At 65.2% G+C, this 55,899-nt stretch carries 53 protein-coding genes and 1 pseudogene; 21 read left to right on the forward strand and 33 right to left on the reverse strand.

What is annotated here, in order from left to right; genetic code table 11:
- Positions 1-26 precede the first annotated feature (26 nt).
- The 6 genes from ACE10X_RS41800 to ACE10X_RS41825 form a co-directional block, all read right to left on the reverse strand.
- Positions 27-1,226 carry an ABC transporter substrate-binding protein gene (locus ACE10X_RS41800; RefSeq protein ID WP_375763819.1) on the reverse strand — a complete coding sequence of 400 codons (1,200 nt, stop codon included), beginning with the start codon at positions 1,224-1,226 and terminating at the stop codon, positions 27-29.
- A 79-nt stretch (positions 1,227-1,305) separates the two neighbouring features.
- Positions 1,306-3,144: a long-chain fatty acid--CoA ligase gene (locus ACE10X_RS41805; RefSeq protein WP_304557339.1), complete on the reverse strand. Its 1,839-nt coding sequence runs from the start codon at positions 3,142-3,144 to the stop codon at positions 1,306-1,308.
- A 141-nt stretch (positions 3,145-3,285) separates the two neighbouring features.
- Entirely contained in the window at positions 3,286-4,065 is a 780-nt protein-coding gene (locus ACE10X_RS41810) for an ABC transporter ATP-binding protein (protein ID WP_038384801.1), read from the reverse strand.
- A gap of 10 nt (positions 4,066-4,075) precedes the next feature.
- Positions 4,076-4,834 (reverse strand): ABC transporter ATP-binding protein, encoded by a 759-nt coding sequence (locus tag ACE10X_RS41815; RefSeq protein WP_038384800.1) that lies wholly within the window; start codon positions 4,832-4,834, stop codon positions 4,076-4,078.
- Positions 4,831-5,982, reverse strand: coding sequence for a branched-chain amino acid ABC transporter permease (locus tag ACE10X_RS41820; RefSeq protein ID WP_038384799.1), 1,152 nt, complete (start codon positions 5,980-5,982; stop codon positions 4,831-4,833). Before ACE10X_RS41820 ends, ACE10X_RS41815 begins: the two co-directional genes overlap by 4 nt.
- Positions 5,983-5,992: 10 nt before the next feature.
- Positions 5,993-6,868, reverse strand: coding sequence for a branched-chain amino acid ABC transporter permease (locus ACE10X_RS41825; RefSeq protein ID WP_018269126.1), 876 nt, complete (start codon positions 6,866-6,868; stop codon positions 5,993-5,995).
- A 295-nt stretch (positions 6,869-7,163) separates the two neighbouring features.
- Between ACE10X_RS41825 and ACE10X_RS41830 the strand changes: the two genes are divergently transcribed.
- Both ACE10X_RS41830 and ACE10X_RS41835 read left to right on the forward strand, forming a co-directional pair.
- Positions 7,164-7,916 carry an ABC transporter ATP-binding protein gene (locus ACE10X_RS41830; protein ID WP_038384798.1) on the forward strand — a complete coding sequence of 251 codons (753 nt, stop codon included), beginning with the start codon at positions 7,164-7,166 and terminating at the stop codon, positions 7,914-7,916.
- The gene (locus ACE10X_RS41835) at positions 7,913-9,430 is read left to right on the forward strand and encodes a hypothetical protein (RefSeq protein WP_038384797.1); all 1,518 of its coding nucleotides are present in this window, start codon (positions 7,913-7,915) and stop codon (positions 9,428-9,430) included. Before ACE10X_RS41830 ends, ACE10X_RS41835 begins: the two co-directional genes overlap by 4 nt.
- On the opposite strand, the gene ACE10X_RS41840 is transcribed toward ACE10X_RS41835, so the two are convergent.
- On the reverse strand, positions 9,414-10,364 hold the full coding sequence (locus ACE10X_RS41840) for an alpha/beta fold hydrolase (protein WP_051002991.1): 951 nt from the start codon (positions 10,362-10,364) through the stop codon (positions 9,414-9,416). The genes ACE10X_RS41835 and ACE10X_RS41840 overlap by 17 nt on opposite strands.
- 174 nt (positions 10,365-10,538) lie before the next feature.
- Between ACE10X_RS41840 and ACE10X_RS41845 the strand changes: the two genes are divergently transcribed.
- Complete coding sequence (locus tag ACE10X_RS41845; RefSeq protein WP_375763820.1) at positions 10,539-11,354, forward strand: MBL fold metallo-hydrolase; 816 nt, start codon at positions 10,539-10,541, stop codon at positions 11,352-11,354.
- Between the two features lie 12 nt (positions 11,355-11,366).
- Here ACE10X_RS41845 and ACE10X_RS41850 read toward each other — a convergent pair whose 3' ends face one another.
- Positions 11,367-11,990, reverse strand: coding sequence for an ABATE domain-containing protein (locus ACE10X_RS41850; RefSeq protein ID WP_038384795.1), 624 nt, complete (start codon positions 11,988-11,990; stop codon positions 11,367-11,369).
- Between the two features lie 91 nt (positions 11,991-12,081).
- On the opposite strand from ACE10X_RS41850, the gene ACE10X_RS41855 reads away from it, so the two are divergent.
- The 3 genes from ACE10X_RS41855 (at position 12,082) to ACE10X_RS41865 (ending at position 15,159) form a co-directional block, all read left to right on the forward strand.
- The gene (locus ACE10X_RS41855; protein ID WP_038384794.1) at positions 12,082-13,020 is read left to right on the forward strand and encodes an EamA family transporter; all 939 of its coding nucleotides are present in this window, start codon (positions 12,082-12,084) and stop codon (positions 13,018-13,020) included.
- A 145-nt stretch (positions 13,021-13,165) separates the two neighbouring features.
- Positions 13,166-14,215 carry an amidohydrolase gene (locus tag ACE10X_RS41860; RefSeq protein ID WP_038384793.1) on the forward strand — a complete coding sequence of 350 codons (1,050 nt, stop codon included), beginning with the start codon at positions 13,166-13,168 and terminating at the stop codon, positions 14,213-14,215.
- 11 nt (positions 14,216-14,226) lie between these two features.
- Entirely contained in the window at positions 14,227-15,159 is a 933-nt protein-coding gene (locus ACE10X_RS41865; protein ID WP_051002990.1) for a GNAT family N-acetyltransferase, read from the forward strand.
- Between the two features lie 157 nt (positions 15,160-15,316).
- Here ACE10X_RS41865 and ACE10X_RS41870 read toward each other — a convergent pair whose 3' ends face one another.
- The 3 genes from ACE10X_RS41870 to ACE10X_RS41880 form a co-directional block, all read right to left on the reverse strand.
- Entirely contained in the window at positions 15,317-16,573 is a 1,257-nt protein-coding gene (locus ACE10X_RS41870; protein WP_038384792.1) for an aminopeptidase, read from the reverse strand.
- A gap of 114 nt (positions 16,574-16,687) precedes the next feature.
- Positions 16,688-18,049 (reverse strand): adenylosuccinate lyase family protein, encoded by a 1,362-nt coding sequence (locus ACE10X_RS41875; RefSeq protein ID WP_038384791.1) that lies wholly within the window; start codon positions 18,047-18,049, stop codon positions 16,688-16,690.
- A 60-nt stretch (positions 18,050-18,109) separates the two neighbouring features.
- A complete protein-coding gene (locus ACE10X_RS41880) occupies positions 18,110-18,499 on the reverse strand; it encodes a carboxymuconolactone decarboxylase family protein (protein ID WP_051002989.1) in 390 nt (129 codons plus the stop codon).
- A 137-nt stretch (positions 18,500-18,636) separates the two neighbouring features.
- Between ACE10X_RS41880 and ACE10X_RS41885 the strand changes: the two genes are divergently transcribed.
- From ACE10X_RS41885 to ACE10X_RS41900, 4 genes are read left to right on the forward strand one after another with little or no spacing between them, the layout of a single operon-like run.
- Complete coding sequence (locus tag ACE10X_RS41885) at positions 18,637-19,596, forward strand: tripartite tricarboxylate transporter substrate binding protein (protein WP_038384790.1); 960 nt, start codon at positions 18,637-18,639, stop codon at positions 19,594-19,596.
- Between the two features lie 19 nt (positions 19,597-19,615).
- Complete coding sequence (locus ACE10X_RS41890) at positions 19,616-20,497, forward strand: NAD(P)-dependent oxidoreductase (RefSeq protein ID WP_038384789.1); 882 nt, start codon at positions 19,616-19,618, stop codon at positions 20,495-20,497.
- Positions 20,494-21,474, forward strand: a complete 981-nt coding sequence (locus tag ACE10X_RS41895) for a Gfo/Idh/MocA family protein (protein WP_038384788.1) — start codon at positions 20,494-20,496, stop codon at positions 21,472-21,474. Before ACE10X_RS41890 ends, ACE10X_RS41895 begins: the two co-directional genes overlap by 4 nt.
- A gap of 6 nt (positions 21,475-21,480) precedes the next feature.
- Positions 21,481-22,236: a GntR family transcriptional regulator gene (locus ACE10X_RS41900; protein ID WP_018269133.1), complete on the forward strand. Its 756-nt coding sequence runs from the start codon at positions 21,481-21,483 to the stop codon at positions 22,234-22,236.
- Here ACE10X_RS41900 and ACE10X_RS41905 read toward each other — a convergent pair.
- Positions 22,233-22,361, reverse strand: a complete 129-nt coding sequence (locus tag ACE10X_RS41905; RefSeq protein ID WP_016847287.1) for a hypothetical protein — start codon at positions 22,359-22,361, stop codon at positions 22,233-22,235. The two genes, ACE10X_RS41900 and ACE10X_RS41905, sit on opposite strands and share 4 nt — an antisense overlap.
- A gap of 385 nt (positions 22,362-22,746) precedes the next feature.
- Between ACE10X_RS41905 and ACE10X_RS41910 the strand changes: the two genes are divergently transcribed.
- On the forward strand, positions 22,747-22,923 hold the full coding sequence (locus ACE10X_RS41910; RefSeq protein ID WP_162832420.1) for a hypothetical protein: 177 nt from the start codon (positions 22,747-22,749) through the stop codon (positions 22,921-22,923).
- Positions 22,924-23,205: 282 nt separating this feature from the next.
- Here ACE10X_RS41910 and ACE10X_RS41915 read toward each other — a convergent pair whose 3' ends face one another.
- The 7 genes from ACE10X_RS41915 to ACE10X_RS41945 form a co-directional block, all read right to left on the reverse strand.
- Positions 23,206-24,762 (reverse strand): serine hydrolase, encoded by a 1,557-nt coding sequence (locus tag ACE10X_RS41915; RefSeq protein ID WP_038384787.1) that lies wholly within the window; start codon positions 24,760-24,762, stop codon positions 23,206-23,208.
- Positions 24,763-24,867: 105 nt separating this feature from the next.
- The gene (locus ACE10X_RS41920) at positions 24,868-25,785 is read right to left on the reverse strand and encodes a DMT family transporter (protein ID WP_038384786.1); all 918 of its coding nucleotides are present in this window, start codon (positions 25,783-25,785) and stop codon (positions 24,868-24,870) included.
- A 197-nt stretch (positions 25,786-25,982) separates the two neighbouring features.
- Entirely contained in the window at positions 25,983-26,249 is a 267-nt protein-coding gene (locus tag ACE10X_RS41925; protein WP_157787975.1) for a hypothetical protein, read from the reverse strand.
- A gap of 492 nt (positions 26,250-26,741) precedes the next feature.
- Positions 26,742-27,512: an SDR family NAD(P)-dependent oxidoreductase gene (locus tag ACE10X_RS41930; RefSeq protein WP_375763821.1), complete on the reverse strand. Its 771-nt coding sequence runs from the start codon at positions 27,510-27,512 to the stop codon at positions 26,742-26,744.
- Positions 27,513-27,655: 143 nt separating this feature from the next.
- On the reverse strand, positions 27,656-29,320 hold the full coding sequence (locus tag ACE10X_RS41935) for a thiamine pyrophosphate-binding protein (protein ID WP_080583357.1): 1,665 nt from the start codon (positions 29,318-29,320) through the stop codon (positions 27,656-27,658).
- 212 nt (positions 29,321-29,532) lie between these two features.
- The gene (locus ACE10X_RS41940) at positions 29,533-30,336 is read right to left on the reverse strand and encodes a dienelactone hydrolase family protein (protein ID WP_244435799.1); all 804 of its coding nucleotides are present in this window, start codon (positions 30,334-30,336) and stop codon (positions 29,533-29,535) included.
- 190 nt (positions 30,337-30,526) lie between these two features.
- Positions 30,527-31,552, reverse strand: coding sequence for a L,D-transpeptidase family protein (locus tag ACE10X_RS41945; RefSeq protein ID WP_038384816.1), 1,026 nt, complete (start codon positions 31,550-31,552; stop codon positions 30,527-30,529).
- A 187-nt stretch (positions 31,553-31,739) separates the two neighbouring features.
- On the opposite strand from ACE10X_RS41945, the gene ACE10X_RS41950 reads away from it, so the two are divergent.
- From ACE10X_RS41950 to ACE10X_RS41960, 3 genes are all read left to right on the forward strand, one after another.
- Positions 31,740-32,714, forward strand: coding sequence for a lytic transglycosylase domain-containing protein (locus tag ACE10X_RS41950; RefSeq protein ID WP_375763822.1), 975 nt, complete (start codon positions 31,740-31,742; stop codon positions 32,712-32,714).
- A gap of 135 nt (positions 32,715-32,849) precedes the next feature.
- Positions 32,850-33,476, forward strand: coding sequence for a Crp/Fnr family transcriptional regulator (locus ACE10X_RS41955; RefSeq protein ID WP_028341787.1), 627 nt, complete (start codon positions 32,850-32,852; stop codon positions 33,474-33,476).
- Positions 33,477-33,836: 360 nt separating this feature from the next.
- A complete protein-coding gene (locus ACE10X_RS41960) occupies positions 33,837-34,109 on the forward strand; it encodes a hypothetical protein (RefSeq protein WP_038384778.1) in 273 nt (90 codons plus the stop codon).
- Positions 34,110-34,119: 10 nt separating this feature from the next.
- On the opposite strand, the gene ACE10X_RS41965 is transcribed toward ACE10X_RS41960, so the two are convergent.
- The 11 genes from ACE10X_RS41965 to ACE10X_RS42015 all read right to left on the reverse strand — a co-directional run bounded on the left by ACE10X_RS41965 (position 34,120) and on the right by ACE10X_RS42015 (position 44,025).
- Positions 34,120-35,154, reverse strand: coding sequence for an ATP-grasp domain-containing protein (locus tag ACE10X_RS41965; protein ID WP_028341789.1), 1,035 nt, complete (start codon positions 35,152-35,154; stop codon positions 34,120-34,122).
- Complete coding sequence (locus ACE10X_RS41970) at positions 35,151-36,179, reverse strand: putative zinc-binding metallopeptidase (RefSeq protein WP_018269137.1); 1,029 nt, start codon at positions 36,177-36,179, stop codon at positions 35,151-35,153. Before ACE10X_RS41970 ends, ACE10X_RS41965 begins: the two co-directional genes overlap by 4 nt.
- 194 nt (positions 36,180-36,373) lie before the next feature.
- A complete protein-coding gene (locus tag ACE10X_RS41975; RefSeq protein WP_038384777.1) occupies positions 36,374-36,751 on the reverse strand; it encodes a hypothetical protein in 378 nt (125 codons plus the stop codon).
- 196 nt (positions 36,752-36,947) lie between these two features.
- Complete coding sequence (locus ACE10X_RS41980) at positions 36,948-38,246, reverse strand: RNA polymerase sigma factor (protein ID WP_375763823.1); 1,299 nt, start codon at positions 38,244-38,246, stop codon at positions 36,948-36,950.
- 16 nt (positions 38,247-38,262) lie between these two features.
- Positions 38,263-38,616 carry a YciI family protein gene (locus tag ACE10X_RS41985; RefSeq protein WP_375763824.1) on the reverse strand — a complete coding sequence of 118 codons (354 nt, stop codon included), beginning with the start codon at positions 38,614-38,616 and terminating at the stop codon, positions 38,263-38,265.
- 10 nt (positions 38,617-38,626) lie between these two features.
- Positions 38,627-38,998 (reverse strand): YciI family protein, encoded by a 372-nt coding sequence (locus tag ACE10X_RS41990; RefSeq protein WP_038384775.1) that lies wholly within the window; start codon positions 38,996-38,998, stop codon positions 38,627-38,629.
- 385 nt (positions 38,999-39,383) lie between these two features.
- Positions 39,384-40,079, reverse strand: coding sequence for an AprI/Inh family metalloprotease inhibitor (locus ACE10X_RS41995; RefSeq protein ID WP_038384774.1), 696 nt, complete (start codon positions 40,077-40,079; stop codon positions 39,384-39,386).
- A complete protein-coding gene (locus tag ACE10X_RS42000; protein ID WP_038384773.1) occupies positions 40,079-41,062 on the reverse strand; it encodes a 2-hydroxyacid dehydrogenase in 984 nt (327 codons plus the stop codon). Before ACE10X_RS42000 ends, ACE10X_RS41995 begins: the two co-directional genes overlap by 1 nt.
- Positions 41,062-41,850, reverse strand: a complete 789-nt coding sequence (locus ACE10X_RS42005; RefSeq protein WP_051002986.1) for an ABC transporter permease — start codon at positions 41,848-41,850, stop codon at positions 41,062-41,064. Before ACE10X_RS42005 ends, ACE10X_RS42000 begins: the two co-directional genes overlap by 1 nt.
- Entirely contained in the window at positions 41,847-42,653 is an 807-nt protein-coding gene (locus ACE10X_RS42010) for an ABC transporter ATP-binding protein (RefSeq protein WP_038384772.1), read from the reverse strand. Before ACE10X_RS42010 ends, ACE10X_RS42005 begins: the two co-directional genes overlap by 4 nt.
- Positions 42,654-42,981: 328 nt before the next feature.
- On the reverse strand, positions 42,982-44,025 hold the full coding sequence (locus ACE10X_RS42015; protein WP_038384771.1) for an ABC transporter substrate-binding protein: 1,044 nt from the start codon (positions 44,023-44,025) through the stop codon (positions 42,982-42,984).
- Between the two features lie 144 nt (positions 44,026-44,169).
- Here ACE10X_RS42015 and ACE10X_RS42020 point away from each other — a divergent pair, with 144 nt between their 5' ends.
- Positions 44,170-44,976, forward strand: coding sequence for a creatininase family protein (locus ACE10X_RS42020; RefSeq protein WP_038384770.1), 807 nt, complete (start codon positions 44,170-44,172; stop codon positions 44,974-44,976).
- Between the two features lie 200 nt (positions 44,977-45,176).
- On the forward strand, positions 45,177-45,443 hold the full coding sequence (locus ACE10X_RS42025) for a hypothetical protein (RefSeq protein WP_038384780.1): 267 nt from the start codon (positions 45,177-45,179) through the stop codon (positions 45,441-45,443).
- Positions 45,444-45,559: 116 nt separating this feature from the next.
- On the opposite strand, the gene ACE10X_RS42030 is transcribed toward ACE10X_RS42025, so the two are convergent.
- A complete protein-coding gene (locus ACE10X_RS42030; RefSeq protein ID WP_016840607.1) occupies positions 45,560-45,829 on the reverse strand; it encodes a metal-sensing transcriptional repressor in 270 nt (89 codons plus the stop codon).
- A 337-nt stretch (positions 45,830-46,166) separates the two neighbouring features.
- Here ACE10X_RS42030 and ACE10X_RS42035 point away from each other — a divergent pair, with 337 nt between their 5' ends.
- From ACE10X_RS42035 to ACE10X_RS42055, 5 genes and pseudogenes are all read left to right on the forward strand, one after another.
- Positions 46,167-46,472, forward strand: coding sequence for a hypothetical protein (locus tag ACE10X_RS42035; RefSeq protein WP_038384769.1), 306 nt, complete (start codon positions 46,167-46,169; stop codon positions 46,470-46,472).
- A gap of 176 nt (positions 46,473-46,648) precedes the next feature.
- On the forward strand, positions 46,649-48,292 hold the full coding sequence (locus ACE10X_RS42040) for an NRAMP family divalent metal transporter (protein ID WP_304557342.1): 1,644 nt from the start codon (positions 46,649-46,651) through the stop codon (positions 48,290-48,292).
- A gap of 35 nt (positions 48,293-48,327) precedes the next feature.
- Positions 48,328-48,525 carry a hypothetical protein gene (locus ACE10X_RS42045; protein ID WP_375763825.1) on the forward strand — a complete coding sequence of 66 codons (198 nt, stop codon included), beginning with the start codon at positions 48,328-48,330 and terminating at the stop codon, positions 48,523-48,525.
- Positions 48,526-48,835: 310 nt separating this feature from the next.
- Complete coding sequence (locus ACE10X_RS42050; protein WP_038384767.1) at positions 48,836-50,824, forward strand: carbohydrate porin; 1,989 nt, start codon at positions 48,836-48,838, stop codon at positions 50,822-50,824.
- 295 nt (positions 50,825-51,119) lie between these two features.
- Positions 51,120-52,591: pseudogene (locus ACE10X_RS42055) on the forward strand (FAD-dependent monooxygenase).
- Positions 52,592-52,694: 103 nt separating this feature from the next.
- Here ACE10X_RS42055 and ACE10X_RS42060 read toward each other — a convergent pair.
- Complete coding sequence (locus tag ACE10X_RS42060; RefSeq protein ID WP_038384762.1) at positions 52,695-54,320, reverse strand: FMN-binding glutamate synthase family protein; 1,626 nt, start codon at positions 54,318-54,320, stop codon at positions 52,695-52,697.
- Positions 54,321-54,899: 579 nt separating this feature from the next.
- On the reverse strand, positions 54,900-55,769 hold the full coding sequence (locus tag ACE10X_RS42065) for a patatin-like phospholipase family protein (protein ID WP_080583354.1): 870 nt from the start codon (positions 55,767-55,769) through the stop codon (positions 54,900-54,902).
- Between the last annotated feature and the right edge of the window lie 130 nt (positions 55,770-55,899).

Raw genomic sequence — 55,899 nt, forward strand, 5'->3', positions numbered from 1 at the left:
GTCTCGAGGAAGGTCCCGCACCCCCCTCAGAACATCAGATTGTCCTTCACCAGCACCCAGCGGCCGCCCTTGACCTGCTGCACCTGGGTGATGGTGTTGGCGAGATGATCCGTCTTGGAGAACTTGGTCGGCGGCGAGCTGAAGATGTCGAGGAATTTGTCGCCTGATTCCAGCGAGTCCAGCATCTTCTGGCCGGTGAAATCCTTACCCGCCTTCTGGGCGTAGAAGGCGAAGGTCATCACCGCGTTGTAGCCGATGATCGCCTGGGTATTGGCGTCGGTGTTGAACATCTTTTTGTAGTTCACCAGCCAGTCCTTCACCTTGCCCTTGGCCGTGTCCTCGTAGGGGATTTCGAAGCCCGACGCCGCATAGAGCCCTTCGACGGCTTCCTTGCCGAGCGCCGGCACTTCGAGCACGTTGGTCGGGGTGGCGCCGAGGAAGGTCACGTCCCAGCCGAGCTTCTTCGCTTCGTTCATCGCGCCGATGGTCTCGCGGATCACGGTGCCGAGCACGACGAGGTCGCAGCCGTCGGCCTTCATCTTGGCGACCTGCGCCGAGAAGTCGGAGGCGCCGCGCTTGTAGCTCGTGACCGAGGCCGGCTGCACCTTCATCGCGCCGAGCTGCTGGGTGAAGCCGTCGAGCACGTTTTTGCCGTACTCGTCATCCTGATGCATGATGCAGGGCTTCTTGAAGTTCTTCCACTCCATCATGTATTTGAGCGCGGCGCGCGTGCTCTCGACATAGGGCAGGAGGTTGTTGAACTTCAACCGCTCCTGCGGCTTGGCGGGATCGAACTTGAAGGTGAATTCGGCGGCCGTGAGCGGGAACAGCTGCAACACGCCGGCATCGAACAGGACGTCCTGCGCGGCGAGCACGGTCGGCGAGCCCATCGGCCCGATCATCGCGAACACCTTGTCGCGCTCGACCATCTTCTGCGAGGCCAGCACCGCCTTCTTCGGATCGTAGCCGTTATCCTCCAGGATCATCTTGATCTTGCGGCCGTTGATGCCGCCGCCGGCGTTGATCTCCTCGACCGCCATCTTCATGCCGTTGGACACCGGAACGCCCCAGACCTTGATCGGGCCGGACAAGTCCTGGTGCGTTCCGATCACGATCTCGGTCGGCGAGATGCCTTCATTGGTAACCTTGGTCTGGGCTGCGGCCGGCAGACAGGTCAGCGCCAGCGCGCTCACCGCAAGGCCCAGCGCCTTCAGCGATTTCGACATTGCAGTCTCCTCCTTGCATGGCCCATGTTGAGCGAAGGGTCGGGCCGGCTCGCTCCCTCGCCAATTTCCTTCTCTTCGGCTATGCCACCGCCCGCTCGCCGTACATGGCGTCGATCTCGGCGGCGTAGCGCTTGTTCACGAAGCTGCGCTTCAGCTTCATGGTCGGCGTCAGCTCCTCGTCCTCGGGCGTGAGCTGGCGCTCGATCAGATAGAATTTCTTGACGGTCTCTACGCGCGCGAACTTCACGTTAACCGCCTCGACCTCGCGCTGGATCAGATCCTGGATTTCGCGGGCGCGGCACAGGCTCGCGTAATTGGTGAAGGGGATGTCGTGATCCTGGGCGTATTTCTCGACATTCTCCTGGTCGATCATGATCAGGCAGGTGAGATACGGCCGCTTGTCGCCGATCACGACCGCGTCCGAGACGTAAGGCGAGAATTTGAGCTGGTTCTCGATCTCGGACGGCGTGATGTTCTTGCCGCCGGAGGTGATGATGATGTCCTTCATCCGGTCGGTAATCTTGACATAGCCTTCATTGTCGATCGTGCCGACGTCGCCGGTGTGCAGCCAGCCTTTGGCGTCTATCGTCTCGGCGGTCCTCTCCGGCTGGTTGAGATAGCCCATGAACAGGAAGTCGCCCTTGATCAGGATCTCGCCCTTCGGGCAGATCATCACCTCGCCCCAGGGCGCGGCCTTGCCGACCGAGCCGAGCTTGATGCGGTCCGCCGGCATCATGGTCGCGACGCCGCAATTCTCGGTCTGGCCGTAGACCTCGCGCATGTCGATGCCGAGCGCGAGATACCAGCGGATCAGATCCGGCGAGATCGGTGCGGCGCCGGTCAATGCGATCCGGCAGCGGTCGAGCCCGAGCATGCGGCGGATGTTGCGGAACACCAGCCAATAGGCCGCGCGGTTGGCGAGCCGCAGCGACAAGGGGGGCGTCTTGCCCTGCAGCCGGCACTCGGTCATCCGGTTGCCGATCGCGAGCGCACGGGCGTACATCCAGTTCTGGAACGGGGTCGCATCCTTCAGCGCGATGGTGATGCCGGAATAGAACTTCTCCCAGATTCGGGGCACCGCGAGGAACGCGGTCGGCTGCACCTCGCGCAGATTATCCGGCACCGTCTCCGGGCTCTCGGCGAAGTTCATCACCGACCCCAGCGCGAGCGAGATGTAATAGCCGCCGACCCGCTCGGCGACATGGCAGAGCGGCAGGAACACCAGCCGCTCCTCGCTGTCGGTCGAGGGGTAGAGATCGTTGGCGTGGCGCATCTGGTGCGTCACGCTGCGGTTGGAGTGCATCGCGCCCTTCGGCGGGCCCGTGGTGCCGGACGTGTAGACCAGGATCGCGAGATCGGAGGCGGTGCGGCTGCCGGTCATCTCGTCCCACAAGGCATCGTTGCCCTGCGCATGGTTGCGGCCGAGCGCGGTGAATTCGGCAAGCGACAGCACCATCGGATCGGAGAAGCCGGAGAGGCCCTCCATGTCGAACACGACGATCTTCTCCAGCGTCGGGCAGCGCGAGCGGCAGGTCAGCACCTTGTCGAGTTGCTCCTCGTCCTCGACGAAGATCACCCGCGTGTGGGAATCATTGATGAGGTATTCGACCTGCGCCGCCGAATCGGTCGGATAGATGCCGGACGAGACGCCGCCGGCGCACAGGATGCCCATGTCGGCATAGACCCATTCCGGCACCGCGTTGGCGATGATCGAGCCAACGTCGCCGGGGCGGAAGCCGGTCGCATGCAGGCCGAAAGCGATGTCCTTGGAAATCTGCAGCCATTCGCGCCAGCTGGTCGGTTGCCAGATGCCGAACTTTTTCTCGCGGATCGCGGGCCTGTCGCCACGCGTCTGAACCGCGAGCAGAAAGCTCCTCGCGATCGTGTCGGCAACCGTCAGCACCGCTGGTCCTGCCATGCGCGCTCCCTCCTCTGCCGCCCGTCTCACCCGCCGGCCCCTTGGTGCCGGTCTTGTTGGCGAAACTGGCCTGAAATCTAGCTCCAACTCTGTTGCAGTGCCAAACCTTCCTCGGCGCCAATTTTCAGCGCCAAGTCCTGCTCAACGCCACGTCTTCTTCTTTTTCCAGCGCCGCTCGCCCCGCGCGCCGGCTTCCTTGGCGCCGAGATAGAACTCCTGGATATCGGGTGAATTCATCAGCCGCTCGCAGGTATCGTTCATGACGACGCGGCCGATCTCCAGCACATAGCCGTAATGCGCCGTCTCCAGCGCGATCTTGGCATTCTGCTCGACCAGCAGGATCGACATACCCTGCTCCTCATTGACGCGGCGGATGATGGTGAAGATCTCCTTCACCAGGATCGGCGACAGCCCGAGCGACGGCTCATCGAGCAGCAGCAACGTCGGCCGGTTCATCAGCGCCCGCCCGATCGCCAGCATCTGCTGCTCGCCGCCCGAAAGCTGCCCGGCTGGCTGGCCGAGCCGCTCCCTCAGCCGTGGAAAATAGCTGTAGACGCGCTCGAGGTCCTGCGCCACACCGTCGCGGTCCTTGCGCAGATAGGCGCCCATCATCAGGTTTTCGCGTACCGACAGGAACGGAAACACCTCGCGCCCCTCCGGCACGTGGCTCAGGCCGAGCCGCACGATCCGGTCGGCCTCCATGCGCTGGATCGGCTTGCCGAGGAATTCGATCGAGCCCTTCTGTGGGTCGAGGATGCCGGAGATCGTCTTCAGGACCGTGGTCTTGCCGGCGCCGTTGGCGCCGAGCAGCGTCACGATCCGGCCGCGCGGCACCTCGAGGCTGATGCCGCGGATCGCCATGATCGGCCCGTAATAGCTTTCGATGTTGGAGAGTTTCAGGATGATGTCCGCTGTGCTCATGGCATCATCCTCATGCGCCGAGATACGCTGCGACGACGTCGGGATGGTGCTGCACCTCGGACGGCGAGCCCATCGCCAGCACGCGGCCGTAGTTCAGCGCGATGACGCGGTCGGAGACGCGGTTGACCAGCGTCATGTCGTGCTCGACCATCAGCACCGTGATGCCGAGCTCGCTCTTCATGTCGCGGATCCAGAACGACATGTCGTCGGTCTCCTCGACATTGAGGCCGGAGGACGGCTCGTCGAGCAGGATCAGCTTTGGCTCCGAGCACAGCGCACGCGCCAGCTCGATCACCTTGCGCACGCCGTAAGGCAGTCCCGAGATCAGCTTGTCGCGGTAGGGCTCGAGATCGAGGAACTCGATCACCTGCTCGACACGGCGGCGATGCGCCTTCTCACCGGCGCGGACGCTCGGCAGGAACAACAGCTCCTGCCAGAGCCGGGTGCTGGAATGGCGATGGCGGCCGACCAGGAGATTGCTCAGCACGGTCGCGTTCTCGAACAGCTCGATGTTCTGGAAGGTGCGGGCGATGCCGAGTTTCGCGATGTCGTAGGCCGGCTCCTGGGTAATGTCCTGATCCTCGAAGAAGATCCTGCCGGAGGTCGGCGGATAGATCCGCGAGATCAGATTGAAGATCGAGCTCTTGCCGGCGCCATTGGGCCCGATGATCGAGAGGATCTCACCCTTCTCGACCGCGAAGCTGACGGCATCGACCGCCTTGAGGCCCCCGAAATGCAGCGACAGGTTCTCGGCGCGGAAATAGCTCATCTGTTCCGCTCCGATTTCACGTAGATCTTCTGCCGCTTGAAGGTCGCGCGCTTGTAGAGCGGGAACAGCTGGAAGAAGAGCTTGATCTTGAGCCAGCGGCCGTAGAGTCCGAGCGGCTCAAACAGCACGAACAGCACGATGATGATGCCGTAGATCGCGCCCTTCAGTCCGTTGGCGGAGGCGAAGGCTGCGACCGCGTCCTGGATGTGGCCCGCGCGCGCGGTGCCGGCGCCGAGGGTCGCAGCAATGCCGCCGATCACGCCGGGCATATCGTCCTTCAGATAGGTCAGGAACGGATCGATCATGACCAGGAAGATCGCGCCCAGCACCGCGCCGTGCAGGCTGAACGTGCCGCCGATCAGGATCACGATGATGAACTCGATCGAGAGCTGCAGCGTGAACATCTCGGGCGAGATGAAGGACAGCTTGTGCGCGAACAGCACGCCGGCAAAGCCGGTGATCGCCGCCGAGATCGCGAACGACTTCACCTTGTAGAGCGCGACATTGATGCCCATGCTGCGCGCCGCGGTCTCGCTGTCGCGGATCGCGACGAAGGCGCGCCCGGTCGGCGAGCGCAGCAGATTGAGCGTGCCGACGATGGTCAGCACCAGCACCGCAAGGCAGAGATAATAGAAGGTCGGGCCGTCGCGCGACACCGTGGTGCCGAGCAGCTGCATGGTCTTGACCCGCATGCCCTCATTGCCGTTGGTGACGCTTTCCCAGCGCGCCAGGATCTCCTCGACGATGAACGCAAAGGAGATGGTCGCGATCACCAGATAGATGCCCTGCAGCCGCAGCGCCGGAAATCCGACCAGCGCGCCGACCACGCCGGTCAACAGCCCCGCGGCGAGGAAGTAGAGCGGGAACGGCACGTTGAACTGCTGCAGATAGGCCGCAGTGTAGGCGCCGATCGCCAGAAACGCGGCATGGCCGAGCGAGGCCTGTCCGGTGAAGCCGGTCAGGATCAAGAGCCCGACGCCGACGGTCGCGTAGATGCAGACGAAGACCAGTTGGCTCATCAGATAGCTCGAGAGCACGTAGGGCGCGATCAGCAGCACCGCCAGCAACAGGCCGTAGGAATAGATGTAGCCCGAATGCGGGAACAGCTTGATGTCGTCTTCGTAATCGGTCTTGAAGAGAAACCGCATGTGTCGCTCCTCAGACCTTCTTGCGGACATGAAGGCCGAACAGGCCCTCGGGCTTGAGCAGCAGCACCGCGAGCAGCACGATGTAGGGCGCGACGTCCTTCCATCCCTGCGGCAAATAGAAGCCGGCCATGCTCTCGATCACGCCGATCAGGACACCGCCGACCACGGCGCCCGGGATCGAGCCGAAGCCGCCGAGCACCGCGGCCGGAAACGCCTTCAACCCCAGCACCAGGCCGACATTGGAATGAATGAAGGTGATCGGCGCCAGCAGCACGCCGGCGCAGGTCGCGACCGCGGCCGAGATCGCCCAGACGATCGAGACCACCCGCTTGACCGGAATGCCCATGTAATAGGCAGCCAGCATGTTCTCCGAACTGGCGCGCATCGCGGTGCCGAGCGTGGTGCGGTTGAAGAACAGATAGAGCAGCGCACACAGGATGATGGTCGCCGCGATCACCGACAGCTTGTCGTAGGCGAGCACCAGGCTGCCGATCCGCAGGACGCCCTGGCTGAACGGCGTCTCGATCTTGAAGTCGTCGGTGCCCCAGATCATGCCGGAGATCGAGCGCAGGAAATAGCCGAGCCCGATCGTCGCCATGATGATGGAGAACTGTGGATAGCCGAGGATCGGCCGCACCACGAGCCGCTCGGCCAGCATGCCGAACAGCGCCATGCAGATCACCGCGCCGGCGAACCCGACCCAGTAATTCAGCCCGAGCATGCCGATGAAGGTGAAGGCGAAAAAGCCGCCCAGCATCATCAAATCGCCTTGCGCGAAATTGACGACCTCGGTTGCCTTGTAGACCAGCACGAAGCCGAGCGCGATCAGGCCGTAAACGCAGCCGAGCGCGATGCCGCTGACGAGCTGCTGAACGAAGTCCAGCATCGTTCCCTCCCCGATGCCCGGCGATTCTTATCCGATCGCTCGTTGCATCCCGCCTTCACGCCCTTGTGTCTGGAGCGCTGAAAGCCGCCTATGTCCGCCGCGATTGAGCCAAAAGGCCCGATCCCTGTCAACAAACCGCTGTTGTCGCTGTATCATCACATTTGCGGAGATTTGCCGCAGCACGGACTAATACGGGTATCACCTTTGATTTGCCCCATGCGATTCACTGCACCGAAACGGTTTTTGTCCAAGCTTTGCGCAACCGACGAGCGAACTTCCGGATCGCCACCACGCCATGACACCTGAACTGTCCGCACTCGCCGTGCGAGGGTTAACCAAGCGCTTTGACCGCCCGGCGGTCGACGCGCTCGATCTCACGATCCGTGTCGGCGAATTCTATGCGCTGCTCGGGCCGAACGGCGCCGGCAAGACCACGACGCTGCGCATGGTGGCGGGGCTATTGCGGCCCGATGCCGGCTCGGTGTCGATCCTCGGCATCGACGCGCTCGCCGATCCGGTCGCCGCCAAGCAGATCATGGCCTGGGTGTCCGACGAGCCGATGATCTACGACAAGCTGACGCCGCTGGAATATCTCGAATTCGTCGCCGGCCTGTGGGGCATCGATCCGCGCACGTCGGAGAGTTCGGCGCGCGATCTCCTGATGTCGCTCGGGCTCGAGCCGCATCTCAACGAGCGCTGCGAAGGCTTCTCCAAGGGCATGCGCCAAAAGGTGGCGCTCGCCGGCGCGCTGGTGCACGATCCCCGCCTGATCATTCTCGACGAGCCGCTGACCGGCCTCGACGCGCTGTCGGCGCGTCACGTCAAGGGGCTGCTGCAGGAGCGCGTCCGCGCCGGCTGCACCGTGATCATGACGACCCACATTCTCGAAGTCGCCGAGCGGATGGCCGACCGGATCGGCGTGATCGCGGCCGGCAGGCTGATTGCCGAGGGCACGCTGGCCGAGCTGCGCGAGCAGAACGGCCGCAACGACACCACCCTCGAGGATATGTTCATCGCGCTGGTCGATACCGAAGCGGCGGCGGCGTGAGCTCGGTCGCCCACCTCACCTGGTTCGCGCGCCACGAATTCCGCCTGGCGTGGCGCGAATGGCTGGCCATGATGACCGGCGGCCGGCGCCGGCGCAATCGCGCCGTGATCGGCCTCTTGATCTTCGCGGCGATCCTGCATCTGCCGGCTTATGCCGTGGTCAGCCGCTATGCCGACCTGCGGTTTCCGCTCGACCCGTCGTCGCTGATCGTGCTGACCGCGACGATCTTCCTGGCCTGGGCGCTGATGCTCTCGCAGGCGATCGAGTCGGTGACGCGCGTGTTCTACGCCCGCGCCGATCTCGATTTGATCATGTCGTCGCCGGCAAAACTCACCAACATCTTCTCGATCCGGATCGCCGCGATCGCGCTGACGGTGAGCAGCATGGCGCTCTTGCTGTCGACGCCGTTCATCGACGTGCTGGTCTATCTCGGCGGCCCGCGCTGGCTCGCCGGCTTCGGCGTCGTCCTTGCGATCGGGCTGTCGGCGGCCGCCACCGCGATCGCCGTCACCGCGTTCCTGTTCCGACTGATCGGGCCGAGCCGGACGCGGCTGGTGGCGCAGGTCGTCTCCGCCGTGATCGGTGCGGGCTTCGTCATCGCGCTGCAGGTCGTGGCCGTGCTGTCCTACGGCACGCTGTCGCGCTTTGCCTTTCTGACCTCGGAAACCGCGGCGCGAATTGCCCCCGCCCCCGACAGCCTGCTGTGGTGGCCGGCACGGGCATCGCTCGGCGACCTCGAAATCATGATGCTGCTGCTCGCCGCAGCGCTGGTGATGCTTGGCGGCGTGATGGCGATATTCGCACACCGGTTCGCGGATACGGTCGCCAGCGTCGCCGCCAACCCGGCTGCGGTGACGCGGGGGCGCGTGCGCGCGTTCCGGGCGGGCTCGCGGCAGCAGGCGCTGCGGCGCAAGGAATTCTTGCTGCTGCGCCGCGATCCCTGGCTGCTGTCGCAGAGCCTGATGCAGATGCTCTATCTGCTGCCGCCGGCGCTGATGCTGTGGCGCAGCTTCTCCGGTACGTCGACCGCGATCGTGCTGATTACGCCCGTCATCGTGATGGCCGCAGGCCAGCTCGCCGGCGGGCTCGCATGGCTGACCATCTCCGGCGAGGACGCGCCCGATCTGGTGGCGACCGCGCCGCTGCCGCCGTCACGCGTGACCCGCGCCAAGGTCGAGGTGGTCCTGTTCGCAATCGCCGTGGTCTTCGCCCCGCTGGTGGCCGCGCTGGCGTTTGCCTCGCCAGGGCAGGCCGCGGTCACGGCGATCGCGATCATCATCGCGACCGCATCCGCCGCCGCTGTCCAGCTCTGGTTCCGCGCGCAGGCCAAGCGCAGCCAATTCCGCCGGCGTCAGACCTCCTCCCGCATCGCCACTTTCGCGGAAGCCTTCTCCTCGATCGGCTGGGCCGCAACCGCGGCGCTGGCCCTGACAATCCCGACGGCCGCGCTGGTCAGCGGCATTCTGACGCTGCTGACGCTTGCCATCGCCTGGAAGATCAGCCCGCGGCGCTAGCCTTCATCACCTCCAGCACTGCGGCGGCAAACGCCTCCGACGCTTCCTGCGGCAGATTGTGGCCGGCATGCGGAATCAGGCGATGGGCCAGGCGGCCAGTGTACTTTGCCGCGGTGCGACTGCCGTCGGTCGCGAACGTCACGCCGTCGTCGGCGCCGTCGAGCGAGATGGCGGGGACCCTGATGACAGGCAATGTGTCGAGCCGCCGCTGCAAATCCGCATATTGCGGATCCCCATCGACAACGCCGTAGCGGTGCCGATAACTGTGGATCACGACGTCGACATAATCAGGATTGTCGAACGCGACCGCAGTCCGCTCGAAGCAGGCGTCGTCGAACGCCCAGCTCGGCGACCATTGCGACCACAGGATTTTGGCGATGCCGCGCCGGTTGGCGGCGAGCCCCGCCCGCCCCCGCTCGAGCTGGAAGTAGTACTGATACCACAGCGCCACCTCGCGATCCGGCGGCGCCGGCACCATTGCACGTGCGATGTCCTGGATCATGTAGCCGTTGGTGCAGACGAGTCCGATGCATCTTTCCGGCCACAGCGCCGCACCGATCGATGCGGCGCGGCCGCCCCAGTCATAGCCGGCGAACACCGCGCGCTCGATGCCGAGCGCGTCCATCAGCGCCATCATGTCGGCGCCGACCGCCGCCTGCTCGCCCGAGCGTGGCGTTGACTTGTCGCGGAAGGCCGTCGGTCCGTAGCCGCGCAGATAGGGCACGATGACCCGACAGCCTTGCGCCGCCAGCAGGGGCGCGACGTCCACGTAGGAGTGGATGTCGTAGGGGAAGCCATGCATCAGCATCACGGCCGGCCCATCGGATGGGCCCGCTTCGTAATAGGCGATGTTGAGCACACCGGCGTCGACCCGGCGCAATGGTTCGAGCCGCCTGGTCGAAGGCGCGCGCGGCGCGGAGGCAGTGTCAGTCACGCATAGCTCCCTGATCCTGGTTGTTTGCGCGGCATTCTAGCGCGTCTCGACGCAACAATCCGTCGGATCGCGTTGCAGTCGGCGCCATGGAGCGATGCGCCGGCCTCATCATGACGGCGCGCCAATTGCGCGATAATCTCACCTTGGCGGATGCCGCCGCAGACGGAACAGGTCATGCTGAGATTGCTCGCCGCGCTCGTCTTGCTGGGAACGTTCACCAGCCACGCCTTCGCGCAGGATACCCAGCGCAGCGAATGCCTGGCGATGGCCAATGCGCCGCCGCGCGCCGTCCCGGTGAACTACCGGCGCGTCGCAGCCAAAGCCGACGAAGTCGCGATCACCTATGCCGGCCATTCGACCTACTATATCGACACGCCCGGCGGCATCCGGATCGCGACCGACTATAACGGCGTCTATCGGACCGGGCGGCTGCCCGACGTCGCGACCATGAACCGGGCTCACGCGACCCATTACACGCTGTTTCCCGATCCCAAGATTCCCCACGTGCTGCATGGCTGGGGAGAGAACGGCCAGGCCGCCCATTACGCTGAGCGCATCGGCGACGTCTATATCCGCAATGTCACCACCGACATCCGCCGCTACTGGGGCGAAGACTCCGGCGGCGAGATGATCAAGGACGGCAATTCGATCTTCATCTTCGAGGTCGCGGGCCTCTGCATCGGCCATCTCGGTCACCTCCACGTCAAGCTCGACGACAGCCATTTCGCCGCGATCGGCCGGCTCGACATCGTGATGGTGCCGATCGACGGTACCTATACGATGTCGCTCGACGGCATTTCCGAAATCACCAGGCGATTGCGCGCCGCCGTCGTGCTGCCGATGCACCGCTTCGCCACCCCGCTCGACGAGTTCATGCGCCTGATCGGCCAGCAGTTCGAGATCGATCGCCGCGGCGGAGAGCGGACCCTGCGGATTTCGCGCGACACCCTGCCGGCGACGCCGACGGTGATCATCCTCGACGGGGTGTGAGGCTCAACGTCATCAATCTTCCGCCGCTTGGCCGCGCTGGTAATGCCGGCGCGATTTGGCGAGATTGCCGCAATCGCCCATCGAGCACCACCGCCGGTTCTGGGCGCGACTCTCGTCGACGAACAACCAGCCGCAGCCCCGCTCGTCCTGGCACTGCTTCACCCGCTCAGCACGGGGGCCGGTCAGAAGGCTCACCGCCGACCACGCGATCGGCTTCAACAGCGCGTCGGGCGTGACCTTCCCGGCGGTCGGCAGCCACCGCAGGGTGTCGCCGACGGTTCCGAGCGCAACACCACCCGATCCAGTTCCGAGAGATCGGTTGAGATCGGCCACCGCCGTCGGATCGGCCCGGCCACCCCCGATGCGGGCAATAAATAACTGGTAGAGCGCCTCGCGCAGGCCATGCGCGGCATTCAGAAAGGTATCTGCCTCACGCGGTGAGGATTTCCATCGCGCCCTGAGCTGCGCGGCGATCCGGCGGTCCGCCAGTTCGGCATCGACCAGCCATTTCAGGATGGAATCCGAGGTCGCGATCCGGTCCTCAACCAGGTCGCGGAGACGCCATGCGACGGTATTGACGAACTTGATGCTGAGCTCTTCCCGGGACGACGCCTCAGGCGAGGGAACGCGCGACATGATCCAGCAACTCCTCTGGAACGCATAACCCCTTAATAGGTTGGATTTGATAACCCATTAAGGGGTTAGAATCTAGCTTCGGGAGCCTCGCATGTCCAAGCGCCTTTTGATTGTCGGCGCGTTTGCCGCCATCTATCTGCTTTGGGGTTCCACCTACTTCGCGATCGCGCTCGGCTTGAAGTCGATCCCGCCGTTCCTGCTGATGGGCCTTCGCTCGCTCGGCGGCGGCCTGATCCTGATCGCGCTGAACGTGGCGGACGTCACGCGCGTTTCGCGGTGGAACTGGCTGACCGCCGCGCTCTGCGGCGTGCTGTTCTTCGTCGGCTGCCATGGTGTTCTCGCTTATGCCCAGCAATCGGTTCCGTCCGGCATCGCCGCGATCATGCTGGCCACGATTCCGTTCTGGGTGTTGCTCATCGATTTCCTGTATCCGCAAACCCGGCGTCCCGCGACAATGACGCTGGCCGCATTGCTGCCCGGCCTTGCTGGTGTTGCAATCGTGGCCTGGCAATCGGCCGGACAAGGCCATTTCAGCATCCTTCCGATTCTGCTGCTGCTCGCTGCGGCGTTCTCCTGGGCGGTGGGCACGGTGCTGTCGCGTCGGACATCGGATCATGGCTCGCCAACATTGTCGTCAGGCATGCAGCTGTCGATCGGCGGCGCGGTCCTGTTTGCGATCAGTCTTGCGTCCGGTGAACTGGAAGGCTTCTCGCCGCGCGACGTTTCGGCGCCCTCGCTCGCAGCGGTGATCTATCTCGCCATCGCCGGCAGCGTCATTGGCTTCACGGCATTTCGCTGGCTGCTCGACAATGTGTCGACGTTCATGGTCTCGACCTACATCTTCGTCAACCCGATCATCGCCGTGCTGCTCGGCACGCTGTTTCTGGGCGAGCCGTTTTCCGTCACGATGTTGTTTGGAGCGCTTCTCGTCATCGCCTCGGTCATCATCACCTGGCGCGCCGAGCAGGCATCGCCGGCGAGGCAAGCTCAGTCGATGACATGGTCGCGACCGGCAATGCGGTCGGGTTGACCGGCGCGCGCAGACATACGCGTGCTTCCTCAGGCAGAGGTCAGGCAGAGGCCCGGGTTTGACGCGCTCCGCCGCGGCTCGTTATCCTCCCCAAAGCCGACATCGTATCGGCGGCCGACAAGAGCAAGAACAGGGAGCATCATCCATGGCCAGCACTCTGCCCACCTCCGCCAGCGGGCTCTATGCCAACCCGCGCGAAGACTGGCTCGCCCAATACACTGAAGAGATCATCGATCCGGCCCGGCCGATCGTCGATCCGCATCACCATCTCTGGGATCGCGGCGGGCTTCGCTATCTGATCGAGGAGATGCGCGACGACATCGCGTCCGGCCACAACATCGTGGCCACCGTCTATGTCGATTGCCGGTCGATGTACCGCGCCGACGGCCCGGAGGCGTTCCGTCCGGTTGGCGAGGTCGAGTTTGCCAACGGCGTCGCGGCGATGGCGGCGAGCGGCGGCTACGGCAAGGCGGCGATCTGCGCCGGCATCGTCAGCCACGTTAACCTTCTGACCGGCGATCAGGCCAAGGCGGTGCTGGAGGCGCAGATTGCCGCCGGCAACGGCCGGTTCCGCGGCATCCGCCACTCCTCGGCCTGGGACGAGGACCCCACCGTCGCGCACATGTACGCGAACCGGCCGAAGGGCATTCTGTTGGACCCCACCTTTCGTAGGGGGTTCGCCTGCCTGGCGCCGCTCGGCCTCAGCTTCGATGCCTGGTTGTTCCACCCGCAGATCGGCGAACTGACCGACCTCGCCCGCGCCTTTCCCGATACCAGGATCGTGCTCGACCATTGCGGCGGCCCGGTCGGCACCGGCCGCTTCGCCGGCAAGCGCGCGGAGACCTTTCCGATCTGGAAGGCGTCGATCCAGGAGATCGCCCAATGCCCGAACGTCGTGGTCAAGCTCGGCGGGCTGGCGATGTGCCTGCTCGGCTACGACTTCCACCTCCGCCCCATGCCGCCCTCGTCGGAGGAACTCGCCGCCGCCTGGCGGCCTTATGTCGAGACCTGCATCGAGGCGTTCGGTCCGGACCGTTGCATGTTCGAGAGCAACTTCCCACCTGATAAGGGGCAATGCAGCTACCAGGTCATCTTCAACACCTTTAAACGGCTTGCATCACAATATAGCGAAGCCGAAAAGACGGCGTTGTTCTTGAAGACGGCAAAGGATGTCTATCGGCTCGATATCGGGTAAGCTTCCGACTCATGGATGACGGCATCACCATCCGGCCGCTTCGAGAGGCTGATGCGGAAGCGGTGGTCGAACTTTACGCAAAGGCAGCCGCGGTGGAACCGCGGCTAGGCCCTGTCACGCTGCCGCAATGGGACCAGTTCCTGAAGCTGCCGCAGAACCGCGGCGGGCGCGACTTTCGCGTTGCCGAGCGCAATGGCGTGCTCTGCGGCCTCGCCGAGTCGTCGTTGCGCGACCAGGGCGCGCATCATTCCCGGTTCCTCAAGATCGTCGTGGCGCCCGAGATGCGCCGCCGCCGGATTGGCCTCGCGCTGTTCGACGAGGTGCTTGCGATCGACGCCGACGCCGATCTCACCGTGCAGACGCTGGTGAGCAGCGACTGGCCGGCCGGAATGGCCTTCGTGGCTGCCTTCGGCTTTGTTCATGTCGAGTCCGAGATCGGGATGAAGTGTGTCGAGCCGTTGCAGCCGGCGCGCACGCTCGCGGCCGCGCGCGCCACCGTCGAGCAGGTCAGCGACGTCACCGCCTGCGCGAGCGAGGTCGCGCGCATCCACAATGCCGCCTACGCCTCGGACGCCGCCTTCCGCCTGTATTCGCCGGAGGAGATGGCGCAGGTTTTGACCGAGAGCGAAGTCTGGATCGCGTCGGAAGATGGACAAATGTCGGGCTTCTGCCTGACCGAGCCGGAGCGGAACTCGATGTGGATCGAGTCGGTCGCCGTCGACCCGGTGCGGCAGGGGCGCGGACTCGGCCAGCTATTGGTGTATCGCGTGCTGGCTGCACACGACGTCTCGACCGAACACCCCTGTTGGCTCAACGTCTCGAGCCGCAACGCTCCCGCGCTGAAGATCTATCGCCGGCTCGGATTCAAGCCGCAGCACGAGACCTGCCGCTTCAGCGCCCCGCGCGGCGGACTGATCGCCGCGCGGGAGCGGCGGTTTCAGTAGGCTACCCTGGATACAAATCTTTCCCCGTCACCCTGCGAGCCTCGAAGGGCGAACGGCCGAAGTCTCCCCGCGCACGCGATATCCGGGCCGTCCATCCTTCGAGGCGCGCAAGGGCGCGCACCTCAGGATGACGGGATTAGGCAGGGTGGGCCGCGCCTTACGCCCACTCGCCTTTCCGAAACACCGGCACGCTGCGGCCGTCGGCGTGGATGCCGTCGATGTCGGTGTGGGCGGAGCCGATCATCCAGTCGATATGGATCAGGCTCTTGTTGCCGCCCTGGTCGGCGATCTGCTGCGGCGTCAGCTTGTCGCCACCAACGAAGCATTTCGAGTAGCACTGGCCGAGCGCGATGTGCGAGGCGGCGTTCTCGTCGAACAGCGTGTTGAAGAACAGCAGCCCACTCTTCGAAATCGGCGAGGAATGCGGCACCAGCGCAACCTCGCCGAGGCGACGCGCGCCCTCGTCGGTGTCGAGCACCTTCTTCAGCACTTCCTCGCCGCGCGAGGCCTTGGCCTCGACGATGCGGCCTTCCTCGAACTTGACCGAGATATTGTCGATCAGCGTCCCCTGATAGGACAGCGGCTTGGAGCTGACGACGTGGCCGCTGACGCGGCGGCAGTGCGGCGTGGTGAAGACTTCCTCGGTCGGGATGTTGGCATTGCAGACGATGCCGTTCTTGGCGGTCGACGCACCGCCCTCCCATTCATGACCGTCGGCGAGGCCAATCGTGAGGTCCATGCCGGGTCCGGAATATTTCAGCGCGTGGAAACGCTGGCCGTTCAGCCATTCGGTGCGCTCACGGAGCTTCGCATTGTGCTGTGCCCAGGCGGCGACGGCGCCATCCTGATCGACCCGGGAGGCGGAGAAGATCGCATCCGCAAGCCTGGCCACCGCGACGTCCTCGGCATCGTCGGGGAACACCTGCTTGGCCCAGGACGTGCTCGGATAGGCGATGATGTTCCAGTTGGTGTCGAAATTGACGATCTTCTCCAGTGCAGGCTGGTAGGCGATCGAATTGGCCTTGCTGGCGCGCGCCACCTTGGCCGGGTCTTCGCCCGACAACAGCATCGGATTGTCGCCGACGATCGCAAGCCGCGCGGTGTTGGCGCCGAACGCCCTCGCCATGCCCTCATAGAGCCAGCTTGCGGCACGATCGAAACTCGCATCATTGCCGTAACGGTAGCGCGCCAGCGTGAGCTCTTCGTCCGAGAAGAACGGGGTCACGAGACCAGCACCGGCCTTGTAAGCATGCTCCACCACCCGCCGTACCAGCGGCATCGCCGCGGCAGGCGCCGTCAGCAAGAGATCCTGCCCCGGCTGCAGCTGCAGGCCGACCTTGATCGCGACTTCGGCGAGCCGATCGAGTTTCACGGGATCGATCGAGGCGGAAAGGTTGCGTTGATGTGCGGTCATGAAGCGCCGTGTCGTTTGAGGAACTCTCGGGATTCGTAGTCCAATTCGATCCGCATCCGCAAGGTTCCTGCCCGCCGCGCTCGATCACGCGACGGCGAGCAATTGCCTCGAATTTTACCGCTTCACCGAGGCCAGCACCCGGTCGACCATCTCGGGCGCGAGGCCGAGATAGTTTTTCGGCGCGGTGAGGCGGTCGATCGTCGCCCGATCGATCCGGCTGGCGACGCGATCATCCGCGGCCAGCGCCTCGGCCAGCGTCAGGCCCTTGTCGTTGGCGACGCGGCAGGCGTCATAGACCACGTCATGCGCCTCCTGTCGGCCGATCGCGGGCGCAAGGCCCATCATCACGGCTTCGGCGACGATCAGCCCGCGGCTGATGTCGAGATTGTCGGCCATCCGCTGCTCGTCGACGATCAGGCCGCCAAGCGCGAACCTCGCCTGGTGCAGCGCGCCCGCGGTCAGCACGAAGCTTTCCGGGATCGCCATCCATTCGGCGTGCCATGGGCCGGTGGCGCGCTCGAAATCCTGCACCATCGCGTCCAGCATCAGGCCGGCATGCTGGCGCACCGCCTTGGCGGCGGCGAGCATCAGTTCCGACGAGATCGGGTTGCGCTTCTGCGGCATGGTCGAGGACGCGCCGCGCCCCTTCACGAACGGCTCGTAGACCTCGGCGAACTCGGTCGACGCCATGATCATGATGTCGAGCGCGATCTTGCCGAGCGTTCCCGTGACCAGCGCGAGGAAATTCACCGCTTCCGCCAGACCGTCGCGGGCAACATGCCAGGTGGAGACGGGCACGCCGAGGCCGAGCTCTTCGCACAGCGCCTGCTGGACCTCGAAACCCTTGTCGCCCAACGAGGCCAGCGTGCCGGCGGCGCCGGCGAACTGGCCGACCAGCACGCGCGGCTTCAGCTCCACGAGCCGCGCGGCATGGCGATCGAAGGCGGCGAGCCAGATCGCGGTCTTGTAGCCGAAGGTCACCGGCAGCGCCTGCTGCAGATGGGTGCGGCCGGCCATCGGCGTATCGCGGTATTTCTTCGAGAGAGCGGCCAGGATGCCGCGCAGCGCGGCGATGTCGTCCTCGATGATCTTCAGGCCATCGCGCAGCTGCAGCACCACGGTGGTGTCCATGATGTCCTGCGTGGTCGCGCCCCAATGGACATAGCGGCCGGCCTCGCCGCATTGCTTCGCCATCTGATGCACCAGGGGCAGGATCGGGTAGCCGACCACATCGGTCTCCTGCCGCAGCAGATCGAAATCGAGCGCGGCAACATCGGTCCGTTTTGCGATCTCCTCGGCCGCTTCCGCAGGAATCACGCCGCAGCGCGCTTCGGCCTTCGCCAGCGCGACCTCGACCTCGGCGTAGCGCTCGATCAGCCGCAGGTCGGAAAACACCTCGCGCATCTCGCGCGTGCCGAAGGCATCGCGAAACAATACGGAATCGAGCACGGTGGTCGAGGTCGGGAAGGCGGACATGGGCAGATCCTGTTGCCGGTCGCGGTCGGCAACGTCCCTATCACGGCGCAGGCCGGTGCCCTACCCCTCAGGCGGCACCTCGCCGAACACCTCGGCTGCGATCTTGCTGGTCTCGATCGCGGCCGGAATGCCGCAATACATCGCGACCAGCAGCAGCACGTCCTGCACCTGCGCGGCGGTGCACCCATTGGCCAGCGCGCCCTTGGCATGGACGCGGAACTCGGCCGGCTTGCTGCTCGCCGCGGTGATGCCGAGCATCACGAGGCTGCGGATCTGGTCGGACAACCCGCTGCGCTCCCAGACGTCGCCATAGACATAGGCATTGATGATGTCTTGCAGCGGCGTGCCGAAATCGCCGGCAGCGGCCATCCGCTTGGCGACGTCGACCTCGCCGAACATCTTCTGGCGCCGGCGCAGTCCGCGTGCATGGAGATCGCTGATGTCCACCATCGTCGTCGGGCTCCCCTGAATGGACTATTTATACGGATAAATATGACGCACCTCAACATTCCGTCAGGCAGGACGCTTGCCTTTCTGATGTATTTGTCCGTATAAATTTGCAAAAGCAGACACGGGAGGGGACCGGGATGAAGTTACGGCTGGGACTGCTCGTCGTCCTGCTTGCGACGCTTCCGGTCCTGCCGGCTTTCGCCGCCGACAATTTTCCGCAACGGCCGCTCAAGATCATCGTGCCCTTCCCGGCCGGCGCCGGTCCCGACAATGTCGCGCGGCTGGTCGGCCAGCATCTGCAGGACGCGTTCGGCCAGACCGTGCTGATCGAGAACCGCGCCGGCGCGCTCGGCAGCATCGGCGCCCAGGAAGTCGCCCGCAGCGCGCCCGACGGCTACACGCTGTTGATGGGCACCAACACCACCCATGCCAGCAACGTCGCGACGCTGAAGAGCCTGCCCTACGACCCGGTGAAGGACTTTGCACCGGTGATCCGCACCACCACGACGGCGATGGTGCTGCTGGTCAATCCGAAGCTCGCGGCCAGGGACCTGCCGCAGTTCCTCAGCTACGCCAAGGCCAATCCCAATTTGACCGCGGGCTACGGCTCCGGCGCCTCGCAGATCTCGATCGCCCAGTTGCAATCGCGCGGCGGCCTGTCGCTGATCGCGGCGTCCTATCGCGGCGTGCCGCAGGCAATGACCGACGTGATGGCGGGGATGATCGATCTCACCTTCGGCGACTTCTCGGTCGCGATCCCGCAGATGCAGGGCGGCACCTTGCGCGGCATCGCCGTGACGTCGGCGACCCGCAACGAGCTGACGCCCGGCCTGCCCGCGCTCGCCGAAGCGATGCCAGGCTTCGAGGCCACGATCTGGTACGGCCTGTTCGCGCCCGCCGGCACGCCGGAACCGGTGGTCAGCAAGCTCTACGCCGAGTGTGCGAAATACCTCGCGATGCCGGAGACGAGGAAGAAGCTCGCCGATGTCGGCGTGATGGTGGCGCCGCTGGCGCCGGCTGAGTTCGGCGCCTTCGTCAGAAGCGAGGTCGTGCGCTGGTCGGCGGAGGTCAAGGCGGCCGGCATCCAGCCGCAATAGAGCGAGGCGGCGTCGCATCATGGCTCGCGAGACACCTGTTGGCATGATTGGCCTGGGGCTGATGGGATCGGCGCTCTCCGCGCGGCTGATCGACGCCGGCATCGGGGTGATCGGCTTCGACATCGACGCCGCGAAAACGGATGGCCTTAGAGCCAGCGGCGCCGAGCTCGCGGCGTTCGCCGCCGACGTCGCTGCGCGCTGCCGGACCATCGTCATCGCGGTGTATGACGCGGCCCAGGTCAGGACGTTGCTGCCGGACCTTGCCAACGCGACGACGCCGCCGCGCATCATCTGCACCACCACCTGCGCGCCGGGCGAGATCGTGGCAATCGCCGAATTCGCCTCCCGCTCGCGCCTCGCCTTCATCGAAGCACCGATCTCGGGGACCAGCGCCGAGGTGCGTGCGGGCACGGCCACCGCACTGGTCGCTGGCGATGCCGACGTCATCGACGCCGCCGCGTCGACGCTCGATATTCTCTGCCCGCAGCGGATCAATGTCGGCGCGATCGGCAATGCCAGCCGCACCAAGCTCGCCATCAACCTGATCCTGCAGAACAACCGCGCCGCGCTGGCCGAGGGCATCGCCTTTGCCGAAAGCCTCGGCCTCGAGGGCGCGGGGTTCCTTGCGACCGCGCGGCAATCGGCGGCATATTCTGCCGTGATGGACAGCAAGGGGCCGAAGATGCTGGCGCGGGATTTCTCGCCGCAATCGCACATCGCGCAGACCTTGAAGGATGCCGAGCTGATCCTGCAGGAGGCCTGCCGGCACGGCCTGCCCTTTCCGCTGACCTCGGTGCAGGCCGAACTGCTGCGCGCGGCGATCGCGCTTCAAGGGCCGGACAACGACAGCGCCGCGGTCATCGAGGCGATCCGGGCCGGCCACGGTGAGGAACAGTCATGATCAACTGCGCGATCGCGGGCCTCGGTCGATGGGGCCGCGCACTGGTCGGGGCCGCGCGCAACGAGCCGCGGCTCAGGATCGTCCGCGCGCTGGAACCCGACGCCAACGGCGCCGCCAGCTTTTGCGAGGCGCACGGCCTCTCCGTCGCGGCGAGCCTGGACGATGTCCTCGCCGACCCTCGCATCGATGCCGTGCTGCTGGCGACGCCGCATTCGCTGCACAAGGGCCAGGTGATCGCGGCAGCCGGCGCCGGTAAGCAGGTGTTTTGCGAGAAGCCGCTGGCGCTTCGGCGCGCCGATGCCGCAGAGATGTTCGCGGCGTGCCGCAGCGCCGGCGTGGTGCTCGCGGTCGGGCATAACCGCCGGTTCTGGCCGTCGATGCAGGCGCTGCGCGCGATCACAGCCAGCGGCGAGCTCGGCACCATCCTGCATGTCGAGGGCCACAACAGCAACGAGAACTCGCAGACCATCACGCAGGGCTGGCGGCTGTCGCCCGAGGAATCGCCAGGCGGCGGCCTGACCGGCGCGGGACTGCATGTGCTCGACGGCTTCGTCAGCCTCCTTGGTCCTGCCCGACAAGTTTATGCCCGGTTGAGTGCGCGCGAGGCGGGACCGCCGCCGCTCGACACTGCAACCTTGGCGATTGAATTTGTGAATGGCGTGAGCGCAACCCTTGCGACAATTCGCGCAACACCGTTCTATTGGCGCGTGCATGTGTTCGGAACGAAGGGATCCGCCGAGGTGCTCGACGAACAGACGATGGTGCTGCGGAAATCCGGCGAGGCGCCTGCGATCACGCGCTATCCGGCGATCGACACCCTCACCGCGGAACTTGCGGCCTTTGCCGACGCTGTCGAAGGCAAGCAGCCGTTCCCGGTGCCTGAAGCGGACGTGCTGGCGACGCTCGCTGCGTTCGAGGCCGCGCTGCAGTCGATGCAGTCTGGACATCCGGTTGCCTGCCATATGGCATGCCAGTGATCCGCCATGTCTGAACAACCGGACAGGGCGAGATCGTCCCGCTACCGCGACATCGCCACCGGACTGCAAAAGGACATCCGGCTCGGCACCTACGCGGTCGGCAATCTGCTGCCGACCGAGACCGAACTGATGGCGAGCTACCAGGCCAGCCGGCAGACCGTGCGCGAGGCGCTGCGCATCCTGATCGACCAGGGCCTGATCGTGCGCCGCGCCGGCCTCGGCTCGGTGGTGATCGCATCCGAGCCGCCGGTGCTGTTCACCCACAGCGTCAAGTCGCTCGGCGAGTGGCTGCGCTATTCCAACGAGACCTACCGCGAGGTCGTGGCCAGCAGCGACATCGTGGCCGACCGCAAGCTGGCCGGCCTTTTGAAATGCGAGCCCGGCAAAAGCTGGTTCCTGATCGAGGCGGTGCGCCGCTCCGACCAGTTCGCCGCGCCGCTCGGCTGGGCCGAGATCTATGTGTTGCGCCGGTTCGCCGATGTCGTGACCCGCAGCGACCACGGCCGCACCCCGGTGCATGAGCAGATCGCCAGGATGTACGGCCAGGTCACCGAGCGCGCGCAGATGGAAATCTTCGTGCGGGGCATGCCGGCGCCGATCGCCAGGGCGCTCGGCGTCAAGACCGGCTCGCCGGCGCTCACCGTGGTACGCCGCTACTACGGCCAGCGCGAGGAACTGTTCGAGGTCACCATCACCACGCACCCCGAAGGGCGCTACACCTACACGATGGACATGCAGCGCTCGCTGCGCCCGAAGCTCTAGCGCACCCGGGCCAGATGGGTGCTGGCAGAGGTATGTGCCGTCTGCGGGGTGCCGCTCACACCCCAGATCGCGACCGCGATCAGCGCGGCCGCCCAGACATAAGGCACAGCATTCAACTTCTTCATTTCCGGGATCATCCCCAACGTCTCAGGAGGACCGACTGACCTTGCGACCCAGGTCGTGAATCTCACCACCGCGGTCCTCAGCGTCTCACCAGGCAGCCGTCCTTCACAACGCTACTAAGGTTAGACCTTGTCGGTTTCAGGACGCCTTCGTGCGAATCCGGAAATGATTTCGTCGGAACCGGGCTCTCTCATCCGAATTGATGAGACGGCGGGCCGAGGAGTTCGGCTCCATTCGAGGCAACACTTAAGAGAATTTTCTGCCCAAATTTGAGTCAGGCGCACAGCAAACCTACCAAAGGTGCGCCCACTGAATTCTTTTTGATTGTCGCCCCGACTCCCGCCGTGCCATCAGGGCCTGTGACACTGTGATGACAAGGTTTCTCCCGTGACTGCCGAACCGGCCAAACCGCAAGGCGACTCCCGTCGCCGCTCCAAGGAAACCCAGGACGAGGTCGCGCGCTCGCTGGAACGGGAACTGAAGCTGCTGACGGAAGAGCGTCAGGAGCGCGCGCTCCGGTTCGGCCTCGACATTGCGGGCAAGACGCCGAAGGTGGACCAGTAGGCTCCGCTGCGCACCACCCCGGGGCGCACAATTTCCGCAGCCTGTTGATTCGCGCGGCCGTCGAGCATGGCCGATGCGCGTGCGGGCGTGCGCCAGTCGTGATTTCCTGAGATCATGCCGGCGAGGTCGCTGCGCGGGCACGACGCCTTCTGCACTATTGCAACGACCAGTCCCAGCTACGACGTCCGCCGCGGCGTATGGGTCCCGGCCTTCGCCGGGACGACGCGAAGGAAGCCGAGCTTCACGTGCCCGAAAATAGACAGAGACGCGGCCGCGCGTGAGCTATTGCGCGCCCGGCGCTTCAGCATCGGCCTTCACGTCGCGGCCGAAGCGATCCTTGCCGCTGAGCCTGGCCTTGCCGCCATCGAACGACAGCAGCCATCGGCGGTCGGTATCGCCGCCGACCAGACGCAGGTCGATGGCGAATGTCCGGTTGTCCTGCCACGTCCCTTTCAGCGCTATCACGCCGAGCGCCGTTGGCTGACCGAGACGGTAGGCACCGTCGAGCCCGATCGGTCCCGCCAGTGTCGTCACCGGCTTTGCCGGATCCGGCGTCGCCGTCTCCAGTTCGTAGTGCGCGGGCTGATCCGTCAGATGCAGCGTCAGGGCCCGCAAGTTGAAGCCATTGGCCGGGAAGCGCCAGGTCTTGCCGGAGATGGCGGCGGCCGTCTCCGGCACGGCACCAACGGCCGACGGCTTTTCGGTTGCGATATCGCGCAGCGCGCTCGCGAGCTGATTGCCGCCGACGGAGTTCACCGGCAGCGCCGTGTCGGATTTGACCGCGCCTGAAATCTCGTCGGCCATCCTGCCGAACGAGCAGTAGTCGCGCGCGGTCACGACCGTGACGATGTCGAGCGCGGGAAACAGCATGACGAGCTGGCAGCGGTCGCCGACCGCCATGACAACCTGCCGCTCCGGCATCACCCAGAAGAAATTGGCATAGCGTAACGATGGATCGAACGAGGCGTGCATCTCCGTCGTCGCATGCCTGATGCGGTCGACCCAGCCGGTCGGCAGCAGCCGCTGCCCGTCCCATTCACCGTCATGCAGATAGAGCAGGCCGATCCTGGCCGCGTCGCGCGGCGCGAGCTGAAGCCCGCCGCCGCCCTGCGTTAGTCCGGGGCCGATGCTGTGCCAGTACGGCGCGGCTATCCCGAGCGGGCGAAACAGTTTCGTCACCGCATAGTCCCGCGCGCTCATGCCGGTGAGCTTGTTGATGATCGCGGCCAACAGCTGCGCATTGCCGGTGTTGTAATAGAACGCCTCGCCCGGCGCCTTCGCCATCGGGCGGTCGAGGATGAACTGGATCGCATCGGGGCTGCGCCCCCACTCGATCAGCGAGTCCGGCCGGCCACCCTCGACGCCTTCGGTCCAGGCCATTCCCGAGGTCATGTCCAGCATGGTCTGGACCGTGATCGCCCGCTTGCGGTCGTCGAGATTGGCGATGCTGCGATCGCCGAAGAAATCCACCATGCGATGGTCGAGGCTGTCGAGCACGCCATCCCTGAGCAGCATCGCGACCAGCGTTGCGGTCACCGCCTTGGTGACGGAATTGAAGAGATGCGGGATCTCTGGCGTATAGGGCGCATAGTAGGCGTCGAGCACGATCCGGCCGTGCCGTGCGATCAGGAGGCTATCGAGACTGTGGTCCGCGCCAAAATTGACGAGCCGCGCCAGCGCGGCGGAATCCATCCCCTGCTCTTCCGGCGTCGAGGTCTGCCACTGCCAGGTCTGCCGCACCGGCTCGGCGGCACCTTGCGCCTGGGCCGCGGCCGACAAAGCCGAGGCTGCAAGCACGAGCCCCGCAAGCATCGGCAGCGCCAAACGTTGAACCTGCATCAGCGTCTCGTTGCGACACGGCAGAGAGCCGCACCATCCGCGATCCCTCGCATGCTTGTCAATCGTCGCTACCACCGCGCGCCAATCGGGACAGCGGCAAGCCGTCTAGCGCTGCCGCTGCGCGAGATAGAATCCGGCCAACACGGCGGCCAACCCGGCCGCCTGCAGCGTGGTCGGTGGCTCGCCGATCAGGAGCCATCCCAACAGCAGGGTCAACACCGGCACGGTCGCAGGAAATACGGCTGCGCGAGCAACGCCGAGGCGCTGGATCGACACCGCAAACAAATACATCGCCGCGGGCCCGGCCAGGATGCCCTGGGCGATGGCCTGTAGCGCGTTTTCAGGCAGCCCGATGGCCGCATCGCGAGCGAGCCCACCCGAGACGGCATACAGTGGGAACAGCGAGAGCGACAGCACGCTGATGACGCTGGCCACGGAGAATGCCGAGACACGCCAATGGCGCACCAGCGTGGCGAAGCCCGCGAACATCAAGCCGGTCGCAACGAAGATCAGGTCGCCCATCACGGCGCTCGGCCCCATATGGCCGATCGACTCGCTGCCGATCACGGCAAGGCCGACGACGATGACGACAGCGCCGGCTGCCCGCGAGAGCGAGACCGATTCCTTCAGCAAGACGACCGCGAGAAACAATCCACCCAGCGTCGCGCAGGACGGCTGGATCACGCTGCCATGCCCCAGCGGCACGAACATGAAGCCTACATAGCTGATCAGCGACATCACCGGCCCGCCCAGCAGCATCAGCGCCATGCCGCGCCTCCAGCCGATGCCGCAGAGGTCGCGAAGGCCGGCGCGCACAACGAGCGGCAGGAAGGCAATGCCCGACCACAGGAAGCGATGCATCAGCAGGTCGACCGGCGTGAACCCGACCTTCAGGCCGTGCCGGGTCGCCACGAAGCCGAGCGCCCAGCACAGCGCCGCACCGAGGCCGCAGGCGACCCCGAGCAGAATGGCTTTCGTATCCGGAAGGGCTGCAGCCTTGGCGCCGGCCGTGCGTTCGCTCATCGCGAACGACTAGGTTAGCTGACGAGACGAAGCAACCTACTTGGGTGCAGGGCTGATTGGCGCAAGCCCGCCAAGGCCCGCTTGGGTCGGGCGGGGACATCATTCCGCCCTGCCGCCATGTCCGCTTTGGCCAAAGGAAGACCTGCGGGCCGGTTCGCTCTAAGCGAAGCTGACCTTTCACAGACAAGAAATGGGACTTACTTCCGCGGCTCAACCACCGTCTTTGTCGATCCGTCCGGCGCTGGCTGCATTCCCGGTGGGCTTTGACCTTGCGGGCTTTCCGGCGGCGCACCACCCGATCTTGTTTCAAGCGGCCCGGTCCAACCTTGTGGCTGCAATTGACCTTTTTCTTCCGGTGCCGAGCGTCCAGTTGCCGTGTTCACATCCTTCTCGGGATCGGCCTGGGCTATCGCAAATCCACACGACAACGCCCAGCCAATCGTCGTCATCAGAATGATCCGCATTCGGACCTCCCTTGGCTCATCGTAGCAAACAGGCTGGAGCGGCTTCAGTTCCTTGCCGAAGGAGGCGGCAAAGCTGGCGACAGACGATGTCCGCTACGGGTTAGAAGCCGACATCGTTCCGCGCCGCCGCGATGTCCGTTTTGAGCCAGGAGCTGGCGCTCGGATGTGCGGCATCAATCTTCGGATGTGCGGCATCAATCTTAAGCCGCGGGCGAGCCGCTGCGTTGAGGAAACAGCCGAGGTGCGACCTCAGGAAGTAACCCGTAAGCCTGGAGCACGCCGTAGACGAGCGCCGCTAGAATGATGAAACCGACGATGCGATTGAGTTTGAACACCTAACCTCGAAGCTCTTCGTTGCCAAACGCGATATTGGCTGAGATGCACCACTCACAGCAAGAGCGTTGAAGCCGCGAAGATCAACGTGGCTATACATGCCGCGATGATCGAACGTTTGTGCAAATGGGCCACTAACGTAAACAAGGCCTTCAGAGATCAGGCCGCGCTGTACCCGCCGTCGACCACGTGCGATGCGCCTGTCATGAACGACGCCTTGTCCGAGCACATCCAGACCACGGCTTCGGCGATTTCCTCGGGCACGCCGAGGCGACGGGCCGGCACCTTGGCGATGATCTCGTCGTAACGTTCGTCCATCGTCTCCCTGGTCATCGGTGTCTTGATGTATCCGGGATTGACGCAATTCACGCGGATGCCGTCCTGGGCATATTCGATCGCGGCAGACTTGGTCAGCCCGACGACACCGTGCTTGGTCGCGACATAGTGGCCGGACGTCGCGAGACCGACCAGGCCTGCGATCGAAGCCGTGTTGACGATGGCGCCGCCACCGCCCTGTTTGAGCATTTGCGCGATCTCGTATTTCAGGCACAGGAATACGCCCATCAGATTCACCGAGAACATCTTGGCCACCGAGGCTTGCGTGAGTTCATGAATGCGCTGGCCGGGCGGGCCGACGGAGCGCCCGGCGACGCCGGCATTGTTGAACGCGCAATCGATGCGCCCGAACGCCGAAACCGTGCGCGCCACCATGTTCGCGACATCGGCCTCGTCGGTGACATCGCCCTGGATCGCGATCGACTGGCCGCCGGCGGCATTGATCAGCGCGACCGTCTCGTCGATGCCATCCTTCGAGAGGTCCGACACCGCCACACGCGCACCTTCACGCGCCATTGCGATCGCCGTCGCCCGGCCGATGCCGGAACCGCCACCTGTCACCAGTGCAGCCTTGCCGTCCAGAATGCCTGCCATGAGAAACTCCTCTAAAGCGCGACGCGACCGAATCGAATCGTCATCGCGCGTTTTTTGTTCCTTGTTTGAGCATGATCTCCGCGCAAACGCGGTACCGCGTTTGTCGCGAGGGAAAACCGCTTCGCACTTTTCCGGATCATGCTCTAGCGCTTGCCTTCGATTGCGATCTCGACGAGGTACGGCCGCTGGGCCGCGACGGCCTTTGCAACGGCGCCGGCGATGTCGTCGGCCTTCTCGACCCTGACCGCCTCGACGCCCATGCCGCCCGCGAGATGCACGAAGTCGAGCCCGGGGCCAGTGATATCCATGTTCTGATAGGGATGCTGGGTGCCGGCCTCGAAGTTCTGCCGCCAGACGTCCACATTGTGCTTGAGGATGCGGTACTCGCGGTTCGCCAGCACCACGAACACGATCGCAAGCTTGTGGTGCGCGGCGGTCCACAGCGCCTGGATCGCATACATCGCCGAGCCGTCACCGGAGATGGCGACCACCGGACGGTCCGGCATCGCGACCTTGACGCCGATCGCGCCGGCGAGGCCCTGGCCGATGCCGCCGCCGCGACCACCGAAATAATCGCCGAAGCCGCGATAGTCGAAGGCGCGCGCGAGATCGAGGCTTGCCGTGATGCTTTCATCGACGATGACGACATCATCGGGCAGGCCGCGACGCAGCTCTGCGGTGACGCGCGGCATCGCGGTCGGCTGGCGGTCCCAGCCTTTCTCGACGCGCGCGCGGTAGGCCTCTTTCTCCTTCGCCTGCAATTCGGCCAACGCGGCATTGCGGTGCTGCGCAGCTTGCCTGAAGTCCGCGCTCGCCTTTGCACGCACCGCATCTGTCAAGGCACTGACGCTGGCGGCGATATCGCCGACGATGCCGGCATCGAGCCGGTTGTTGAGCGCGAGGCGTTCGGCCGAGGCTTCGATCTGCAGCACGGACGCGCCGCCAGGGATGTGGCCACCAGGCGCAAACCAGATGTCCTCAAAGAACGGACCGCCGATCAGCAGCACGAGATCGGCATCGCCGAGCGCCTTGCGCACCTGCCGGGCGTCGCCGGGGAGCGACTGACGATAGCTCGGATGGCTAGTCGGGAACGGCGCGTGGTGGCGGAGCCCCTCGAACCACACGGTGGCGCCGACCGCTTCCGTGAGCGCCACCAGCGCCTGCTCGCCGCCCGAACGTGCCACGTCGTCGCCGGCGATGATGGCCGGCTTCTTCGACTTCAGAAGCAGCGCGACAAGCGCTTCGATGCCGGCCGGATCGGGGCGCGTCGAGCGCCACAAATTATCCGGCGGCGACGCGTCGACCGCGGTCTCCTGTTCCATGACGTCGATTGGCAGCGACACGAACACCGGCCCCTGCGGCGCATCGGTCGCCACCTTGAACGCGCGTCGCATGATCGGCGCGATCTCGTCGGCACGCTCGATCTGCACGCTCCACTTCGTCACCGGAGCCGCCATCGCAACAAGGTCGTGGCCGAGCAGCGGGTTGTTGAGCCGCATCCGGGTATCCTGCTGGCCGGCCGTGACGACCACGGGCGAACCTGCCTTCAGCGCGCCGTACAGCGATCCGATGCCGTTGCCGAGGCCGGGAGCGACATGCAGGTTGGCGACAGTGACGCGCCCCGACGCCTGCGCGTAGAAGCTGGCGGCGCTGACCGCGACACCTTCATGCAGCGCCATGATGTATTCGAGTTGCGGAAATGCCGGCAGGCTATCGAGCAGCGGCGTTTCGGTCGTGCCAGGATTGCCGAAGATATGACGCACGCCGTGCGACACGAACGATTCCATCAGCACACGACGCCCGCGCATTCGCTCCCTCTCGATTGTTCTGATCCGTTTTGCGCATCATCGGCCGGGGAGCGGCCCATGGCAACCGTGCGAGACGGTTGGCATCCGCGCGGCCGGCTGCGTCTTCCGCATGGCTTTGCAGCGCGAGCGCGCCAGCGAGGCCGCAGCCCCGCCACTTCCGCGGCCAAAGCAGCCACGAATGGAAAGGGCCACCGTTTGGGTGGCCCCTTTGCCTATTCCTTGAGGTTGGCGGCAAACAGCTTGGCGGCTTCGGCCTTCGATTCCTGATCGGCCTTGGCGTCGTATCTGAGCGGCAAATTGAACTTCTTGCCGAGCTCGGTGGCCTCGGGATTTGTGAATGCGTGTACCGCGCCGGGATATTCGATGATGCGGTAATCGGCCTTCGCCGCATCGAAATCCTTCTTCAGCGCATCGTACTGCTCGCGCTTCACGAACGGGTCGTCGGCGCCGTTCAGGATCAGGATCTTCGCCTTGACGGTGCCCGGCGCCGGTGCGGGGGTGTTGAGACCGAGCGAGGCGTGGAAGCCCGCGACGGCGGCGAGATCGGCGCCGGTGCGCGCCATGTTCAGCACCACCGCGCCGCCGAAGCAGTAACCGACGGCACCGATCCGCTGCGGATTGACCGAGGCCTGCTTGGCGAGTTGCTCGCGCGCGGCGTTGAAGCGCTGCTCCATCACCTTCGGGTTCTTCATCACCGACCCGGAGAGCGCGCCGGCATCCTTCGGGTTGTCGGCGGTCTTGGCGTCGCCATACATGTCCGCGATGAAGGCCACGTAGCCCTGCTCCGCGAACTTCCGCGCCTCGTTATGGATATGCGGAGTGATGCCCCACCATTCATGCACCATGACGATGCCGGGCCGCTTGGCCTGGGTCGCGTCGTCATAGACGACGAAGCCCTTCATCGTGGTCTCGCCGTCGCTGTAGGTGACCGGCTCTTCCTTGACCGCTGCGTGTGCGCTCGCGACCATCGCGATGGCGCAGAGTGCTCCCACTATGTTCGTTATGATCGTTCGCATGCTGACCTCCTGCGGGTTTGGCACGACGCGACATTGGCATACCAGCGAATCCCGCGCTAGGCTCGGAAAGCGGAGCCGCTTTGCTTCGCAAGCTGCGCATCATCTCTCGAGCGCGCGGGCGCCCGGCCCGAGGCCGAGCGCACCGAACATTTCTGTCGGTTGCTGATGCGTGAACGATGTTTCGTCAAGGTCAGCGCGTCTCGGACGCCGTTGCTGCGCTTGTCGCGCTATCGATGAACGCAACCGGCGTTCCCTTCGCGACACCGGCCGCGACGCGCTGCGCGTCCCAGTTGGTGAGCCGGACGCAGCCGTGGGACTCCGCCTTGGAGACCTTGCCGGGATCGGGGGTGCCGTGAATGCCATAGCCTTCTCCCGAGAGGTTGATCCAGACCACACCGACCGGGTTGTTCGGACCGGGCCTGATCGTGAACGGCGTCTTCGATCTGACGCCCTTGAACGCGTATTTTGGATTGTAGCGATAGGTCGGGTTCTTGTTGATCGCCGTCACCTTCAGCGTTCCGCTCGGCGTCGGCTTATCCGCGCTGCCGACCGTCGCAGGATAGAAGCCGAGCAGCTTGCCTGCTGCATCGAACGTGCTGAGCGTCTGCCGCGTCTTGTCGACCTCGACGCGCGCGATCGGCGGCGGCTTTGCGGCGTCGACGACGTTCGCAACCGCAATGGTCTCGCCGGCCTTGTCGAACTTCCGGCCCGGATTGAGCGCTTGAAGCAGCGCCTCGCTCATGTGGAATTTTTCCGCGAGCGCTTCGCGCGGACTGGTGTAGCCCAGCGCCGGCAGGCTCTTCATGCTTTCCATCTTCGCGGGGATCCTCTTCACGAACGGCCCCTTCACGTCGGCATCGACGATCGTGTAGCTCACGATCGCAGGCCCGTCGCTGGCGGCGGTGAGCCCGCTCCAGAGCTCCGGCGTCACCGCCTTGTCGAAGGGCAATCCATTCGCCTCCGCAAACGCCCTGAGCGCCTTCTGCGCGTTGTCGCCAGGCTTGCCGTCGATCTCGCCGGGAGAAAAATGCGCGCGGTCGAGCAGGATCTCGAGCCTGGCAACGAAGGCGCTGAGCTGATGACGGTCCGGTAGTTTTGCCGGCGGCGCCGCCTCGTCGTTGATCGCGGCGGCATCAAGACCCGCGGCCACCGCCGGCGCGGCCGACACAAGCAAAAGGACAAGAGCAAAACGTGCAACGGAAAACGGTCGGAACATCGCGTATCCCAACGTGGCCATCTTCCGTAAAGCTACGGAAAGCGTCGAAGTTCCAATGCGAATAGCAGCGAAGTTCCGCGGCGGAACAGCTGATATCAAGGCTTCGCCGCAATCGACTCGCCAAAAAGTCGCGATCCGAAGTGCATTTGCGCGCAACCCACATCACAATTCAGGTCTCTGGAAGCAAATGCGATTTGTCATCGCGGCGCTTGCCGCGTTTCTTGTCTTGATGCTCGATTTCGATCGTTCGCCCGGCTCGATCAACGCCTCAACCCAAGCCCCGACATTCTCGCGCGACGCGACATCGGACGCCGTTCCGTTCGCCGCACGCTTTATCGAAAGCGCCGATGCCAGCGAGGCGCCCGCTGCGACGGACGCGGACAAGACGCCTGCGCCTGCGGCGCAGCCGACCGATACGGCGGCCGAGCCGCAGCTGTCCGCGATCGAAAAATTCTGCCACGGCCTGAAGGACGCGGCGCAGGCGAGCGAAATTCCCGTCGCGTTCTTTGCGCGGCTGATCTGGCAGGAGAGCCGCTTTCGCTCGAACGAAATCAGCCATGCCGGTGCGCAGGGCGTTGCGCAGTTCATGCCGGAGACGGCGGCCGAAGTCGGGCTCGACGATCCCTTCGATCCGCTGAAGGCGTTGCCCGCATCCGCAAGACTGCTGCGCAAGCTGCGCGACGATTTCGGCAATCTCGGCCTGGCGGCGGCCGCCTACAATGCCGGCAGCGGCCGCGTCCAGAAATGGCTCGCCAGGCAGAGCGAGTTGCCGCGCGAGACCCGCGACTATGTCCGGATCATCACCGGCACCAAGGCGGAGGACTGGATCGAGCGTGCCGACACGCTCGCCATCCGCATCGACTTGCCGAGCGACGCGCCGTGCGAAGGCATCGGCGGCCTCTCGAAGGCGAAGGATGTCGCCTTCGTCGCGGCGTCGCCGGCGTCCGCGGTGACGACGATCATCCGCAAGGCCGAGGCCGCGCGAGAGGCGGCAAGGTCGGTCGCCGGCCGCGCGCGCAGACGGCTCGCGCTCGTGCTCGGGAAGAGCTCGCCGGGCGCGGCCCGGCTCGGCAAGGCGCGCCCGACCGTCGTCGCCGCCAGGGCAAAACCGGCGAAGGGCCGGGCCGTTCACGTCGCCTCGCGCGCACGTTCGTCGAGCTGAGGCCGCGTCACGACGCGTGCACCGCCGCAAGTGCGGGCCGGCGATATTTCCGCTCAGGAAAATGAATGCACTGGTGTATGTTACCGGTCGTTTTCAGACCGGTTGCTTGCAATTCATTTTCCAGTGGGCGTTGTCATGACGTTGATCGATGGTTTGGGTTATCTGGCGTCGGCGCTGGTGTTGCTGACGTTCTGCATGAGTACGATGTTGAGCCTGCGCGCTGTCGCGATATTCAGCAATCTGGCGTTCATCAGCTATGGATTGGGCGACGGGATCTACCCGGTGCTCATCCTGCATATCATTCTGCTGCCGCTGAATGTGGTGTTGCTGTTCCAGATGGTTCGCCTGCTTCGGAAAGCGAAGCGTGCTGCGGCGACGGACCTTTCTCCGAACTGGCTGCAGCCGTTCATGCAGCCGAAGCATCTCAAGGCGGGAGAAACGATCTTCCGGAAAGGCGACGACGCCGACCTGCTGTACATGGTCGTATCCGGCGAGGTCAGGTTTCCCGAGATCGATCGCGGAGTATCGGCGGGCGAACTGTTCGGCGAGATCGGGTTGTTTTCGCTCGAGCGCCGCCGTACGCAAACGGCGCTCGCTGCGACCGATGTGGATCTGCTCTGGATCAGTGACGGCGCGCTGAGGAAGCTGTGCGAGCGCAACCCGGGACTGTCGCTGTATTTCCTGCGCTTGACGGCGACGAGGATGACGGAAAACGCAGCCCGCGCAATCGGGGTCGGCGCGGTGGCGCCCAATCCGGCGTAACGCGCGCGGCCTCCCTTGCCGGCGCTATGGCGCGGACGACGCCGCAAGGCTCGGCAGCGGCGCAAACTGCATCTCTGCAACGGCCGAGCCGGCGTATGCACTGGCGATCAGGATCATGACTCGAATGGCGACGAACATGGTGCCTCCTCAGTCTTGTTGTTGGTCTCTCAATGCCAGAGACTTCTTTCCCGCCGGTGAGGAAAGCTGGTTGCCGCAACCTTGAAGGCATTGGTAAGCGAGCCGTTTACGCAAGCCTCTGTTCATGAGTTGGGAACCGTATCGGCCGATCGACCGGAGCGCTAAACGCGCGGTTCACCGTCACCGGGCATTGTCCGCCTCAATCAAGAAGGCGCAAGCACAATGCCGATTTTCAGGACGATCCTTGTTGTCGTATCGATTTTTCTTGCCGGTTTGTACGTCTACGACAGCTGCCGCAGTGATGGGCTCTCGATGCCGGTTTCGGTAAATGAAGTCCTTGCACGGCGCTGGCCGGAACCGGACGCGTTTCGTCCCACGGCGGCTCCTGTGTCCGCGGCCGCCGGCAACGTGACGCCGGCCGCGCGCGTTAGGGAAACGTTTGCGATGTTCATCCCCAAGGATGCGCGACGCCATCCGACGCAGCGCAGCCTTTGACGGCCGCGAGTCAGCCGAGCGATGCGCCGGCCTTGGCGCGGCTTATTCCGAGCGTCACGATGCGCTGCAGGAGATCCGGATAGTTGAGCCCGTCATGCCCGGCGGCCGTCGCGAACTCCTGGCTTTTGGCGATTTCGGGATTGGGATTGGCTTCGATGAAATACGGAACGCCATTGGTGGACAGGCGGAAGTCGATGCGCGCATAGCCATCGAGCCCAAGCGTCCGGTAGATGCGCTTCGCCAGCCGTTGAATATGGGCGGATAGTTCCGGCGTGAGGTCCTCGGCCGGGCCGTCGACAATCCCGACCCGCTCCTGATAGCTGGTATCGTGCTTGACCTTTTCGGTGGCGATCTGGCGCGCAGCGGGGCCGCCCATGCTGCCGAATTTCAGTTCCCACACCGGCAGCACCCGCAGCCGGTTGTTGCCGAGCACGCCGACATAGAGCTCGCGTCCCTCGATGAACTGCTCGGCGATGGCGGCCGTCCCGATCCGCTCATGGATGAAGGCGACGCGCTCCGCGAGCTTCTCGTCGGTATCGACGATCGACGCCTGCGAGATACCCAGCGATCCGTCGCTGCTCAGGCTCTTGACGATCAGCGGCAGCTCGAGACGCGGCGGCCGCTTGACCTTGCGGCGCATCGGGAACACCGCGAAGGCCGGCACCGGGATCCGGCGATGGTGCACCAGCGTCTTGGACAGATCCTTGCCGCGCGCCAGGATCAGGCCGCGCGGGTTGCACCCGGTATAGGCGATCTTCATCAACTCGAGATAACTCGCGATGTGCTGGTCGTACACGACGTCGTAGTGGAACTCCTCCAGCAGCGTGAACACGACGTGCGGCTTGAAGCCCTCGATCTCGTCGCGCACCGGCTTGATTTCCTCCTGCACGCCCAGCGGACGAACCTCATGGCCGGCCGCGCGCAGGGTGCTCACGACGTCGTATTCGGTCTTCCACTCGTTGATCTCGCGCGCGCTGTATCCATCGCTGGAGTCGGGCGGCACACAGTCCGGGTGCATCAGCACCAGAATGCGAAGCTGTTTCATAGCGCGATCCATTTCCGGCGCGACGGGCCGAACAGCGCGTGCATGGTCTTGGCGGTCAGCAGAATGGTGAAGTTCGTCACGAGCTTCTGCTCGGGGCCGACGGCACGCAGATTGAGCTCGCGGCAGCGCGAGATCATGTCGTCGAGCACGGCATCGAGCGTCAACTGGTTCTCGCCGGTCCACCGCGCCACCAGCTGCCTGATCTGGGCGCGGTGCCGCCTGATGAAGGCCGCGGCCGGCGGACGCCGATAATGCCGCGGATCGGCGGAGAACAGCTTGGAGAGATCGCGGTCGTAGGTCTTCGGCGGCGTGAAGGCGTAGAATGCCTGCTTCTTCCTGTAGTGCTCGGCGAGCGTTTGCTTGAGCGTATGCAGCGGATCGACCCGTTCGCGCGTCGCGAGCAGCGGCCGCTTGCCGGCGATCTCGCCCATCAGCTCGTCGACATATTCGAGCTTCTTCAGCGCGGGCCAGCCGGCATAGCGCGTCCGCCAGTTCGAGCGCGGCCGCAGCCACACTGCAAAAGTCTCGGCGAAGTCCTCGTCCGGATGGCTCTGCGCGTACCAGAGCCGAAGATGCTGGACATAATTGCGGCTGGCCGGATTGGGCCGGTAGTAGCGCGGGTAGTGCTGCGACGACGGGCCGAACAGCTGCTGCCAGCGCCGGCGGCGCTGCAGCTGGTAGCCGTGCTGTACGGCATGCCCCGCCTCGTGGCGGAGAATGGCCATGCACTCGGACCACGAGGCACCCTCGACGTCGAGCATCATCTTCTTCTCGAGCTTCATCAGGCGGGGATGGGCAAGGTAGAACGGGATCGCGATGCCGGGCACATCCGCCGGGCTGAACCATTCGCTCGAGATCCATGTGTGCGGCCGCAACCGGACGCCGCGCTCCTCGAGCTCTTCATAGAGCGTATTCACACAATCGGCGAGCCAGGTGCCCTCGACGGCAACCCTCAGACGGCTGAGCGGTTGCGCGAGCAACTGCTCGTCCGTCAGCTTTTCCCAGTCAAATTTGCGGCGCGGCATAGGCTTCCAAAGTCTAAAACAAATCGGACTCTGAATGGTGTCATAGGTTGCCGCCGGCAACAACCGCCGGGGCTTCGCGCCGGGCCCCCGGCCAATCCCGGCATCGGGCCGGACCCGGCCCGAGTGTCCGCCTTGGGCGGCGGGCAGCGTGGCGAGCCCGATTCGCCGGCGCAAGGCGACGCTCATCTTGCGTCCTAAGGCTTGACCCAGCGTTGCACGGCCGCGGCGGTGTCGAAGGGCCTAGTGTTGAAGCAGATGGCGGCATCGGGGGCGAGCCGATGAACCAGATTGAGGATCGTCTCGAACAGCAAGAGCCGCTCCGGCGGCTCGCGCAGCCCGGCACCGATCACGACGCAGTCGTAGCGGCGCGCGTTGAGGGCCGCCGCCGTCACGGCTTCCGCCGTATCGCCGAGGTCGATCAGGCAGCTCTCGACGTCGTAGCCGAGCGTCCGCAGGCCCTCGATCTGCGCGTCGAGATAACTGCGCACCAGTTCGGGCGTGAACTGCGGCATGACGGACAGATCGACGAAGGTCGGGTCGAGGCCGATCGCCAGCACGGATGGCTTCGTCATGGTGGCAGTTCCTGTTCCAAAGGAATTTCGTCCGAGCATGCCGCAGGTTTGAGTCGAAATCGCGGACACGATGATCCGCAGCAACCTTGTAGCCCGGGTGAGCGAAGCGACACCCGGGGTCGCTCATCGCAAAGACCCGCATGTCGCTTTGCTCATGCGGGCTACGTGGTCTCACTTCGTCGAAATCGCGGAGCCGTCAGCGGCAGCCATGATCCTGCGCGGCACGCGCGGCGATCGCGGCGCGTCGCTTGAGGAACTCACGCTCGCGCGAATTGCCGGCCAATGCGGAGGCGGCCTCGAACGCGGCATGCGCCTCCGCGAAACGGCTCAGCTTATGCAGCAGATCGCCGCGCACGCTCGGCAGCAGATGATAGGATTGCAGCGCCGGCTCATCCGCGAGGCCGTCGACGATCGCGAGCGCGGCAAGCGGCCCCTCGGCCATGCCGATCGCAACCGCGCGGTTGAGCTCGATCACGGGTGAATCCAGGAGCGCGGTGAGATCGCCGTACAGCGCGGCGATGCGGCGCCAGTCGGTCGCGTCAGGCGTGCCGGCCTCGGCGTGGCAGGCCGCGATCGCGGCCTGCAGCGCATAGAAGCCGCCGGCGCCGCCGAGCTCCCAGGCGCGCGCCAGCGCGCGCTGCCCGCGGCGGATCTGCAGGCGATCCCACCGCGCGCGGTTCTGGTCCATCAGCAGGATCGGTTCGCCGGACGCATCGGTGCGCGCCGCCATCCGCGACGCATTGAACTCCATCAGCGCCAGCAGGCCATGCGCCTCCGGCTCCGATGGTGCGATCGAGGTCAGCACGCGGCCCATGCGCAGCGCCTCGTTGCAGAGCTGCGGCCGCAGCCATTCGTCGCCGCTTGCCGCGGTATAGCCCTCGTTGAAGATGAGGTAGACGACCTCGAGCACGGAGGCGAGCCGCTCCGACAGCTCCTCGCCGCGCGGCGTCTCGTAGGCAAGACCCGATTCCGACAGCGTCCGCTTGGCGCGCACGATGCGCTGGGCGATGGTCGCCTCCGCCTGCAGGAAGGCGCGCGCGATCTCGTCGGTCGTGAGGCCGCAGATCATTCTGAGCGCCAGCGCGGCACGCGCCTCCCGCGACAGGCGCGGATGGCAGGCGGTGAAGATCAGCCGCAGCAATTCGTCACCGATATCGTCGTCGAGCGCGGCATCGAAATCGGGCATGGTGTCCTGCTCCCGCGCCAGATCATGCGCAAGCATGCCGTGCTTTTCGGTCAGCATGCGGTTGCGCCTGATCTGATCGAGCGCGCGCCGCTTGGCGGTTGCCATCAGCCAGGCGCCGGGCTTTTCCGGCACGCCACTGAGCGGCCAGTGCTCGAGCGCGGCGACCAGCGCCTCCTGGGTCAGGTCCTCGGCGAGCGGCACATCGCGCAGCATCCGCGACAGGCTGGTGATCAGCCGCGGCTGCTCGATGCGCCACACACCGAGGATGGTGCGCTTGACGTCGTCCTCCGTCACGCTGGCCTCCGGCATGCGGTCAGCGCGACCGTCAACACTCCATGAAGGGGCGAACCTCGCATGACAATTCCCAGTCCGGCATGTGGTCAAGATGAAGCTGCATGAACTCGACCGCGCGCGCCACGGCCTCCTCCTTGTCCTTCAGCTCGAACACGGCGTAGCCGCCGACCACCTCCTTGGCCTCCATGAAGGGTCCGTCGGTGACGGTGAGCTTGCGGTCCTTGATCTTCACCTCCGCGCCCGCGGTGCGCGGCAACAGCGCGCCGGTGTCGAGCATCCGGCCGGCTGCGATCTCGCGTTCGGCGAGCTTGCCGATTGCCTCGCGCAACGGCGGATTCGGCAGCATCGGCTTCTCGGCCACGAGGACATACATGAAGCGCATCATGCTGCTCCTTTTACGCGCCGCACTGGCCGGCAAGGCCGGCGAAGGGGCGAACCTCGCAGGTGCCCTCCCAGCCCGGCATGTGCTCCTTGTGCAGCTGCATGAACTCCACCGCGGCGGCGACCGCCTCTTCCTTGTTGCGCAGCTCGAAGATCGCGTAGCCGCCGATCATCTCCTTGGTCTCGACGAAGGGCCCGTCGACGACATTGAGCTTGCCGTCGGTGATGCGGACCTGGGCGCCCATCGCGACCGGCAGCAGCCCGCCGGTGTCGATCATGCGGCCCGCCTTGATTTCCCGCTCGGCAAGCCGGCCCATCGCCTCCATCAGAGCCGGCGTCGGCGGGCCCGGGGGCTGGGGCGAGGTGACGATATACATGAAGCGCATCGGAAAACTCCTGTTGGCGAGAAGCGGCGATGATCGCCGCAAGACCGGCTCGCTATGGGGAACGACGATCCGGGAGGGGACGAATCGACATGGGGCGGGAATTATTTTTTCGGGCAAAAGCAGATCATACCCTGCCCCGCCGTCGTCCGTGCGAAAGCAGGGACCCATAATCACCGAGTTGAGTTGTTGAGGCGAGCCGTGGCCATATCCGCGCAAAACCAATCGGCATCGTGGCTATGGGTCCCTGCTCCCGTGCGCAATTGCGCACTAGGCAGGGACGACACGGCAGTCCCGTAGCCCGGGTGAGCGAAGCGATACCCGGGAGCCGCGCGAGACACCCCGCATATCGCTTGCGCTCATGCGGGCTGCGAAGCCAGCACCCGACCTACTGCTCCCGCAGCATGATCAGCGGATCGACGCTGTCCGGGACGCGGCGCCACTGGGCGTTGTCGTCCGCCTCGAACTGCCAGGTCTCGCCCTTGGCCGACATCAGGATCATCTGGCCGTGATCGAGCCGCCACATGGTCGGGTTGAAGGAAGCGACCGCGGGATCGCATTTGCCTTTCAGGAACACCTGGAAATTGTCGTTGCCGGCGTCGGTGTTGGTCAGCACCAGCGTGCAGATCGCCTGGCCGTTGCCGCGCACCATCGACCAGTCGCCGATCATCTGGTCCATCGACTTGGCGAGCGAGCGCGCCGCGGCAAGGTTTTGCAGGATATAGACGCCCTCGTTGGTGCGCATGCCTTCGAAGATGCCGGTCTCGACCTCGGTGAAATCGATCACCGCCTCGCCGGCCGCGTTCTGCAGCCGCACGATGTCGCCGAGGCCCCTGATACTCCAGCCGGTGATGTCCTTGGTGAAGGGCAGCGCGGCGGCGCAAGCGGGCTCGAGCTCGAGCTTGAAGCCTTGCGGCGCCGTATCGCCCTTCAGCGTCACGACGCAGGTCTTGCTGCGCTCGGTGGTGGCGAGCTCCCACTGCCCGATCATGTCCCTCTTCAACGTCGTGACGTCCTGCGCGGCTACCGGACCGCACGCGGCCAGCAGCAGACACAGCACGGCGTTGAAGCGGGACAACGACATCAGCGATCCTTGACCGGCGTTTCGGCAACCGGCGTCAGCGGCGGCTTGCCGGCGAACCAGTTCTTGATGTTGTCGACCACGAGCTGATCCATCGCGTTGCGCGTGACCACCGAGGCCGAACCGATATGCGGCAGCAGCACGACGTTCTGCATCGCCTTCAATTCGTCCGGCACGTTCGGCTCGGCCGCGAACACGTCGAGACCGGCGGCCAGGATGGTGCCGGACTTCAGCGCCGCGACCAGCGCCGGCTCGTCGACCACCGAGCCGCGCGCGACATTGATCAGCACGCCGCGCGGGCCGAGCGCCTTCAAGACGTCGGCATTGATCATCTTCGCCGTCGAGGCGCCGCCCGGCACGATGACGACCAGCGTATCGACCGCCTTCGCCATCTCGATCAGATCGGGATAGTGCTTGTAGGAGACGTCCTTGGACGGATTGCGTGAGTGATAGGACACCGGCACTCGCGAGGCTTCAAGGCGGCGCCCGATCGCCTGGCCGATCCGGCCCATGCCGACGATGCCGATCTTGCGGTCGCGCAGCGAGCCGACGCTGAGCGGATAATTCTGGGTCTGCCACAGCCCGGAGCGCACATAGCGGTCGGCCTTGACGAGTTCGCGCAACGTCGCGATCAGCAAGCCCATCGCGACGTCGGCGACCTCCTCGGTCAGCACGTCGGGCGTATTGGTGACCACGATATTGTGATCGCGCGCATAGGCGGAATCGACGTGGTCGTAGCCGACGCCGAAGCTGCCGACGATTTCCAGCTTGGGAAACAGCGCCAGCGCGGTCTTGTCGGTCGCCATCGTGTGATAGGTGACGGCGATGCCGCGGATCTTGCCCATCGTATCGGGCGTCAGCCGCTCGAGGTCGCCGCGACTCTCGGCGCGGTGCAGCACGTATTGATCGGGAAAGCCGTTTTCGAGGATTGGCCGGATCGGTCCATAGATCAACAGATCGATCTTTTCGGAAGAAATCGGGGCCATCAACTGTCCTTTCCTAACGCGCTTTCGTGCCAACGCCGCAACAACAGGTGCGAAACTAGCGCCAGCAACCCATAAATGACAATCCCGGCCAGCGATAGCAGCAGAAGTGCTGCGAACATGCGGGGAATATTCAGCCGGTAGCCTGATTCAGCGATCCGGAAGGCGAGGCCCGAGCCGGCGCCGGCGCTGCCCGCCGCGATCTCCGCGACCACGGCGCCGATCAGCGACAGCCCGCCGGCGATGCGCAAGCCGCCGAGGATATAGGGCAGCGCCGCGGGCAGCTTGAGGAACAGCAGCGTCTGCAGCTGTGAGGCGCCATAAAGTTGAAACAATCCGGCGAGGTTGCGATCGACCGAATTGAGGCCGAGCGTCGTGTTTGACAGCACCGGAAAGAACGCCACGATCCAGGCGCAGACGATCACCGCCGTCTGCTGCTGCAGATAGATCAGGAGCAGCGGCGCGATCGCGATGACGGGCGTGACCTGCAGCACCACGGCATAGGGAAACAGCGAATATTCCAGCCATTTCGACTGGTTGAACAATAGCGCCAGCACGATGCCGCCGATTGCGGCGGCAACGAAGCCTTCGAGCGTGGTCAGCAGCGTGACGCCGAGCGATTGCGACAGCACCGGCCAGTCCGCAACCAGCGTCTTCAGCACCAATAGCGGGCTCGGCAGCACGTAAGGTTGGATGCCATAGCTGCGGACGATGGCTTCCCAGAGCACGAGGCCGGCGGCGAACACCGCAAGTGGCAGCAGAAAACGGACGAGGTCCTGCGGAGATTTCATGCGCCCGCCTGCCCTGCATAGGATGGCGCCAGCGCGCTGGAGACCTCGCGGCAGAACGCGGCATATTCGGCCGAGGTGCGGAACTCCTCGCCGCGCGGCTCCGGCGAGGTGATACGAAACTCGGCGCCGATCCGGCCCGGGCGCGCGGTCATCACGATCACGCGCTCGGAAAGATAGACCGACTCGAACACGGAGTGCGTCACGAAGATGACGGTCTTGTGCAGGCTGCGCCACAGCGACAGCAGGTCGTTGTTGAGGCGAAATCGCGTGATCTCGTCGAGCGCCGCGAACGGCTCGTCCATCAAGAGGACATCCGGATCTGTGACCAGCGCGCGCGCCAGCGACACCCGCATCTTCATGCCGCCGGACAGTTCGCGCGGATAGGCCCTCGCGAATTCCGCAAGCCCGACCTGATCCAGCGCCGCATCGATGCGCGCATCGGCGTCGGTCGCGGGCGCACGGGCGAGCTTCAGCGGCAGGCGGACATTGTCGCGCACCGTGGCCCACGGCATCAGGGTCGGCTCCTGGAACACGAAGCCGATGCGGTGGCTGCCGCGCTGCTCCGCGCCATGATGCGAGACCTCGACCGTGCCGGCGCTTGGCGTGGCGAGACCTGCAATCAGCCGCAGCGCGGTGGATTTGCCGCAACCGGAGGGCCCGAGCAGCGAGACGAACTCGCCTCGCCTCACATCGAGGTCGAGCGGCCCGAGCGCCCTCACGCCGCTGTCATAAGTCTTGCTGACGCCGCGCAGGCGCACGGCGAGGTTACTGGCATCGGTATCCGGCACGGTGCTCTCTACCATCGACGGCGGGGTAGTGGTGAGCGCAGCCGAGCCGCGAAAGACACCTCTCCACGCATCGAACAACGTGGCGATCGCATAGGAAATTCGGGAGGCAGCGGCAGTCGGCTCCCTCTCCCGCTTGCGGGGGAGGGCTGGGGTGGGGGCTCTCGCCGCGATACGACTCGCGGAGAGAGCCCCCACCCGGCCCGCGCTACGCGCGCGCCGGCCTCCCCCGCAAGCGGGAGAGGCGAAGCAAGCCGGTGGACAAACTCCGCGGTCGCCATGCGTGATTGCTCTCCCCTCCGAGCGGAGAGGTCGACTGTTGATGCCGAAACAGATCGGATCATAGTCAGTTCTTCGGCCTGAGCTCGGCGCCGACCGCCTTGTTGACGAAGCGCAGCGTGTAGCCCTGGCGGTAGTCGATGGCGCTCTTGACCACGCCGGCACGCACCATCTTGTCGAAGAAGCTCGCCATCCGCTCATCGGTCATGGCGCCGATGCCGTTCCTGATGGAATCGCCGGAATCGACGATGCCGTGCTCGCGCATCTTGGCGACGCAATAGGCGAGCAGCTCGTCGTTCATGTCGGGATTGAGCTTCTTGATCATCGCATTGCCGGCCGAGTTGTCGCCGTAGACGTAGTGGTACCAGCCGACGATCGAGGCATCGACGAAGCGCTGCACCAGGTCAGGCTTCTTGTCGACCAGGTCGCGGCGGGTCTCGATCAGCGTCGAGTAGGAGTTGAAGCCGTAATCGGCGAGCAGCAGCACGTTCGGCTTGAAGCCCGCGGCCTTCTCGACCGCGAAGGGCTCCGAGGTGACGTAGCCCTGCATCGCAGTCTGCTTGTTCACGATGAAGGGCTGCGGGTTGAAGGTGTAGGGCTTCACCTTGTTCTCGTCGAAACCGTATTCGGACTTCAGCCACTGGAAGTAGCTGGTGATGCCCTCCTTCGAGATCAAAAGCGTGAGCGGCTTCAGGTCCTCGATCTTCGTGGCCTTGACCTCGGGATGGGTGAGGAAGACCTGGGGGTCCTTCTGGAACATGGCGGCGACGGCGACCAGCGGCACGTTGTTGGTGACGGCGTCGAAGGTCTGCAGCGAGTTCGCGCTCATGAAGAAGTCGAGCTTGCCTGCGATCAGCAGCATGCGGTTATTCTCGTTGGGACCGCCGGGCACGATGGTGACGTCGAGGCCGTATTTCTTGTAGGTGCCGTCGGCGAGCGCCTGGAAGAACCCGCCATGCTCGCCCTCGGCGACCCAATTGGTACCGAACGAGACCTTGTCCAAGGTCTTGTCTGAGGTCTGCGCCCGCGCCGGGGCAAGCGCCGTGGCAACGCAAAGCGCGGCGGTCAGAAGGCTTGTGGTTAACGCTCGCAGCAAAAAGGCCGGGATCATGGTTGGACTCCGTCGATCATTATGGCCCATGATGGAAGGCGGGAAGACGTGGACCGCGCCCGGAGACGCGAACCCGTTATGATGTTAAACAAACTAGCCTGCAAATCCATCCCGTGAAACGCTTGTATTGAAACGACCGGCTTGATGACTTCTCAGCTTCCGCCCCGCGACTGGACCGCCATCCACTGGCCCGATATCGCCAGGGATACGGCCGCGCGCTGGATCGCGGTGCTGCCGCTGGCCGCGACCGAGCAGCACGGGCCGCATCTGCCGCTCGGAACCGACGTCATGATCGGCGAGGCCTATCTTTCGCGGGTGCGAGAGTTGCTGCCGGCAACCATGCCCGCCACATTCCTGCCGTTGCAGCCGGTCGGCATCTCAACCGAGCACATCGATTTTCCGGGTACCTTGACCTTGCCGACCAACGCGGCGCTGAAGAGCTGGATGGCACTCGGCGAGAGCGTGGCGCGCGCAGGCGTCAGAAAGCTCGTGATCGTGACCAGCCATGGCGGCAATTCGGCCGCGATGCAGCTGGTGGCGCAGGATCTGCGCGCGCACCATCAGATGCTGGTGGTGACCACGAGCTGGTCGCGTTTCGGCACGCCCGACGGGCTGTTCGACGCCGGCGAATTGCGCCACGGCATTCATGGCGGCGCGGTCGAGACCTCGATCATGCTGGCGAAATATCCGCACGCCGTGCGCAAGGAAGCGATCGCGGACTTCAAGCCGGCCAGCGTGCAGATCGAGAAGGATCATCGCTTTCTGTCGACGCAGCGGCCGGCGCCGTTCGCCTGGCAGGCGCAGGACCTCAATCCAAGCGGCGCGATCGGCGACGCGACCAAGGCCTCGGCCGAGAAGGGCGAGAAGCTGATAGAGCACGGCGCGCGCGCGTTCTGCGAGCTGCTTGCCGACGTCGACCGGTTCGATCCCAGCGTATTTCGCGGCAAATGACCGCGAGCGTTTTCGAGCGAAGCGGGTACCGGTTCGCGTGAAGAAAACGTATCAGGACTAGAACTGCTTCGTCCGGGCAGACGCGACGAAACAATTCGCGAAACCATATTTCCGCCCTGATCTTCGAACCGGAACCGGACAGCCTCCGTCCAACGGGCATGCGGACCACACCGGTTCCGCCCCACAGGATGGAGTATTCCATGTCGATCAAGACCAAGCTCGCCGCCCTCGCCCTCACCGCGCTCGCCGTGACCGGCACCATCGCGTCCACGACGTCGCAGGCTGAAGCGAAGCCCTATGGCTGGGGCTGGGGCGTTGGCGCGGGCCTCGTCGGCGCCGCCGTCGTCGGCAGCGCGATCGCGGCCAGCGACGGCTATTACTACGGCGGCGGCTATCGGCGCTGCGGCTGGGTGCGCCAGTTCGACGCCTACGGCAACTACATCGGCCGCGTGCGCAGCTGCTACTGATCGACTGGTTCTTTAGGACTGCGGATCCTGCGTTCGGCACGGGTCCTCATCCACCCCGTGTCGCAACCGACCCGTCCGGTGATCCCCCCGGGCGGGTCAATTCTTGAACGCGGCGATCACAGATACTTCGCGACCAACCGGAAATCGCGCAGCACGGCGCGCCCCTTCGGCCCTGACGCCTTCAGCGTCTCCTCCAGGCTGTGACCGATGTGATCGTGGATCAGCGCCTTCTTGGCGCTCTCGATCGCGCTCTCCACCGCCTGCAATTGCTGGGCGATCTGCGCACAGGGCCGGCCCTGCTCGATCATCTCGACGATGGTGTCGAGATGGCCGTTGGCGCGCTTCAGGCGCCGGGCGATCGCAGCGTGCGGATGGTCGTCGGACATCTGGCTCTCCTATCCTCCCCGGAGGATAATCATGATCCTCCCCGGAGGATAGCGGAATCGGCTTGACAGGCCATTGTCGCGGGCGTAGTGCCCGATGAGGGGAACGTTCGTTCCGCCCCGGGGCTCTAGCCCGGAGACAAGTCGATCCACGAGCCAGCACAGAGGCACATGGGCAGTAGCAACTCAGGCGACAGTAGACCGGCGATGCCGGGACTGGTGACGCCGCAACACAGCAAGACTGATCGCGCAGATCTCGCCTGCGTGGACGGGTGGTCGCGCCCAAGCTGACCACTGCTCCTCACCGGCCTGCCGCGACCAGCGGAAGTGGAGGTGAGCGATGTTCGAAAAGCTCGCAAAATTCCGGCAAGTAAGCCCGCGGCGCGTTGTCGAGCCGCGGCGCATGCCGCCGCCGGCCGCCATTCATTGCAATGACAACCTGCCGGGCTTTCGCCGCCTGGCGGGCCGCCGCCGGCGTCCAACCCTGGCATGTCATTGGGTCCTGATCGACGGCCGCCTGGAATGCGGGTGGATCGTCGAAGACACCAGCGGTGATCTCGATCAGCAGCGACGCGCGGGCCGCCGTTTCGGCGCGCGCGCAACAGCCACGCGCCACGCCGCGGCAAAGCCGCGGCTGTGCGCCTAGGAGGCCGACATGGACGAAGGACCTAGTCGTCCCGTTGCGCGCCATCGCGGCGCGACAGCGGGACCATTGAACCGCATCACATCTGGAAATGCCGCTGCTCACGGCAGCGGAGACGTGCGCGCCTGACGAGGCCTGCGTCCCTCCCGCCGTGCCGAAAGGCGGCGAGGAGACGCGAAATGACCGAAAGCAAGACCACACAGACCGCCATTCTCGATAGCGCGCATGCCGGCGACATCCACGGCGCGCTCGGCAGCATCGCGCGCGACGACACCGCGCCGCGCGCGACCTTGCTGGCCCGGCTGAAGACGCTGCTGGCGATCGTCGGCCCCGGCCTGATCGTGATGGTCGGCGACAACGACGCCGGCGCGTTCGGCACCTATACCCAGGCCGGACAAAATTACGGCACCACGCTCTTGTGGACGCTGCTGCTGCTGATCCCGGTGCTGTACGTCAACCAGGAGATGGTGGTGCGGCTCGGCGCGGTCACCGGGGTCGGCCATGCGCGGCTGATCTTCGAGCGCTTCGGCAAGTTCTGGGGCGCCTTCAGCGTCATCGACCTGCTGGTATTGAACGCGCTGACCATCGTCACCGAGTTCATCGGCATCACGTTTGCACTTCGTTTTCTCGGCGTCTCGCAGTTCTGGGGTGTGTTGGCCTCGGCTGTTATCGTGATGCTGGCGGTCTCGACCGGCGACTTCCGCCGCTTCGAACGCTTCGGCATCGTGCTGGTCGCAGGCAGCCTGCTGCTGGTGCCCGTGATCTTGGTGGTGCATCCGCCGATCGGGCAGATCGCGGCGGACTTCTTCGTGCCAAAGATGCCGCAAGACGCCAAGCTCAGCGAGGTAATGCTGCTGATCGTCGCCATCGTCGGCACCACGGTGGCGCCGTGGCAATTGTTCTTCCAGCAGAGCTACATCGTCGACAAGCGGATCACGCCGCGTTTCATCCGCTATGAGCGGATGGATCTGTGCATCGGCATCGTGCTGGTCGTGGTCGGCGCGGTCGCGATGATCTCGTTCTGCGCGGCGGCGTTCGCGGGAAAGCCCGAATTCGGCAACTACACCGACGCGCTGGGGACCGCCGTGGGCCTCGAGACATATGCCGGCCGGCTGCCGGCGGTGCTGTTCGCGCTCGCGCTGCTCGATGCCTGCATCATCGGCGCTGCTGCAGTCTCGCTCGCGACCGCTTATGCGATCGGCGACGTGTTCGCTGTCAAGCACTCGCTACACCGCAAGCCGTGGGATGCGAAAGGCTTCTACAGCGTCTATTGCGGCCTGATCGTGCTCGCGGCGGTGCTGGTGCTGACGCCGGGCACGCCGCTCGGACTGTTGACCAACGCGGTGCAGACGCTGGCCGGCGTGCTGCTGCCGAGCGCGACCGTATTCCTGCTGCTGCTGTGCAACGACCGCCACATCCTCGGGCCCTGGGTCAATTCGACCAAACTCAACCTGTTCACCGGCGCAGTGGTCGCGGGGCTGGTGATGCTGTCGGTGATCCTGACCGCGGCGGTGCTGTTCCCAGATCTCGGCGAGGAATGGATCATCGGCATCCTCGTCGGAGGCAGCCTGCTCGCACTGTTGGTGACCGCAGCCGTCAAGTTCTACGAGATGTCGTCACGCCGCAACGCGTCGTTCCGCTTCAAGCGCAGGCCTCCGCTGGTCGACCGCGACAGCTGGCGGATGCCGCCGCTTGAGCGGCTGCCGCCGGTGCGGCTCAGCCCGCTGAGCCGGATCTGGATGATCGTGCTGCGCGGCTATCTCGTCGTCGCCGCCGGGCTCGTGCTGCTGCGGATCGTCCAGCTCGCCACGGTGGGGGCGTGACTGCGCTCAGTCGCAGCCGGCGGTGGGGTGCGCTCATGCTGTTCAGGCTGGCGGGCGCCATCCTGCGCGGCGCGGCCGCGCTCCATCAGAGGCGTGTGATCTCGGGCGCCGGGCTGCGGACGGCGCTGTCGATGGCGCGATGTGTCGAACGGGCCGGTGCGAGGGTCGTGCTCGGCAGGACATCGCAGCCGGCATTCATCAGGACAAGGGACGAGGACTATGGCGTCGATTGAACGGTCGGGTCTCGGCCGATTTGCCACAGACACGTGGTCGATCGCAGCCGATGTGGCGTGGGATTTCGCGCTGTTACGTGACTGTCACGGTGGCGTGCAAATCGGAGCGGTATTGGGCGCGCCCCAGTTGCGATTGCGAATTATTTGCAATAAGAAACAGGGGATGCTAGGTGCTGATCTGGCTTTGGATGGGACGACACAGATCGGACCGGGGACGGCGGGCGATGATTTCAAATCTCGGGTGGCAAGCGGCCGCCAAATCTGCAGTGATGCCGGGCGAAACCGCCACTTGTTCGCGGAAAGCCGCGTCATGACCTGCGTCCGCCTCTTCCGGGTCCAGATTGCCGCCGGCGCCGCGCTCGGTGCGGCAACCTTCGGCGCGCCGGCGACCGCGGCCGATCTGACCCTCAAATCACCCGCCGCCAGGGCGGTCTACAGCTGGACCGGCTTTTATGTCGGCGCCCATGTCGGCTATGGCGACGGCACGCTGGGTCCCGGCACCAACCCGATCCTGGAACAGGGCGTGTTCTTTCCGCCCACCATCACCGGCGGGATCGGCGGCTTCCAGGTCGGATACAACAAGGAATTCGCCAACCGCTTCGTGCTCGGCGTCGAGGCGGATGCGACCTTCACCGGCCCGACCGATCTGCCGCGGCGGGTGCTCGGCCCCTTCAATTCGTCGATCGACTATGTCGGCACGCTGCGCGGCCGCGCCGGCTACTCTTTCGGCACCTGGATGCCTTACGTGACCGGCGGTTTCGCCTGGGGCCACAGCCAGGTTCGGGTCAACGACGCCGCGGGCGAGGTGATCTCGGAGCCCGGCCAGTACCAGACCGGCTGGACCGTCGGCGCCGGCGCCGAATTCGCGGTGAGCGGCAATTGGACCGCCAAGGTCGAATACGACTATGTCGACCTGTCGCGCCGCACGCTCGGCCTCAATGATTTCGGCATGCCCGGCGTCAGCATCGACCCGCGCATTCATTTGCTGAAATTCGGCCTCAACTATCAGCTCGGCGACTCGCCATGGTCGGCGACGCCGACGCGCACCGCGCTGCCCGAATCGAGCGACTGGAGCGTGCACGGCCAGACGACGCTGCTGCCGCAGACCTATCCGTCCTTCCGCTCGCCCTATGCCGGCACCAACAGCCTTCCCGGCGCCGGGCAGTTGCAGCAGACCTGGACCACGACGGCGTTTCTCGGCGTGCGGCTCTGGGAAGGCGGCGAGTTCTACTTCAACCCGGAAACCGCGCAGGGCTTTGGCCTCAACGGCACGCTCGGCCTCGCCGGTTTCTCGAACGGCGAAGCCCAGAAGGCCGGCGCGCCGTTTCCGAAAATCCGGCCGCAGCGCTACTACTTCAAGCAGACCTTCGGCTTTGGCGGCGAGCAGGAAGACGTCGCCGACGGTCCCAACCAGATCGCCGGCAAGCGCGACATCGACCGCCTCACGCTCGTGGTCGGGCGCTTTGCGGTCGGCGATTTCTTTGACGGCAATTCCTACGCCAAGGACCCGCGCGCCGATTTCATGAACTGGGCGATGTGGGCGTCCGCGGCCTACGACTTCCCGGCCGACCTGCCCGGCTATACCCGCGGCGCGGTGGTCGAGCTCAACCGCAAGGATTGGGCGGTGCGCGCCGGCGTGTTCCAGGTGCCGAACGCACCGAACAGCGACGTCTTGGTGTTCGACACCGGCGGCGCCGTGGTGGAATTCGAGGGCCGCTATTCGATCTTCGATCAGCCCGGCAAGCTGCGCGTCGGCGTGTTCGGCAACCGCGGCAACACCGGCAATTACGCCCAAGCGCTCGCGATCGAGGACGCCAATCCGGGGCTCGACATCAACGACGTGATGGCCGGCATCCGCAAGGACAATCTGAAATACGGCTTCTATCTGAACGGCGAGCAGCAGATCGCAAAGGATGTCGGCCTGTTCGGCCGCCTGAGCTGGAACGACGGCCAGAACGAGATCCTGTCGTTCACCGATGTCGATCGCAGCATCTCGGGCGGCGTGTCGATCAAGGGCAGCAGGTGGGGACGGGCGAACGACACGATTGGCATCGGCGGCGCGATCAACGGACTGTCCGCAGCGCATCGCGACTACCTTGCCGCCGGCGGCCTCGGCCTGCTGATCGGCGACGGCGCGCTGAACTACAGCCCGGAGCGGATCTTCGAGACCTACTACGCCTATCAGGTGAACAAGAACCTGACGCTGACCGCGGACTATCAGTTCATCACCAACCCCGCCTACAACGCCGACCGCGGCCCGGTGCACATCTTCTCCGGCCGCATCCACGGCGAGTTCTGAGGCGCGATACGTCCCGTCGTCCCGGGCAAGCGCAGCGCGACCCGGGACCCATAACCACCATTGATTGTCGTTAGAGCGAGCTGGGGCGACAGCAAATCCAACCACAAGGTCCTGTGGTTATGGGTCCCGGCTTTCGCCGGGACGACAGCGAGTTTGCGTCGCCAGCGCGCAGCTTCTGAATTGGTTTGGGCACAATTCGCCCTCTCCCCACTCAGATATATGTAGCCCCCCGGGCTTGCCGCAAGCCCGGGGTCATCCCGTAGAACGCGCGCCCAATCGAACGGAGGAGTGCGGGATGCGGGAACATGCTGTGGTGATTGCCGGCGGAGGTCCGACCGGGCTGATGCTGGCGGGCGAGTTGGCGTTGGCGGGAATAGATGTTGCGATTGTCGAGCGGCGCGCCAGAGAGGACCTGATCGGCGCACGGGCCGGCGGCCTGCACGCGCGCACCATCGAGGTGCTCGATCAGCGCGGCATCGGCGACCGCTTCGTCGCGCTGGGAACGCGCCATCCGGCGGTGCTGTTCCATTCGCATCTTGTTCCGCTTGAGATCACCGACTTTCCGACCCGGCGCAATTTCACGCTGGAGCTCCGGCAGAACCATATCGAGCGTCTGCTCGGCGAATGGGTCGGCGAACTGGCGGTGCGGATCTATCGCGCAAGCGACGTGACCGGTTTCACGCAGGACGAGGCCGGCGTCGACGTCGACCTGTCGGATGGCCAATTGCTCCGGGCGCAATACGTTGTCGGCTGCGACGGCGGCCGGAGCGTCGTCCGCAAAGCCGCCGGCATCGAATTCGCCGGGTGGGATCCGACCATGAGCTGGCTGATCGCCGAGGCCGAGATGTCGGGCGAGCCGGAATGGGGCTTTCGCCAGCACGACACCGGCACCTCAGCGATCGGCAAGGCGGAAGATGGCGGGCGGGTGCGGCTGGTGCTGACCGAGCGGCAACTCGGCACCGACCGGGAGCCGAACTTGCGCGACGTCAGCGAGGCACTGGTCGCCGCGTACGGCACCGATTTCGGCATCCACAGTCCGGTCTGGATCTCGCGCTTCACCGACATGACCCGGCAGGCCGTGACCTACCGCAAGCAGCGCGTGCTGCTGGCCGGCGACGCTGCCCATGTGCATCCGCCGATGGGCGGCCAAGGCCTCAATATCGGCTGCAGGACGCGGTGAATCTGGTCTGGAAGCTCGCCCAGGTGGTCAGGCAGATCGCGCCGGACAACCTGCTCGACACCTACGAGGCCGAACGGCATCCGGTGGCGGCCCGCGTGCTGCGCAACACCATGGCGCATGTCGCGCTCAACCGCACCGATGCGCGCACCAGGGCGCTGAACGAGATCGTCTCCGACCTGCTGCGCATGGACGAGCCGCGCAGATGCTTCGCCGCGATGATGTCGGGCCTGGATCTTCACTACGATCTTGGCGAGGGCCATCCGCTGCTCGGACACCGCATGCCCGATCTCGATCTCGTCACCGCCGACGGCCCGATGCAGGTCTTCGCGCTGCTGCACTGCGCGCGGCCGGTGCTGCTGAATTTCGGCGCGCCCGGCAGCATCGCCATCACGGGATGGACCGACCGGGTTCAGCTGGTCGATGCCGAGTATCGCGGCGCATGGGAGCTTCCCGCGCACGGCACGGTTTCGGCACCGACCGCGGTGCTGGTGCGGCCCGATGGCTATGTGGCGTGGGTCGGCGAGCGAACGCAGGCCGGGCTAACCGAGGCGCTGACCAAATGGTTCGGCGCGTCCGCTGGTACATAGCGAGCGTAGCCCGGATGGAGCGAAGCGTATCCGGGATCGGTCGATCCGCACAGAGAGTGGCCCCGGATTACGCTGCGCTTCATCCGGGCTACGGATTTGCACCCTACCCCGCCGGCTGGAACGAATCCGCGCGCGCCATCGCCCAGGCGTCGCGGAAGCGGCGGTCCTGGGTGCCTGCGAGCAGTTCGCCGGGGCGCAGCGTCGGATAGAGCTCGGCGAAGGAAGAGACCTCGGTGGTCGAACTGCGCTGCGAGAAGTGGATCGGGCGCAGCTCCTTGGTGTGCTCGAGGCCGGCGGCGGCGAGCAACTCGGTCAGCGCGTGCAGGGTCGAGTGATGGTAGTTGTACACGCGCTCGATCTTGTCGGGCACATAGAGCGCGCGGTTGCGGATCGGGTCCTGCGAAGTCACGCCGGTCGGGCAGCGATCGGTGTGGCAGCTCAGGGACTGGATGCAGCCGAGCGCGAACATGAAGCCGCGCGCCGAATTGCACCAATCGGCCCCGATCGCCATCGCGCGCGCCATATCGAACGCGGTCGCGATCTTGCCTGAGGCGCCGATCTTGATGCGATCGCGCGCGCCGATGCCGACCAGCGCGTTGTGGACGAAATTGACGCCCTCGCGCATCGGCATGCCGAGATGGTCCATGAACTCGAGCGGCGCGGCGCCGGTGCCGCCTTCATTGCCGTCGACCACGATGAAGTCGGGATAGAGCCCGCTCTCGTGCATCGCCTTGCAGATCGCCAGGAATTCCCAGGGATGGCCGATGCACATCTTGAAGCCGGCCGGCTTGCCGCCGGACAGCTTGCGCATCCGGGCGACGAATTCCATCATCTGCAGCGGCGTCGAGAACGCCTTGTGATAGGCCGGCGAGATGCAGTCCTCGCCCATCGGTACGCCCCGGATCTTGGAAATCTCCTCGGAAACCTTCGCCGCCGGCAGCACGCCGCCATGGCCGGGCTTGGCGCCCTGGCTGATCTTGAGCTCGACCATCTTGATCTGGTCGTCGCCCGCGACGCTTGCGAAGAGATCCGGATTGAAGGTGCCGTCGCGATTGCGGCAGCCGAAATAGCCGGAGCCGATCTCCCAGATGATGTCGCCGCCCATCTCACGATGATACGGGCTGACGCCGCCCTCGCCGGTGTCGTGCGCGAAGCCGCCCTTCTTGGCGCCGGCATTGAGCGCCCGCACCGCGTTCGGGCTCAGCGCGCCAAAGCTCATCGCCGAGATGTTGAAGACCGAGGCCGAATACGGCCTGGTGCAATCGGGGCCGCCGACGGTGATGCGGAATTTCTCCTCGGCACGCGGCTTCGGCGCCACGGAATGATGCATCCACTCATAGCCCTCGCGGTAGACGTCCTCCTGGGTGCCGAACGGCCGCTTGTCGAGCACCATCTTGGCGCGCTGATAGACCAACGCGCGGGTGTCGCGCGAGAACGGCATGCCGTCCTTCTCGCTCTCGAAGAAATATTGCCGCATCTCCGGGCGGATTTCCTCGAGCAGGAAGCGCATATGCGCCGAGATCGGGTAGTTGCGCAGCACCGCGTGGTTCTTCTGGGTGAGGTCGCGGATGCCGAGCAATGTCAGCGCGCCGAAGATGACCAGCGGAATCAGAACGATCTTGAAGACCTTGTGATCGAAAATTCCAACCAGCAGCAGGAGTGCGGTGACGACGGCGCAGATGGTCAGCACGATGAAGCGTGGCGAGAACGGAAGCAGCATCGTATCCATGAAATTCCTCCGGTCTGGCCAATGCCCTGTCGGCCGCGAGCCTAATCCAACTCGCGGAACAAGTGCACTACGGTTATACGGCCGAGCAGTCACAGATGTGACAACCGCCCGAATGGGCGGGTGCGGATGCCGGTCAAATTGAAACGGTACCGCCTTTTGCACTGCAACGGAGCGGAGCGATAACCTGCCGTCGCAGGAGCGCGCTGCCAAAATATCGAAAACAACCCCATGCAAAGGAGCCGGCTGCGGCCGGCGCTCGACAGGGCGACTTGACACGTCGGGCAACTCACCGGCACAATTCCACTATTCCGAAATCGCGATGTGAGTCTGCGGCTCCTCTAACCCGTCGTCCCTGCCTAGTGCGCAATTGCGCACGGGAGCAGGGACCCATAACCACAAATGCCAATTGTTGGGCCACGCTGGAACGACGAGTCCCTTCAACAAGGTCCGCCGCGGCGTATGGGTCCCTGCTTTCGCAGGGACGACGATGAGGATGGTTCTCGATTCAAGGCGTCACACCACGCGGTGCCGCGCATGTGAGTGCGCTTGCGGGGGAGATGAGGAGAGAGCACCGTTCGCCTAATGCTCGTGCGGCTGCAATTCGTGCGGGATATGCCCGGGCTTCAGGCCGTCGCCGTCAAGCCAGGCGTTGGTGGTGTCCAGCGCCCGGGTGATGTGATCTGCGGTCCGGGAGAAATCGTAGGGCGAGCCGACCAACGGGCAGAGCGGCGGCACCACGAAATACTCGACATCGGGCGCGATGTTCTCGAGCTCGTTGACGAGCTGCCGCGCGATCAGGAGCGTCAGCGCATGCAGCGCATTGGCGAGCGCGCCGACCGGCGGCGCCTGGTTGGCGCAGGCATGCCCGGTCGGCAGCACGATCAGGCGTTTGGCGCCGTGCCTGACCGCGACGCGGACCGGCGTGTTGCTGGAGATCGCGCCATCGGCCAGGAAACGATCGCGGTAGTGCACCGGCGTGAACGCACCCGGGATCGCGGTCGATGCGACGATCGCCTCGGCTGTCGAACCTTCCGACAGCACCACGCTGTCGCCGCTGATGATGTCTGTGGTGACGATGTGGATCGGGATCCGCGCATCCTCGAGATTGCGGAACGGGATGTAGTCGTCGATCAGCTTGCGGACGCCGTCATGCGGGATCAGGAAGTCGCGCCGCCACAGGAAGCTCACCAGCGTCCGCCAGGTTACGGGAAACACGTCCTGCCGGTTGAGGCCGCGCCAGATCTCGGCCAGCCGTGCGACGCCCGAGACCGTCGGGTCGCCGGCATAGAACGCGCCGTTCAGTGCGCCGACGCTGGAGCCGACCACCATGTCGGCGACCACGCCATGCGCGGCCAGCGCCTGCAGCATGCCGACCTGGATCGCGCCAAAGCTGCCGCCGCCGGCGAACACAAAGGCGGTCTTCGGTGCATCCGGATCGGTGATGGACAAGGTGCTGCTCCCAGATCGCCGCGTCCGGGCAACGGCCGCGCGGCGTTGCGGGCGTTATAGCAGCGGGGGAATGGACGGCGCCACATACTCACGGGTCGTCCTGGCGAAAGCCAGGACCCATTACCACAAA

Origin of the sequence: Bradyrhizobium sp. Pha-3, assembly GCF_042258325.1 — a bacterium.
Taxonomy (GTDB): domain Bacteria; phylum Pseudomonadota; class Alphaproteobacteria; order Rhizobiales; family Xanthobacteraceae; genus Bradyrhizobium; species Bradyrhizobium elkanii.

Bases quoted from the DNA above. Each gene is read 5' to 3' on its own strand.
- ACE10X_RS41985 (WP_375763824.1), bottom strand. From the start codon at position 38,616: ATGATGCGCTTCATGTATGTCCTCGTGGCCGAGAAGCCGATGCTGCCG.
- ACE10X_RS41900 (WP_018269133.1), top strand. From the start codon at position 21,481: ATGTCTGAACAACCGGACAGGGCGAGATCGTCCCGCTACCGCGACATC.
- ACE10X_RS41850 (WP_038384795.1), bottom strand. From the start codon at position 11,990: ATGTCGCGCGTTCCCTCGCCTGAGGCGTCGTCCCGGGAAGAGCTCAGC.
- ACE10X_RS41955 (WP_028341787.1), top strand. From the start codon at position 32,850: ATGACGTTGATCGATGGTTTGGGTTATCTGGCGTCGGCGCTGGTGTTG.
- ACE10X_RS42015 (WP_038384771.1), bottom strand. From the start codon at position 44,025: ATGATCCCGGCCTTTTTGCTGCGAGCGTTAACCACAAGCCTTCTGACC.
- ACE10X_RS42025 (WP_038384780.1), top strand. From the start codon at position 45,177: ATGTCGATCAAGACCAAGCTCGCCGCCCTCGCCCTCACCGCGCTCGCC.
- ACE10X_RS41820 (WP_038384799.1), bottom strand. From the start codon at position 5,982: ATGCGGTTTCTCTTCAAGACCGATTACGAAGACGACATCAAGCTGTTC.
- ACE10X_RS41805 (WP_304557339.1), bottom strand. From the start codon at position 3,144: ATGGCAGGACCAGCGGTGCTGACGGTTGCCGACACGATCGCGAGGAGC.
- ACE10X_RS41870 (WP_038384792.1), bottom strand. From the start codon at position 16,573: ATGACCGCACATCAACGCAACCTTTCCGCCTCGATCGATCCCGTGAAA.
- ACE10X_RS41875 (WP_038384791.1), bottom strand. From the start codon at position 18,049: ATGTCCGCCTTCCCGACCTCGACCACCGTGCTCGATTCCGTATTGTTT.
- ACE10X_RS41885 (WP_038384790.1), top strand. From the start codon at position 18,637: ATGAAGTTACGGCTGGGACTGCTCGTCGTCCTGCTTGCGACGCTTCCG.
- ACE10X_RS41915 (WP_038384787.1), bottom strand. From the start codon at position 24,762: ATGCAGGTTCAACGTTTGGCGCTGCCGATGCTTGCGGGGCTCGTGCTT.
- ACE10X_RS41905 (WP_016847287.1), bottom strand. From the start codon at position 22,361: ATGAAGAAGTTGAATGCTGTGCCTTATGTCTGGGCGGCCGCGCTGATC.
- ACE10X_RS41895 (WP_038384788.1), top strand. From the start codon at position 20,494: ATGATCAACTGCGCGATCGCGGGCCTCGGTCGATGGGGCCGCGCACTG.
- ACE10X_RS41940 (WP_244435799.1), bottom strand. From the start codon at position 30,336: ATGCGAACGATCATAACGAACATAGTGGGAGCACTCTGCGCCATCGCG.
- ACE10X_RS41990 (WP_038384775.1), bottom strand. From the start codon at position 38,998: ATGCGCTTCATGTATATCGTCACCTCGCCCCAGCCCCCGGGCCCGCCG.
- ACE10X_RS42005 (WP_051002986.1), bottom strand. From the start codon at position 41,850: ATGAAATCTCCGCAGGACCTCGTCCGTTTTCTGCTGCCACTTGCGGTG.
- ACE10X_RS41865 (WP_051002990.1), top strand. From the start codon at position 14,227: ATGGATGACGGCATCACCATCCGGCCGCTTCGAGAGGCTGATGCGGAA.
- ACE10X_RS41880 (WP_051002989.1), bottom strand. From the start codon at position 18,499: ATGGTGGACATCAGCGATCTCCATGCACGCGGACTGCGCCGGCGCCAG.
- ACE10X_RS42060 (WP_038384762.1), bottom strand. From the start codon at position 54,320: ATGGATACGATGCTGCTTCCGTTCTCGCCACGCTTCATCGTGCTGACC.
- ACE10X_RS41830 (WP_038384798.1), top strand. From the start codon at position 7,164: ATGACACCTGAACTGTCCGCACTCGCCGTGCGAGGGTTAACCAAGCGC.
- ACE10X_RS41925 (WP_157787975.1), bottom strand. From the start codon at position 26,249: ATGCGGATCATTCTGATGACGACGATTGGCTGGGCGTTGTCGTGTGGA.
- ACE10X_RS41980 (WP_375763823.1), bottom strand. From the start codon at position 38,246: ATGCCGGAGGCCAGCGTGACGGAGGACGACGTCAAGCGCACCATCCTC.
- ACE10X_RS42045 (WP_375763825.1), top strand. From the start codon at position 48,328: ATGCTGTTCAGGCTGGCGGGCGCCATCCTGCGCGGCGCGGCCGCGCTC.
- ACE10X_RS42010 (WP_038384772.1), bottom strand. From the start codon at position 42,653: ATGGTAGAGAGCACCGTGCCGGATACCGATGCCAGTAACCTCGCCGTG.
- ACE10X_RS41965 (WP_028341789.1), bottom strand. From the start codon at position 35,154: ATGAAACAGCTTCGCATTCTGGTGCTGATGCACCCGGACTGTGTGCCG.
- ACE10X_RS41845 (WP_375763820.1), top strand. From the start codon at position 10,539: ATGCTGAGATTGCTCGCCGCGCTCGTCTTGCTGGGAACGTTCACCAGC.
- ACE10X_RS41920 (WP_038384786.1), bottom strand. From the start codon at position 25,785: ATGAGCGAACGCACGGCCGGCGCCAAGGCTGCAGCCCTTCCGGATACG.
- ACE10X_RS41825 (WP_018269126.1), bottom strand. From the start codon at position 6,868: ATGCTGGACTTCGTTCAGCAGCTCGTCAGCGGCATCGCGCTCGGCTGC.
- ACE10X_RS41970 (WP_018269137.1), bottom strand. From the start codon at position 36,179: ATGCCGCGCCGCAAATTTGACTGGGAAAAGCTGACGGACGAGCAGTTG.
- ACE10X_RS41890 (WP_038384789.1), top strand. From the start codon at position 19,616: ATGGCTCGCGAGACACCTGTTGGCATGATTGGCCTGGGGCTGATGGGA.
- ACE10X_RS42050 (WP_038384767.1), top strand. From the start codon at position 48,836: ATGACCTGCGTCCGCCTCTTCCGGGTCCAGATTGCCGCCGGCGCCGCG.
- ACE10X_RS41975 (WP_038384777.1), bottom strand. From the start codon at position 36,751: ATGACGAAGCCATCCGTGCTGGCGATCGGCCTCGACCCGACCTTCGTC.
- ACE10X_RS42035 (WP_038384769.1), top strand. From the start codon at position 46,167: ATGTTCGAAAAGCTCGCAAAATTCCGGCAAGTAAGCCCGCGGCGCGTT.
- ACE10X_RS41930 (WP_375763821.1), bottom strand. From the start codon at position 27,512: ATGGCAGGCATTCTGGACGGCAAGGCTGCACTGGTGACAGGTGGCGGT.
- ACE10X_RS41855 (WP_038384794.1), top strand. From the start codon at position 12,082: ATGTCCAAGCGCCTTTTGATTGTCGGCGCGTTTGCCGCCATCTATCTG.
- ACE10X_RS42000 (WP_038384773.1), bottom strand. From the start codon at position 41,062: ATGGCCCCGATTTCTTCCGAAAAGATCGATCTGTTGATCTATGGACCG.
- ACE10X_RS41945 (WP_038384816.1), bottom strand. From the start codon at position 31,552: ATGTTCCGACCGTTTTCCGTTGCACGTTTTGCTCTTGTCCTTTTGCTT.
- ACE10X_RS42030 (WP_016840607.1), bottom strand. From the start codon at position 45,829: ATGTCCGACGACCATCCGCACGCTGCGATCGCCCGGCGCCTGAAGCGC.
- ACE10X_RS41960 (WP_038384778.1), top strand. From the start codon at position 33,837: ATGCCGATTTTCAGGACGATCCTTGTTGTCGTATCGATTTTTCTTGCC.
- ACE10X_RS41815 (WP_038384800.1), bottom strand. From the start codon at position 4,834: ATGAGCTATTTCCGCGCCGAGAACCTGTCGCTGCATTTCGGGGGCCTC.
- ACE10X_RS41995 (WP_038384774.1), bottom strand. From the start codon at position 40,079: ATGTCGTTGTCCCGCTTCAACGCCGTGCTGTGTCTGCTGCTGGCCGCG.
- ACE10X_RS41950 (WP_375763822.1), top strand. From the start codon at position 31,740: ATGCGATTTGTCATCGCGGCGCTTGCCGCGTTTCTTGTCTTGATGCTC.
- ACE10X_RS41935 (WP_080583357.1), bottom strand. From the start codon at position 29,320: ATGCGCGGGCGTCGTGTGCTGATGGAATCGTTCGTGTCGCACGGCGTG.
- ACE10X_RS41810 (WP_038384801.1), bottom strand. From the start codon at position 4,065: ATGAGCACAGCGGACATCATCCTGAAACTCTCCAACATCGAAAGCTAT.
- ACE10X_RS42020 (WP_038384770.1), top strand. From the start codon at position 44,170: ATGACTTCTCAGCTTCCGCCCCGCGACTGGACCGCCATCCACTGGCCC.
- ACE10X_RS41860 (WP_038384793.1), top strand. From the start codon at position 13,166: ATGGCCAGCACTCTGCCCACCTCCGCCAGCGGGCTCTATGCCAACCCG.
- ACE10X_RS41800 (WP_375763819.1), bottom strand. From the start codon at position 1,226: ATGTCGAAATCGCTGAAGGCGCTGGGCCTTGCGGTGAGCGCGCTGGCG.
- ACE10X_RS42040 (WP_304557342.1), top strand. From the start codon at position 46,649: ATGACCGAAAGCAAGACCACACAGACCGCCATTCTCGATAGCGCGCAT.